This is a genomic window from Nocardioides agariphilus (genome assembly GCF_015352445.1).
Taxonomy (GTDB): Bacteria; Actinomycetota; Actinomycetes; order Propionibacteriales; family Nocardioidaceae; genus Nocardioides; species Nocardioides agariphilus.
The window spans coordinates 1-55,533 of sequence record NZ_JADKPO010000025.1; the positions used below are offsets into that span (position 1 = coordinate 1).

At 70.0% G+C, this 55,533-nt stretch carries 56 protein-coding genes and 1 tRNA gene (1 of these 57 only partly in view); 26 read left to right on the top strand and 31 right to left on the bottom strand.

Going from position 1 to position 55,533, the window contains the following annotated elements; translation table 11 throughout:
* Nucleotides 1–427, top strand: a 427-nt coding sequence (locus ISU10_RS16665) for an HNH endonuclease signature motif containing protein (protein WP_194697553.1), incomplete at its 5' end; no start/stop codon positions are given.
* Between the two features lie 112 nt (nt 428–539).
* Nucleotides 540–1,322, top strand: coding sequence for a class I SAM-dependent methyltransferase (locus ISU10_RS16670; protein WP_370865548.1), 783 nt, complete (start codon nt 540–542; stop codon nt 1,320–1,322).
* 24 nt (nt 1,323–1,346) lie between these two features.
* Here the strand turns inward: ISU10_RS16670 and ISU10_RS16675 are convergent, their stop codons facing one another.
* Nucleotides 1,347–2,312, bottom strand: a complete 966-nt coding sequence (locus ISU10_RS16675) for a helix-turn-helix transcriptional regulator (RefSeq protein WP_194697555.1) — start codon at nt 2,310–2,312, stop codon at nt 1,347–1,349.
* Between the two features lie 45 nt (nt 2,313–2,357).
* Between ISU10_RS16675 and ISU10_RS16680 the strand changes: the two genes are divergently transcribed.
* Together ISU10_RS16680 and ISU10_RS16685 are read left to right on the top strand one after the other, a co-directional pair.
* On the top strand, nt 2,358–3,503 hold the full coding sequence (locus ISU10_RS16680; protein WP_194697556.1) for an epoxide hydrolase family protein: 1,146 nt from the start codon (nt 2,358–2,360) through the stop codon (nt 3,501–3,503).
* Between the two features lie 94 nt (nt 3,504–3,597).
* Nucleotides 3,598–3,930 (top strand): hypothetical protein, encoded by a 333-nt coding sequence (locus ISU10_RS16685; RefSeq protein ID WP_194697557.1) that lies wholly within the window; start codon nt 3,598–3,600, stop codon nt 3,928–3,930.
* Between the two features lie 85 nt (nt 3,931–4,015).
* On the opposite strand, the gene ISU10_RS16690 is transcribed toward ISU10_RS16685, so the two are convergent.
* The 3 genes from ISU10_RS16690 to ISU10_RS16700 form a co-directional block, all read right to left on the bottom strand.
* Nucleotides 4,016–4,366 carry a YciI family protein gene (locus tag ISU10_RS16690; RefSeq protein WP_267239179.1) on the bottom strand — a complete coding sequence of 117 codons (351 nt, stop codon included), beginning with the start codon at nt 4,364–4,366 and terminating at the stop codon, nt 4,016–4,018.
* 125 nt (nt 4,367–4,491) lie between these two features.
* Nucleotides 4,492–6,156 (bottom strand): phosphoglucomutase (alpha-D-glucose-1,6-bisphosphate-dependent), encoded by a 1,665-nt coding sequence (gene pgm / locus ISU10_RS16695; protein WP_194697559.1) that lies wholly within the window; start codon nt 6,154–6,156, stop codon nt 4,492–4,494.
* A 19-nt stretch (nt 6,157–6,175) separates the two neighbouring features.
* A complete protein-coding gene (locus tag ISU10_RS16700; RefSeq protein WP_228501203.1) occupies nt 6,176–6,769 on the bottom strand; it encodes a TetR/AcrR family transcriptional regulator in 594 nt (197 codons plus the stop codon).
* 56 nt (nt 6,770–6,825) lie between these two features.
* On the opposite strand from ISU10_RS16700, the gene ISU10_RS16705 reads away from it, so the two are divergent.
* The 9 genes from ISU10_RS16705 to ISU10_RS16745 all read left to right on the top strand — a co-directional run bounded on the left by ISU10_RS16705 (nt 6,826) and on the right by ISU10_RS16745 (nt 15,089).
* On the top strand, nt 6,826–7,290 hold the full coding sequence (locus ISU10_RS16705) for a DUF2867 domain-containing protein (protein ID WP_194697561.1): 465 nt from the start codon (nt 6,826–6,828) through the stop codon (nt 7,288–7,290).
* Entirely contained in the window at nt 7,287–7,433 is a 147-nt protein-coding gene (locus ISU10_RS16710; RefSeq protein ID WP_194697562.1) for a hypothetical protein, read from the top strand. The genes ISU10_RS16705 and ISU10_RS16710 overlap by 4 nt, the downstream gene beginning before the upstream one ends.
* Nucleotides 7,423–7,917: a PaaI family thioesterase gene (locus tag ISU10_RS16715; RefSeq protein ID WP_194697563.1), complete on the top strand. Its 495-nt coding sequence runs from the start codon at nt 7,423–7,425 to the stop codon at nt 7,915–7,917. Before ISU10_RS16710 ends, ISU10_RS16715 begins: the two co-directional genes overlap by 11 nt.
* A gap of 137 nt (nt 7,918–8,054) precedes the next feature.
* The gene (locus ISU10_RS16720) at nt 8,055–8,861 is read left to right on the top strand and encodes an alanyl-tRNA editing protein (protein WP_194697564.1); all 807 of its coding nucleotides are present in this window, start codon (nt 8,055–8,057) and stop codon (nt 8,859–8,861) included.
* The gene (locus ISU10_RS16725; protein WP_194697565.1) at nt 8,854–10,092 is read left to right on the top strand and encodes an ATP-grasp domain-containing protein; all 1,239 of its coding nucleotides are present in this window, start codon (nt 8,854–8,856) and stop codon (nt 10,090–10,092) included. Before ISU10_RS16720 ends, ISU10_RS16725 begins: the two co-directional genes overlap by 8 nt.
* Before the next feature lie 558 nt (nt 10,093–10,650).
* Nucleotides 10,651–11,691, top strand: a complete 1,041-nt coding sequence (locus ISU10_RS16730; protein WP_194697566.1) for a 1-aminocyclopropane-1-carboxylate deaminase — start codon at nt 10,651–10,653, stop codon at nt 11,689–11,691.
* Complete coding sequence (locus ISU10_RS16735; protein ID WP_194697567.1) at nt 11,688–13,079, top strand: pyridoxal phosphate-dependent decarboxylase family protein; 1,392 nt, start codon at nt 11,688–11,690, stop codon at nt 13,077–13,079. The genes ISU10_RS16730 and ISU10_RS16735 overlap by 4 nt, the downstream gene beginning before the upstream one ends.
* 43 nt (nt 13,080–13,122) lie before the next feature.
* Nucleotides 13,123–14,388 carry an MFS transporter gene (locus ISU10_RS16740; protein WP_194697568.1) on the top strand — a complete coding sequence of 422 codons (1,266 nt, stop codon included), beginning with the start codon at nt 13,123–13,125 and terminating at the stop codon, nt 14,386–14,388.
* A gap of 59 nt (nt 14,389–14,447) precedes the next feature.
* A complete protein-coding gene (locus ISU10_RS16745; protein ID WP_194697569.1) occupies nt 14,448–15,089 on the top strand; it encodes a response regulator transcription factor in 642 nt (213 codons plus the stop codon).
* A 7-nt stretch (nt 15,090–15,096) separates the two neighbouring features.
* Here the strand turns inward: ISU10_RS16745 and ISU10_RS16750 are convergent, their stop codons facing one another.
* The 10 genes from ISU10_RS16750 to ISU10_RS16795 all read right to left on the bottom strand — a co-directional run bounded on the left by ISU10_RS16750 (nt 15,097) and on the right by ISU10_RS16795 (nt 25,040).
* Nucleotides 15,097–15,966, bottom strand: coding sequence for a phosphoribulokinase (locus ISU10_RS16750; protein WP_194697570.1), 870 nt, complete (start codon nt 15,964–15,966; stop codon nt 15,097–15,099).
* The gene (locus ISU10_RS16755) at nt 15,963–16,943 is read right to left on the bottom strand and encodes a hypothetical protein (protein ID WP_194697571.1); all 981 of its coding nucleotides are present in this window, start codon (nt 16,941–16,943) and stop codon (nt 15,963–15,965) included. The genes ISU10_RS16750 and ISU10_RS16755 overlap by 4 nt, the downstream gene beginning before the upstream one ends.
* Nucleotides 16,944–16,984: 41 nt before the next feature.
* Complete coding sequence (locus tag ISU10_RS16760) at nt 16,985–17,932, bottom strand: LysR family transcriptional regulator (RefSeq protein ID WP_194697572.1); 948 nt, start codon at nt 17,930–17,932, stop codon at nt 16,985–16,987.
* Nucleotides 17,933–17,935: 3 nt separating this feature from the next.
* Nucleotides 17,936–18,148: a hypothetical protein gene (locus ISU10_RS16765; RefSeq protein WP_194697573.1), complete on the bottom strand. Its 213-nt coding sequence runs from the start codon at nt 18,146–18,148 to the stop codon at nt 17,936–17,938.
* Nucleotides 18,145–19,053: a succinate--CoA ligase subunit alpha gene (gene sucD / locus ISU10_RS16770; RefSeq protein ID WP_194697574.1), complete on the bottom strand. Its 909-nt coding sequence runs from the start codon at nt 19,051–19,053 to the stop codon at nt 18,145–18,147. Before sucD ends, ISU10_RS16765 begins: the two co-directional genes overlap by 4 nt.
* Nucleotides 19,037–20,239: a malate--CoA ligase subunit beta gene (locus ISU10_RS16775; RefSeq protein WP_194697575.1), complete on the bottom strand. Its 1,203-nt coding sequence runs from the start codon at nt 20,237–20,239 to the stop codon at nt 19,037–19,039. The genes sucD and ISU10_RS16775 overlap by 17 nt, the downstream gene beginning before the upstream one ends.
* A 1-nt stretch (nt 20,240) precedes the next feature.
* Entirely contained in the window at nt 20,241–21,194 is a 954-nt protein-coding gene (locus tag ISU10_RS16780; protein WP_194697576.1) for an HpcH/HpaI aldolase/citrate lyase family protein, read from the bottom strand.
* Nucleotides 21,191–22,396 (bottom strand): pyridoxal-phosphate-dependent aminotransferase family protein, encoded by a 1,206-nt coding sequence (locus ISU10_RS16785; RefSeq protein ID WP_194697577.1) that lies wholly within the window; start codon nt 22,394–22,396, stop codon nt 21,191–21,193. Before ISU10_RS16785 ends, ISU10_RS16780 begins: the two co-directional genes overlap by 4 nt.
* A 79-nt stretch (nt 22,397–22,475) precedes the next feature.
* Nucleotides 22,476–23,078, bottom strand: coding sequence for a LysE/ArgO family amino acid transporter (locus ISU10_RS16790; protein ID WP_194697578.1), 603 nt, complete (start codon nt 23,076–23,078; stop codon nt 22,476–22,478).
* A gap of 84 nt (nt 23,079–23,162) precedes the next feature.
* Nucleotides 23,163–25,040 (bottom strand): acyl-CoA dehydrogenase, encoded by a 1,878-nt coding sequence (locus ISU10_RS16795; protein WP_194697579.1) that lies wholly within the window; start codon nt 25,038–25,040, stop codon nt 23,163–23,165.
* A gap of 173 nt (nt 25,041–25,213) precedes the next feature.
* On the opposite strand from ISU10_RS16795, the gene ISU10_RS16800 reads away from it, so the two are divergent.
* Together ISU10_RS16800 and ISU10_RS16805 are read left to right on the top strand one after the other, a co-directional pair.
* Nucleotides 25,214–25,672 (top strand): RrF2 family transcriptional regulator, encoded by a 459-nt coding sequence (locus ISU10_RS16800; protein WP_194697580.1) that lies wholly within the window; start codon nt 25,214–25,216, stop codon nt 25,670–25,672.
* A gap of 149 nt (nt 25,673–25,821) precedes the next feature.
* On the top strand, nt 25,822–26,664 hold the full coding sequence (locus ISU10_RS16805) for an aminoglycoside phosphotransferase family protein (protein WP_228501214.1): 843 nt from the start codon (nt 25,822–25,824) through the stop codon (nt 26,662–26,664).
* On the opposite strand, the gene ISU10_RS16810 is transcribed toward ISU10_RS16805, so the two are convergent.
* On the bottom strand, nt 26,651–27,220 hold the full coding sequence (locus ISU10_RS16810) for a hypothetical protein (protein WP_194697582.1): 570 nt from the start codon (nt 27,218–27,220) through the stop codon (nt 26,651–26,653). The genes ISU10_RS16805 and ISU10_RS16810 overlap by 14 nt on opposite strands.
* Nucleotides 27,221–27,280: 60 nt before the next feature.
* Here ISU10_RS16810 and ISU10_RS16815 point away from each other — a divergent pair, with 60 nt between their 5' ends.
* Complete coding sequence (locus ISU10_RS16815; RefSeq protein WP_194697583.1) at nt 27,281–28,582, top strand: FAD-dependent oxidoreductase; 1,302 nt, start codon at nt 27,281–27,283, stop codon at nt 28,580–28,582.
* On the opposite strand, the gene ISU10_RS16820 is transcribed toward ISU10_RS16815, so the two are convergent.
* The 3 genes from ISU10_RS16820 to ISU10_RS16830 all read right to left on the bottom strand — a co-directional run bounded on the left by ISU10_RS16820 (nt 28,579) and on the right by ISU10_RS16830 (nt 31,351).
* Nucleotides 28,579–28,869: a hypothetical protein gene (locus tag ISU10_RS16820; protein ID WP_194697584.1), complete on the bottom strand. Its 291-nt coding sequence runs from the start codon at nt 28,867–28,869 to the stop codon at nt 28,579–28,581. The genes ISU10_RS16815 and ISU10_RS16820 overlap by 4 nt on opposite strands.
* A gap of 11 nt (nt 28,870–28,880) precedes the next feature.
* Nucleotides 28,881–30,599, bottom strand: a complete 1,719-nt coding sequence (locus tag ISU10_RS16825) for a sodium:solute symporter family protein (protein WP_194697611.1) — start codon at nt 30,597–30,599, stop codon at nt 28,881–28,883.
* Between the two features lie 104 nt (nt 30,600–30,703).
* On the bottom strand, nt 30,704–31,351 hold the full coding sequence (locus tag ISU10_RS16830) for a DUF2461 domain-containing protein (RefSeq protein WP_194697585.1): 648 nt from the start codon (nt 31,349–31,351) through the stop codon (nt 30,704–30,706).
* 93 nt (nt 31,352–31,444) lie between these two features.
* Here ISU10_RS16830 and ISU10_RS16835 point away from each other — a divergent pair.
* Nucleotides 31,445–31,520 (top strand) — tRNA-Gly (locus tag ISU10_RS16835).
* Between the two features lie 2 nt (nt 31,521–31,522).
* Here ISU10_RS16835 and ISU10_RS16840 read toward each other — a convergent pair.
* Nucleotides 31,523–32,284, bottom strand: coding sequence for an SGNH/GDSL hydrolase family protein (locus ISU10_RS16840; protein ID WP_194697586.1), 762 nt, complete (start codon nt 32,282–32,284; stop codon nt 31,523–31,525).
* Nucleotides 32,285–32,319: 35 nt separating this feature from the next.
* Between ISU10_RS16840 and dcd the strand changes: the two genes are divergently transcribed.
* The gene (gene dcd / locus ISU10_RS16845) at nt 32,320–32,919 is read left to right on the top strand and encodes a dCTP deaminase (RefSeq protein WP_194697587.1); all 600 of its coding nucleotides are present in this window, start codon (nt 32,320–32,322) and stop codon (nt 32,917–32,919) included.
* A 48-nt stretch (nt 32,920–32,967) separates the two neighbouring features.
* Here dcd and ISU10_RS16850 read toward each other — a convergent pair whose 3' ends face one another.
* From ISU10_RS16850 to ISU10_RS16875, 6 genes are all read right to left on the bottom strand, one after another.
* Entirely contained in the window at nt 32,968–33,120 is a 153-nt protein-coding gene (locus tag ISU10_RS16850; protein ID WP_194697588.1) for a hypothetical protein, read from the bottom strand.
* A gap of 47 nt (nt 33,121–33,167) precedes the next feature.
* Nucleotides 33,168–33,992 carry a DUF4097 family beta strand repeat-containing protein gene (locus tag ISU10_RS16855; protein WP_194697589.1) on the bottom strand — a complete coding sequence of 275 codons (825 nt, stop codon included), beginning with the start codon at nt 33,990–33,992 and terminating at the stop codon, nt 33,168–33,170.
* Nucleotides 33,993–34,070: 78 nt separating this feature from the next.
* Nucleotides 34,071–34,622, bottom strand: coding sequence for a toxin-antitoxin system HicB family antitoxin (locus ISU10_RS16860; protein WP_228501204.1), 552 nt, complete (start codon nt 34,620–34,622; stop codon nt 34,071–34,073).
* An 89-nt stretch (nt 34,623–34,711) separates the two neighbouring features.
* A complete protein-coding gene (locus ISU10_RS16865) occupies nt 34,712–37,705 on the bottom strand; it encodes a (Fe-S)-binding protein (RefSeq protein WP_194697590.1) in 2,994 nt (997 codons plus the stop codon).
* Between the two features lie 118 nt (nt 37,706–37,823).
* The gene (locus ISU10_RS16870; protein WP_194697591.1) at nt 37,824–38,942 is read right to left on the bottom strand and encodes an amidohydrolase family protein; all 1,119 of its coding nucleotides are present in this window, start codon (nt 38,940–38,942) and stop codon (nt 37,824–37,826) included.
* Nucleotides 38,943–38,975: 33 nt separating this feature from the next.
* Nucleotides 38,976–40,421 carry an APC family permease gene (locus ISU10_RS16875; RefSeq protein ID WP_370865561.1) on the bottom strand — a complete coding sequence of 482 codons (1,446 nt, stop codon included), beginning with the start codon at nt 40,419–40,421 and terminating at the stop codon, nt 38,976–38,978.
* 50 nt (nt 40,422–40,471) lie between these two features.
* Here ISU10_RS16875 and ISU10_RS16880 point away from each other — a divergent pair, with 50 nt between their 5' ends.
* Nucleotides 40,472–41,872 (top strand): type I glutamate--ammonia ligase, encoded by a 1,401-nt coding sequence (locus tag ISU10_RS16880; protein WP_370865563.1) that lies wholly within the window; start codon nt 40,472–40,474, stop codon nt 41,870–41,872.
* A gap of 65 nt (nt 41,873–41,937) precedes the next feature.
* Nucleotides 41,938–45,267 carry an ATP-binding protein gene (locus tag ISU10_RS16885; protein WP_194697592.1) on the top strand — a complete coding sequence of 1,110 codons (3,330 nt, stop codon included), beginning with the start codon at nt 41,938–41,940 and terminating at the stop codon, nt 45,265–45,267.
* A 12-nt stretch (nt 45,268–45,279) separates the two neighbouring features.
* Here the strand turns inward: ISU10_RS16885 and ISU10_RS16890 are convergent, their stop codons facing one another.
* Nucleotides 45,280–46,002, bottom strand: a complete 723-nt coding sequence (locus ISU10_RS16890; protein ID WP_194697593.1) for a hemerythrin domain-containing protein — start codon at nt 46,000–46,002, stop codon at nt 45,280–45,282.
* A 99-nt stretch (nt 46,003–46,101) separates the two neighbouring features.
* Complete coding sequence (locus tag ISU10_RS16895; RefSeq protein ID WP_194697594.1) at nt 46,102–46,851, bottom strand: IclR family transcriptional regulator; 750 nt, start codon at nt 46,849–46,851, stop codon at nt 46,102–46,104.
* A 70-nt stretch (nt 46,852–46,921) separates the two neighbouring features.
* On the opposite strand from ISU10_RS16895, the gene hutH reads away from it, so the two are divergent.
* The 3 genes from hutH to ISU10_RS16910 all read left to right on the top strand — a co-directional run bounded on the left by hutH (nt 46,922) and on the right by ISU10_RS16910 (nt 50,712).
* Nucleotides 46,922–48,484 (top strand): histidine ammonia-lyase, encoded by a 1,563-nt coding sequence (gene hutH, locus ISU10_RS16900; RefSeq protein WP_194697595.1) that lies wholly within the window; start codon nt 46,922–46,924, stop codon nt 48,482–48,484.
* Nucleotides 48,481–50,133, top strand: coding sequence for a urocanate hydratase (gene hutU, locus ISU10_RS16905; protein ID WP_370865566.1), 1,653 nt, complete (start codon nt 48,481–48,483; stop codon nt 50,131–50,133). The genes hutH and hutU overlap by 4 nt, the downstream gene beginning before the upstream one ends.
* A 120-nt stretch (nt 50,134–50,253) precedes the next feature.
* The gene (locus tag ISU10_RS16910) at nt 50,254–50,712 is read left to right on the top strand and encodes a hypothetical protein (RefSeq protein ID WP_194697597.1); all 459 of its coding nucleotides are present in this window, start codon (nt 50,254–50,256) and stop codon (nt 50,710–50,712) included.
* 30 nt (nt 50,713–50,742) lie between these two features.
* Here ISU10_RS16910 and ISU10_RS16915 read toward each other — a convergent pair whose 3' ends face one another.
* Entirely contained in the window at nt 50,743–51,252 is a 510-nt protein-coding gene (locus ISU10_RS16915) for a hypothetical protein (protein WP_194697598.1), read from the bottom strand.
* 264 nt (nt 51,253–51,516) lie between these two features.
* On the opposite strand from ISU10_RS16915, the gene ISU10_RS16920 reads away from it, so the two are divergent.
* Entirely contained in the window at nt 51,517–51,945 is a 429-nt protein-coding gene (locus ISU10_RS16920; RefSeq protein WP_194697599.1) for a hypothetical protein, read from the top strand.
* 28 nt (nt 51,946–51,973) lie between these two features.
* On the opposite strand, the gene ISU10_RS23885 is transcribed toward ISU10_RS16920, so the two are convergent.
* Nucleotides 51,974–52,630, bottom strand: coding sequence for a 3'-5' exoribonuclease domain-containing protein (locus ISU10_RS23885; protein ID WP_370865568.1), 657 nt, complete (start codon nt 52,628–52,630; stop codon nt 51,974–51,976).
* Entirely contained in the window at nt 52,627–53,826 is a 1,200-nt protein-coding gene (locus tag ISU10_RS16930; protein WP_194697600.1) for a hypothetical protein, read from the bottom strand. The genes ISU10_RS23885 and ISU10_RS16930 overlap by 4 nt, the downstream gene beginning before the upstream one ends.
* A 47-nt stretch (nt 53,827–53,873) precedes the next feature.
* Between ISU10_RS16930 and ISU10_RS16935 the strand changes: the two genes are divergently transcribed.
* Both ISU10_RS16935 and ISU10_RS16940 read left to right on the top strand, forming a co-directional pair.
* A complete protein-coding gene (locus tag ISU10_RS16935) occupies nt 53,874–54,380 on the top strand; it encodes a hypothetical protein (protein WP_194697601.1) in 507 nt (168 codons plus the stop codon).
* A complete protein-coding gene (locus ISU10_RS16940) occupies nt 54,377–55,132 on the top strand; it encodes a nucleoside/nucleotide kinase family protein (RefSeq protein ID WP_194697602.1) in 756 nt (251 codons plus the stop codon). Before ISU10_RS16935 ends, ISU10_RS16940 begins: the two co-directional genes overlap by 4 nt.
* Here ISU10_RS16940 and ISU10_RS16945 read toward each other — a convergent pair.
* A protein-coding gene (locus ISU10_RS16945; protein ID WP_194697603.1) for an iron chaperone crosses the window boundary here: on the bottom strand, nt 55,104–55,533 show its 3' portion. The gene runs 23 nt beyond the window's last position; only the last 430 of its 453 coding nucleotides appear in the window; its start codon lies beyond the right edge, outside the window; its stop codon occupies nt 55,104–55,106. The genes ISU10_RS16940 and ISU10_RS16945 overlap by 29 nt on opposite strands.

The following is a 55,533-nucleotide window of genomic DNA, read 5'->3' on the forward strand; positions in this document are numbered from 1 at the left end:
GACCAGCATCATCGTCACCATCCCCCACCAAACCCTGCTGACCGGGCTCGGCACCGCGACCACCTCCACCGGGGACACGATCACCGCCGGACAAGCCCGACGGCTGGCCTGCCAGGCCGCGATCCTCCCCGCCATCCTCGACGGTGACAGCGAGGTCCTCGACCTCGGCCGCACCCAACGGTTCTTCAAAGGCCCGCTGCGCAAAGCCCTGGACCTACGCGACACCGAATGCACCACCCGCGGCTGCCACGTCCCCGCCGCCTACTGCCACGGCCACCACTACCGACAACCCTGGGCCCACGGCGGCACCACCAGCCTGAAGGACGGCAAACTCCTCTGCCCCTTCCACCACCACCGAGCCCACCACCCCAACTGGGACACCCACCACCACCCCGACGGCACCACCACCTACACCAGACGCCACTAGGCCGTCCAAGCGTCAGACCGTCCCGGAGACGATCCACCGCACGGCGTGCTCGCGGTGCGACCATGGCGCCGTGAATCAGGTCTCGAGGTTCTACGGCGGCCCTGGAGGACTGGTGGCCGCCATCAGTTCCGCGTTGGACGCGGCCGGCCTGGACCGTACCGCTCTGCGGCCGGCCGACCTCGCTCCGGTCGACGAATTCCATATCCGTGGCCGCGCGGCAACACTGGAAATCATCGAGGCACTCGACCTCACTGCCGAATCTCACGTGCTCGACCTCGGCAGCGGATTGGGCGGGCCCGCGCGGACGGTGGCCGAGTTGGCCGGATGCACGGTCACTGGCGTCGACCTCACGCCCGAGTTCTGCGAGGTGGCGACGGCGCTCTCGGAGTGGACTGGCCTGTCCGGACGCACCCACTTCCACGTGGGGGATGCAACGGCCACCGGGCTTCCCGACGCAGCCGTGGACGCGGTGCTGACCGTGCATGTCGCGATGAACATCTCCGACAAGCACGCCCTGTACGCCGAAGCCTTCCGAGTGCTCCGGCCCGGCGGCAGGTTCGTCGTCTATGACGTTCTGCAGGGTGAGGGCGGCGACGTCCTCTACCCGGTGCCGTGGGCCAACGACTCCTCGACGAGCTTTCTCGCCACCCCAGAAGACATGCGCGCACTGCTGCCAGCGGCAGGGTTCGTGGTCCTCTCGGAAATCGACTCGTCGGACGAGAGCCTCGCTTGGTTCCAGGAGATGCGCGCCCGGATCCAACGAGACGGACCACCGCCGGCCACCTTCGCAGCCTTCCTTGGAGACGCGTTCGGGCAGATGGCTGCCAATCAGGTGGCGAACCTCGCCGAGAGACGCATCCGCACCGTCATGTTCGCGTGCTCGCGGCCGTCCTGACCCTCCCCTTCTATCGCTGAACCTTCAGCGAGCCGTTCGTGTCACGGGCAGCGCGCCGGCGTACCTCTCGGCGAGCTCGCGTACGTGCTCGACGAGAGCGGGTGGCTCGGTGACGTGGAAGGGCATGCCGAGCATCGAGATCCAGACGGCCACGACCTCCAGGCTGTCGCCGCCGGTGACCAGCACGCTGCCGCCGTCAGGGTGGGACTCGACGGTGCCGACGGCCGGGTTGATGCGGGCCAGCACCTCCTCGGGTGCGGCGTCGACGCGGATGCGGGCGTGGACGGCCCAGCCGGTGCGGGCGACCTCGCGCACGACGAACTCCGTGAGGTCGCCGGGGAACTCGGCCGGCACGAACCGTCGGCCGCCGGGGGTCTTCAGCCTCAGCCAGTCCACGCGGTACGGCGCCCAGGCATCGCGGCGGGGATCTCGCGCGACGAGGTACCACCGCCGCTGCCAGGCGACGAGGTGATGTGGCTCCAGCTCGATGGGCTCGTCGCGGTAGTCGCAGCGCAGACCGTCGTGGTCGCGGATCGCCAGTGAGATCGCCTCCAGGACAGTGGCGTCGACCTCGGGGTCCTCGACGTTGCTGTCGGTATTGACCGGACCCGCCGTGGTCGCCCTCACGAGGGCGGTGAGCTTGCGGCGCAGCCGGTCGGGCAGGACCTGCTCGAGCTTGGCGAGGGCGCGCGCGCTGGTCTCCTCGACGCCGGCCACCCCGGTCGCGGCCCGCAGGCCGACTGCGACCGCCACGGCTTCCTCGTCGTCGAGGAGGAGGGGTGGCAGCTTGGCGCCGACACCGAGGCGGTAGCGGCCGCCCGGCCCGCGGGCCGCATCGACGGGGTAGCCCAGCTCGCGCAGCCGCGTGATGTCGTTGCGGATCGTGCGGTCAGAGACCCCGAGGCGGTGGGCCAGATCGGCGCCGGACCAGTCGGAGCGGGTCTGGAGCAGGGACAGCAGGGCCAACGTACGAGTCGCGGTCTCGCCCATAATTCCGGAACCATATCTTCCGGAACCCCTCGTAGCGTCAGCGACATGACCGACACCCGGAACAACCAGCCCATCCGACCGTTCACCGTCCACATCGAGCAGGCCGACCTCGAGGACCTGCGCCGTCGCCTCGACAACACCCGCCTGCCGCAGGCCGCGCCCGGCGACTCGTGGGACTACGGCACCCCCACGTCGTACCTGCGCGACATGGTCGAGCGCTGGAAGGCCTTCGACTGGCGAGAGGTCGAGGCCCGGATCAACGCCCACCCCAACTACCTGACCGAGATCGACGGGCAGACCATCCACTTCGTGCACGTGAGGTCCGCGGTCCCCGGAGCGAAGGCTCTGCTGCTCGCCCACACCTACCCGGGCTCGTTCCTGGAGTTCCTGCCCCTCATCGGACCGCTCACCGAAGCCGGCTTCGATGTGGTCGTCCCCTCGATGCCGGGCTTCGGCTTCTCGACGCCGGTCGTCGACGGCGGCTGGACCATGGCGCGCGTCGCCCGTGCCTACGACGAGCTGATGCGGGGGCTCGGCTACTCGTCGTACGGCGTGCACGGCTCGGACGGTGGCGCGATGGTCGGCCGGGAGCTGGCGATCCTCGATCCCGAGGGGTTCCTCGGCGCTCACGTGCTGCAGCTGTTCTCGTTCCCCTCGGGTGACCCGGCGGAGTTCGAGGGCTTCGGCCCGAAGGAGTACGCCGCGCTGGAGCACCTGCAGTGGTTCCAGTCCGTCGGCGGCTACAACGCGATGAACGGCTCGCGCCCGCAGACCATCGCCGCCGCGCTGTCCGACAGCCCAGTCGGGCAGCTGGCCTACTCCGAGCTCTTCGAGAGCTTCGGCAACGGCACCTCACGAGTGAGGCCCGAGCAGGTGCTCGAGCAGGTGACGCTGTACTGGTTGACCAACACCTCGGCGGGCTCGGTCCGCTACCACTACGAGGAGGCGCACGCCCAGGCGCGATCGACGGGGGGCGAGCCGGTGGTCAGCACCGGTCGCCTCGGAGTTGCCGTCTTCGCCGACGACTTCCAGACGATCCGCTCGCTGGCCGAGCGCGACAACGCCAACATCCAGTACTGGTCGGAGTTCGAGGGTGGCGGTCACTTCGCGGTGCTCGAGAACCCGGACGCGATCGTGGCCGACCTCCAGGCCTTCTTCGGGGTGGTCGAGACCAGTCCCGTCGCCAGGTAAAGAGCCCGCCGTTTCGGCAGCGGTCGCCAGGGTGCGCTGGCACCCTGGGGCCGCGACTCGGCGCGCCCCCCACCCCCCGCCCCAAGGAACAGCCATGCACAAGCTGCGCAACAGCGCCCTTGCCATCGTCTCGACGGTGGCCATCGGCGCGTTCTCCCTCTCGATCCCGTCGGCTCAGGCTGACGAGGAGCCGGCCGCGCCCTGCGCCACCCAGCAGGCCCAGGTCGACAGGGCCGCCGCCAAGCTCGAGGCGCTGACCGCGAAGTTCGCGGCTCACCCGAGCAAGAAGGTCAAGAAGGCCAAGAAGGCCCAGGTCCAGCGGGTCACCCGCGCGACGGCGCGGCTCGACGCCTGCGTCGCCCGGACCACTGTTGACACCGGCGACGACGGCGACGACACCACGCCGGAGACTCCGGACGCCGACTGAGGCGCCGCACACCTGCCCTGGGTGGGTCGTGTGCTGAGGTGGTCGCCAGGGCCTCCACCTCAGCACACGACTGGTACTGCTGCGATCACTCAGGGCCCGTGGAGATCTGGCGCAGGGTCGCCACGACCGTCACCTCGGGCCAGTGCTTGGCGTGGATGTCCGCGAACTCCTGCTGGTCGGCGACGGCCTCCTCCAGCGAGTCGTACTGCAGGAGTGACCAGCCGCCCACGACCTCCTTGGCCTCCGCGTAGGGACCGTCGACCCTGCTGACCGTCCCGTCGCGCACCACGAAGTTCACGGCGTCCTCCAGCCCGTAGAGCCCGCCGCCGTCGATGAACGTCCCGTTGGCGGCTCGTTCGCCGATGTAGGCGTCCATCGCGTCGAACAGTGACTGCGGCGGCCTGCCGACGCCTTCTTCCATCCGCACGAATCCCATGAAACGTGGCATCTTCCTCACTCCTACGGGTAGCTGGCTAAGTGCTTGTCACACGTACGTCGGGTGGCGGCCGCCGTCTTCGACATCAGCTCGACGAGAATTTCTCGGGCGTCTTCCTGGGCGGATCAGACAGCCAGGGCCGCCGACACCACCTCACGAGCGGCAGCCTGGACCTCGGCCAGATGGTCGGGTCCCTTGAACGACTCGGCGTAGATCTTGTAGACGTCCTCGGTCCCGGACGGGCGAGCCGCGAACCAGGCGCTCTCGGTCGTCACCTTCAGGCCGCCGATCTTCGCGCCGTTGCCGGGCGCCTCGGTGAGCTTGGCCGTGATCGGCTCGCCAGCGAGGTCGGTGGCCGACACGTCCGACGGCGAGAGGGCGCCGAGCTTGGCCTTCTGCTCGCGGTTGGCGGGGGCGTCGACGCGGGCGTAGGCCGGATCGCCGTACTTCGCGACGAGCGCGGCGTAGTGCTGGCTCGGGGTCTGCTCGGTGCGGGCCAGGATCTCCGATGCCAACAGGCACAGGAGGATCCCGTCCTTGTCGGTGGTCCAGGTGGAGCCGTCGCGACGCAGGAACGACGCGCCGGCGGACTCCTCGCCGCCGAAGCCGAACGACCCGTCGATCAGGCCTGGCACGAACCACTTGAAGCCGACCGGCACCTCGACCAAGGGCTTGCCCCTCCCGTCGTCCAGGCCCGCGGCGACGCGGTCGATCATCGAGGATGAGACCAGGGTCTTGCCGATGCGCGCGGTGTCGGGCCAGCCGGACCGGGCGCCGCCGAAGAGGTAGCCGATCGCCACCGCCAGGTAGTGGTTGGGGTTCATCAGCCCCGCATCGGGCGTCACGATGCCGTGGCGGTCGGCGTCGGCGTCGTTGCCGGTCGCGATGTCGTAGTCGTCCTTGCGTCCGATCAGGCTGGCCATCGCTGACGGCGACGAGCAGTCCATCCGGATCTTGCCGTCCCAGTCGAGGGTCATGAACCGCCACGTCGGGTCGACGAGGGGGTTCACGACGGTGAGCTCGAGCCCGTGTCGCTCGCCGATCGCACCCCAGTAGTCGACGCTCGCACCACCCAGCGGGTCAGCCCCGATCCGCACGCCTGCTTGGCGAATCGCCTCGATGTCGACCACGGACGGCAGGTCCGCGACGTACTCGCCGAGGAAGTCGTACGACGACGCATGGGCACGTGCCCGCGCGAACGGGATGCGGCGCACCTCGGCCAGCCCGCCCCGGATCAGCTCGTTGGCGCGCGCGGCGATGACGGACGTGGCGTCGGTGTCGGCGGGACCGCCGTGGGGCGGGTTGTACTTGAAGCCGCCGTCGTAGGGCGGGTTGTGCGACGGCGTGACGACGATGCCGTCGGCGAGGCCGGATCCGGTCTGCCGGCCACCGTTGGCCTTGATGATCGCGTGGGAGACGGCCGGCGTCGGCGTGTAGCGGTCGTCGGCGTCCACCAGCACGGTCACGTCGTTGGCGGCCAGCACCTCGAGCGCGGTGACCCACGCCGGCTCCGAGAGGCCGTGGGTGTCGCGGCCGATGAACAGCGGACCGTCGAAGCCCTGGTCCTTGCGGTAGTCGCAGATCGCCTGGGTCGTGGCCAGGATGTGCGTCTCGTTGAACGCCGTCTTGAGGCTGCTGCCCCGGTGTCCACTCGTGCCGAACGCGACCTGCTGGTCGACGTTCTCCGGGTCGGGAACGCCTGTGTAGTAGGCCGTGACGAGATGCGCGACGTCGACGAGGTCGTCGGGGGTGGCGAGAGTGCCTGCGCGGGATCCGGGGTCGGTGGCCATGCCGCCATCATGCCTTTGCTCAGGGCCTCAGCCCCACCAGCGTCTCGACGATCTGGTTGACATGGGCTGAGAAGGCGCGCCCCCGGGGCAGCATCTCCGGCGTCGCGTGCGCGAGCTGGAGGTGTCCGAGGAAGGCCGTGTAGGCAAGGAGGCCACGGTCCCGGGCCTGGCTTCGCGTCAGGCCGAGCTCGGTGAAGAGCTCGGTCAGCTGCGCCACCCGCCGTCTCGTCACCCTGTCCAGGGTGGCCGCGACCATGGGCTCTGACGCGCTGGACTGGAGGGCGAGCTCCACGCTCCCGCGGCCGTGCGCCGGGTTGACCATGACCGACATGAAGGCCAGCCGGAGCAAGGAGCGCAGCCGGGTAGCGGCGTCGGCAGTCACGTCGAGGGAGGCGATCACCAGCTCGGTCTCGCGCTGCTCCCAGAGCTGCAGGGTTGCCTCGAGCAGGTCGTTCCGGTCGGCGAAGTGCCAGTAGAAGCTGCCCTTGGTGGTGTGGAGCTGCTTGGCGAGCGGCTCGACGGCCACGGCCGCCAGGCCTCCCCTGCTCAGTGCCTGGAGGGAGGCGTCGACCCAGTCCGCACGCGCCAGGGATTCGCGCTTCACTTTCACCATGTCCATACGGTACCGTACGGAACAACCTCCATACGGAGGCGTATGGAAGGGGAGTCATGAACGCTCACGCAGTCGCAGTTCCCAGCACCACGTTGCTCGCCAAGTCGCTGCCACGGGTCGACTGGTCGGACGCCTACGCCGTGCAGGTGCCTCGCAACGCCAATGGCCGCAACCCGCAGGAATGGGCCGACGCGATCTTCAGCCATCCACCCGGGTGGATCCGCGCACTGTTCGTGGTGCGCGAGATCGTGGTGCGCGCCGTCGGCATCGAGCCTGGGGGCAAGCACGTGTTCGCCACCGTGGACTGGAGGCCCGATGAGGTGCTGGTCGGCGTGGACCAAGGTCACCTCGGGTTCCGCGCATCGGTGCTCGTCGAACCAGGACGCGTGGTGCTGAGCACCGTCGTCCAGGTGCGCAGCCGTCGCGGCCGCATCTACTCGGCCGTCGTCCGCAGGATCCATCCGTGGGTGGCGCGCGGCATGTTGGCCCGGGCAGCCAGGGCATTGGCGGTGGCGCCGTGATCGGGCGTCCGGACCTCGCCTGCCTCGTGGCGGCCGTCCTCCTGACCGTGATCGACCCCGCTACGGCCGCGCGGCACGCGGCGCAGCACGCGATCTGCGAAGCAGCCAAGGGCATCCCGTTCGTGGCCGGCCATGTCGACTGACGCGCGCAGCCGCACCTATCACTGGGACGACCCGAGCCCGACGGCCGTCGCCGGGCTCGACCATGAGGGCCTCGCCGTGTTGAGAGCCATCGGTGCCGGGACGTTGCCCGTGCCGCCTGCCGTGCGCACGGTGGGCCTCGAGCCCGTGAGTGCCGACCCGGGGCGGGTCTGCTTCACCCTCGACCTCGGCGAGTACCACCTCAACCCGTTCGGGATCGTCCACGGCGGGGTGCTGGCCGCGGTGCTGGACACCGCGATGGGATGCGCCGTCCACTCGCTGCTCCCGCCGGCGGTCGGTTACGTCACCAGCGAGCTCAACGTGCGGTTCCTGCGCCCAGCCGTGCTGGCTGGAAGCCCACTCACGTGTTGGGGCGAGGTCGACCACCAGGGGCGGACCACCATGGTCGCCTCCGCGCGAGTCGTCGACGCCGGTGGTCGCGACATCGCGCTAGCGGGCAGCACGTGCCTGGTGCGGAGGTCGTGACGTCCCTGCTTGTTCCGCCCGGTCCGCGTCACCACCACGGCGCGGTCTCCCCAGCTCAGGGTCCGTCACCGACCTGACGTTTCGGGAGAACGCTTGGCGGGTGCCGCCGGCCGCCACTCCTCGCTAGGGTCGAAACCATGGCCGTCCCTGGCAGACCACACGCTGGGCCTCCCCCCGATCTGGCCGCGACCGAGCTGTTCGCGGTCGACGCCTACGCGACCGACTTCGCCGCTCGCGTGGTCGAGGTGGACCGCGAGGGAGGGCGCATCCGGCTCGACCGCACGGCGTTCTACCCCGGCGGCGGCGGGCAGCCTCACGACGTCGGCACCCTCCAGACAGCTGACGGCACCCTGTTCGTCACCTCGGTCAAGCGTGAGGCGGGTGCGATCTGGCACACCGTCGGCGAGCTCGACCTCGACGTCTCCGAGGGCACCGAGGTGCAGGGAGTTCTCGACTGGACCCGCCGCCATCAGCTGATGCGCACCCACACGGCCCTGCACATCTTGTGCGGGGTCATCTGGGCCGACTACAAGATTCCCGTGACCGGCGGCAACATGGAGCCGCTCAAGGGACGACTCGACTTCCCGTTCCCCTCGATGTCGGCCGACCTCGGCGCCAAGGTCGAGAGGCGGATCAACGAGGAGATCGAGAAGGCACACGAGATCCTCGTCGACTTCGTGCCCCGGTCCCTGGCCGACGCGGACCCGGCCCTGATCCGCACCAGCGCCAACCTCATCCCCCAGGCGATCGACCCGCTGCGGATCATCGACATCGTCGGACTCGACAAGCAGGCCGACGGCGGCACGCACGTGCTCTCGACGGCCGAGGTGGGCGGCGTACGCGTCGCCGGCACGGAGAGCAAGGGCAAGGACAACAAGAGGATCCGCCTGGAAGTGCTGGACAGCCCGTGGGACCCCCAACCGGAAGGAAGCGCCGATGCCTGACCACCTGATCGGACTGCTGCTCGGAGCCGAGGAGGACTGGCCGCAGGCCTTCGAGGCGATCCTCGGGCGGGTGGGGGACATCAAGCTCTCCGACGGGAGCACGCACACCTTCCGCAGCGAGCGCCTGACGATCGAGCCGTTCGACCTGATGGACCCCGTGCGCACCGAGCTGGTCATCGACCGCCTCGCCTACTGGTACTACCACCCGCGCGAGTGGCTGAAGAAGGCCGCGATGGTCAACGGCACCTACCTCCTCAACAGCCCCTTCACCTTCCAGTCCATGGAGAAGCACTCGGCCTACTGCGCGATGCTGCGGCTCGGGCTGAAGGTGCCCAAGACGATCCTGGTGCCCTACAAGAACCCCGTCGACAACGTGCGCTGGGCCTACACGTCGAAGAAGTACAACAAGGCCTTCGACCTCGACAAGATCGCCGAGGAGCTCGGCTACCCGATGTACATGAAGCCGTTCGACGGCGGCGGCTGGCGCGGCGTCTCGCGGATCAACAACCGCGAGGAGCTGCACAAGGCCTACGACGAGTCCGGCGAGATGCTGATGCACCTGCAGGCCACCGTCGACTACGAGCACTTCGCCCGCGCTCTGTCCATCGGTGCCGAGACGATGGTGATGAAGTTCCGGCCCGACGAGCCCATGCACAACCGCTACGCCGTCTCCCACGGCTTCCTCAGCGAGAAGGCCGGCAGCGAGGCGATGGCGATCTCGCGCATCGTCAACGCCTTCTTCGCCTGGGAGTTCAACTCCTGCGAGATGTTGGTCGCCGGCGACGACGTCTACCCGATCGACTACGCCAACGCCTGCCCCGACGTCGCGGTCACCTCGCTGCACTACTACTTCCCCTGGGCGATCTCGGCGCTGGTGCGCTGGTCGGTCTTCACCCTCGCGACCGGGCGCAAGAGCCGCGTCGACCTGCACACCCGCAAGTACTTCGACATCGCCGACGACGAGTCGATGTCGTACGACGCCAAGCTCACCGCCTATCTCGCGCTCGCCGACGAGCACTTCGACTCGGCCAGCTACTGGCAGTGGTGCGCCGAGAACCTCCCGCACCTCGACGAGCAGGTCCACGACTGGGTCACCTCGCCCGACTTCGAGCGCCTGCTGCGCGAGACCGTCGCGGCGACGTACCCGGTCCACGAGCAGGACCAGTTCATGGCTCACTTCAAGGGCTTCACCGACCTCTGGGCCGCCGACAACAAGCCGGTCGCCGGTTGAGGAGGTTGCGCAGCAACCGGCTCGAAACCATGGGGCGGGCGGCTCGCCGGGTTTCGAGACAGGCGCTGGCGCGCCTTCCTCAACCACCGGGGGTGGTCGCTGGTTGAGGAGGTTGCGCAGCAACCGTCTCGAAACCATGGGGCGGGCGGCTCGTCTGGTTTCGAGACAGGCGCTAGCGCGCCTTCCTCAACCAGCGGGGGTGGTCGCTGGTTGAGGAGGTTGGGTGGTCGCTGGTTGAGGAGGTTGCGCAGCAACCGTCTCGAAACCACTGGGCGGGCGGCTCGCCGGGTTTCGAGACAGGCGCTAGCGCGCCTTCCTCAACCAGCGGGGGTGGTCGCTGGTTGAGGAGGTTGCGCAGCAACCGTCTCGAAACCATCGGGCGGGCGGCTCGCCGGGTTTCGAGACAGGCGCTGGCGCGCCTTCCTCAACCAGCGGGGGTGGTCGCTGGTTGAGGAGGTTGCGCAGCAACCGTCTCGAAACCATCGCGCGGCGGCTCGCCGGGTTTCGAGACAGGCGCTAGCGCGCCTTCCTCAACCAGCGGATGAGTAGCGTTCGCGCATGAGCATCGCGGACTTCCCACGGCATCTGTTGACGTTCGGGCCGAGCCCGATCCACCCGCTCGATCGGCTGAGCAGCCATCTCGGGGGTGCGCGTATCTGGGCCAAGCGCGAGGACTGCAACTGCGGCCTGGCCTTCGGCGGCAACAAGGTCCGCAAGCTGGAGTACCTCGTGCCCGAGGCGATCGCGCAGGGCGCGGACACGTTGGTGAGCATCGGCGGCTACCAGTCCAACCACACCCGACAGGTCGCGGCCGTCGCCGCCCACCTCGGGATGAAGTGCGTGCTGGTGCAGGAGAAGTGGGTCGACTGGCCCGACAGCGTCAACGACCGGGTCGGCAACATCATGCTGAGCCGGATCATGGGCGCGGAGGTGCGTCTGGACGACGCCGGGTTCGACATCGGCTTCCGGGACTCCTGGAAGCAGGCCATCGCCGACGTCCAGGAGCGGGGCGGCACGCCCTACGCGATCCCGGCCGGCGCGAGCGACCACCCGCTCGGCGGCATGGGCTTCGCCAACTGGGCCTACGAGGTCGCGCAGCAGGAAGAGGAGCTCGGCGTCTTCTTCGACACCATCGTGGTCTGCACCGTGACGGGCTCGACCCACGCCGGCATGATCGCCGGGTTCGCGGCGCTCGAGGCGGCCGGCGGCCGGCCGCGGCGGGTCGTCGGGATCGACGCCAGCGCCACCCTCGACAAGACGCGCGACCAGGTCGCCCGTATCGCCCGCCGCACGGCCGAGCTCATCGACGTGGGCCGCGACCTGCGCGACGACGAGATCACCGTGCTCGAAGGCTGGGCCGGTGACCTCTACGGCATCCCCGTGCAGTCGACGCTCGACGCGATCCGGCTGACCGGTCAGCTCGAGGGCGTCATCATCGACCCGGTCTACGAAGGCAAGTCCATGGCGGGCCTCATCGACCTGGTGAGCCAGCGCGAGATACCCGCCGACAGCAACGTGCTCTACGCACACCTCGGCGGGCAGCCGGCGCTCAACGCCTACTCGGCTCTGTTCTCGGCTACGAGGCGAGTCGGCGAGTGAGCGAGCTGGAGGAGCTGTTCGTCCGAGCAGCACGCGCTGCTGCCGACTACCGGCGTACGGCTGGCGAGGTTCCGGTGTCCGGCGGATCGTCGCGAGAGGATGCGCACGCGGCCTTCGACCTGCCGCTCCCCGACGGCCCGACGCCGGCCAGCGTCGTGGTCGACGAGCTGGTCGCGGCAGCCGACGCTCACCTGGTGCGCACGGTCGGCCCGCGCTACTTCGGGTTCGTGATCGGCGGCTCCTCGCCGGCCTCGACCGCCGCCGACATCCTCACCGCCGGCTGGGACCAGAACGCGTTCAGCGCAGCCCTGTCGCCGGCAGCCGAAGGGGCCGAACTCGCGGCCGGCGGCTGGGTCAAGGAGCTCCTCGGCCTGCCGCGGGACGCCTCGGTCGGGTTCGTGACCGGTGCGCAGGGCGGCAACACGGTCGGCATCGCGTGTGGACGCCACTGGGTGCTGGCCCAGCACGGGTACGACGTCGAGGCCGGTGGCCTGATCGGGGCGCCGCGCGTGCGGGTGGTGACCGGCTTCGAGCGGCACGGCACGATCGACCGGTCCCTCAAGCTGCTCGGCCTCGGCACGTCGTCGCTCGTGCCCGTGATCACCGACGACCAGGGTGCGCTCGACGTCGATGACCTCGCCCGGGTGCTCTCGCAAGATCGCGAGCGACCCACGATCGTCTGCCTCCAGGCCGGCAACGTGAACACGGGCGCATCCGACGATTTCGCCCGCGCCATCCCGCTCGCCCGAGACGCCGGCGCGTGGGTGCACGTCGACGGGGCCTTCGGGCTGTGGGCGGCGGCCGCACCTCGCCGGGCTCATCTCGTGGACGGGGTGGGACTGGCCGACTCGTGGTCGACCGACGCGCACAAGTGGCTCAACGTCCCTTACGACAGCGGCCTGGCGATCGTGCGCGACCCGGCCCTGCACGGGCGCACCATGTCCTACGCCGCGGCCTACCTCACGGGGTCCGGAGGAGCGACGTACTCCCTGGGTGACCTGGTCCCGGACTCCTCGCGACGCGCTCGCGGCTTCGCCGTCTGGGCCGCCCTGCGCGAGCTCGGCCGATCCGGCGTCGCCGACCTCGTCGAGCGCTGCTGCGCCCTCGCCGGCCGGATGGCCGAGCGGCTCGCCGAAGGTGGCGCCACCATCGCCAACGACGTGATGCTCAACCAGGTGCTGGTCGGCTTCGGCGACCTGTCGAAGACCGACGCCATCGTCGCCGAGGTGCAGCGCGAAGGTACGTGCTGGCTCGGCGCGACCACCTGGCACGACCAGCGCCTGCTGCGCATCTCGGTCTCCAACGCCACGACGACCGAGGCCGACATCGACCGGTCAGCGGCAGCGATCCTGGCTTCGGCGGCGCGGGTGGGCGCGATCTCCGGCTGACCACCAGCTCGCGCCGCCCGGGACGTCATACGATCTGGTCGCCATGGCGACCACTTCGTATGACGTCCTCCGGGATCGCCAGTTCCTCCGCTACTTCCTCTCGCGACAGCTGTCGGTCGCGGGCAGCATGGTCACGCTCGTCACCTTGCCGATCATCGTCTACCGCACGTCCGGGTCCGCCAGCCTGACGGCCCTCGTGGCGGCGTGCGAGGCCGCGCCGTACCTGCTGTTCGGGCTCTTCTCCGGTGCGCTGACCGATCGCTGGAACCGCAAGAAGGTGATGGTCAGCGCCGACGTCCTCAGTGCCTTGCTGGTCGCGACCGTGCCGCTGGCCGACCTGGTGTGGCACCTCACCGTCCCCCACGTCCTGGTGGTGGCCTTCCTCGGCCCGACGATCGGCGTGTTCTTCGACGGTGCCGTCTTCGGCGCGCTGCCGATGCTGGTCGGACGCAGCCGCATCGCCGAGGCCAACTCGGTGTCGTGGGCGGCCAGCAGCGTGATCGAGATGGTGGCGCCCTCAGCGGTCGGCGTGGTGCTCGCGTTCGCGCATCCCGCGTGGTTACTGGGTTTCGACGCGTTGACCTTCGCTGTCTCGGCCGCCCTGATCGGCGGGATCGTGCGCCCGATGTACGACGCCACGCGCGAGCGCGCGCCGCTTACGGGTCGCCTGATCCTCGCCGACATCCGTGAGGGGCTCGCCTTCCTCGTGCGCCACCCGGGCGTGCGGTCCTTCACGATCATCGGCTGGCTGCAGTGCTTCGGTGCCGGTGGCTTCCTCGCGCTGATGGTGGTCTGGATCGACCAACGGCTCGGCGTCGGCACCGAGGGGCTCCGCTTCGGCCTGGTGTTCGGTGCCTGGTCGGTGGGCGGACTGGCGGCATCCCTGGCGCTACCTCGTCTGGTGCGGCGCTTCGCCGCGGCGCGGATCGCGCTGGTCGCGGTGCCGTGCTCGGCAGCCTTGGGGGTGACGCTGCCGTTCGTCACGTCGTGGTCGGTGGCGGGCGTCGCGCTGGTGGTCTGGGGCGTCTTCCACCAGCTGGTCGTGGTCAACACCATCACCTACCGCCAGCAGGTGACTCCTGAGCATCTGCTCGGTCGCGTCAACACTGCCGGCCGGATGCTTGCCTGGGGCTTCGGGTGGACCGCCGGCGCCTTCGTCGCCGGCCTGCTGGTGGGCTGGATCGGGCTGTTCGCAACCCTCGTGGTGCTGTCGCTGGCCGAGGTCGTCGCAACGGCCGTCGCCTGGACCTCACCCCTGCGGATGATGGCCGACACAGCCGCTGTGGCCGAGGTCTGGCCAGGCCGCTAGGGCACCTCGGGGTGTGCGAGAGTACCCGCGTGGGGGAGGGCCCTGTCACAGCAGCGATCGTGAGTCCGCACGAGATCGTGCACACCGGCCTCGCTGGGATGTTCGCGACCCGGCCCGGTGCCATCGAGGTCATCGAGCTCGACCCGGCAGCCCCTGACGACCAGCAGCCCGACGTCATCCTCTACGACGTCGTCGAGCTCCACGAGGGCGAGGGCGACGAGCTGGACCGCTTCGTGAAGGACTACCACTCCGCGGTGGTCGCGATGGCTCGTGACCTGCGCCCCGACCTGGCGGCGCGGGCGATCGCCAAGGGTGTCGATGCGTGCGTGACGTTGGCCGGCGACGTCGACGAGATCATCGAGGTGATCTGCTCGGCCGTCGCGGGCGAAGGGCAGCCTGATGCCGACGGCCCGGGCAACGACGCCTCGGGTCCCTACGCCGTGCTGGGCGAGGAGGTCGGCCTGACCCCTCGGGAGACCGAGGTCCTGCGGCTGCTCACCCTCGGCCTGAGCAACCAGCAGATCGCCGACGAGTGCTTCTTGTCGATCAACTCGGTGAAGTCCTACATCCGTTCGGCCTACCGTCGCATCGGCGCGACGAGCCGCAGCCAGGCCGTCGTCTGGTGCATCCAGCACGGCTTCGAGCCACCGAGCGACGACGCCGGCCCGGGCCTCATGGACGGTCCGGGCGGACTGGCCTGAGCGACCCTCACATGGTGCGGCGACGGTTCTCCATCAGCCGCAGGATCATCGGCGTGAAGATCAGCTGCATCGCCAACTCCATCTTCCCGCCCGGTACGACGATCGTGTTGGGCCGCGACATGAACGAGTCGTGCAGCATCGTCAGCAGGTAGGAGAAGTCGATGTCGTGCGGGTCGCGGAACCGGATCACCAGCGTGCTCTCGTCGAGCGTCGGGATGTGCCTGGCGATGAACGGGTTCGAGGTGTCGACGTGGGGCACTCGTTGGAAGTTCACGTCCGTGCGCGAGAACTGCGGGCAGATGTGCTCGATGTAGTCGGGCATCCGGCGCAGGATCGTGGCCACGATCTCCTCGTGGCTGTGCCCGCGCGTGCTTCGGTCGCGGTGCAGCTTCTGGATCCACTCGAGGTTGATGATCGGTACGACGCCGACGAGCAGGTCGGCGTGCTGGGCGATGTCGATCCGGTCGTCGGCGTACCCGCCGTGCAGCCCCTCGTAGTACAGGAGGTCGGTGCCGTCGGCGAACGGCTGCCACTCGCCGAACGTGCCGCCGACGACACCGCCGGCCTCGTCGTCGTCGTGGAAGTACTCGCGGAACTCGCCGCGGCCGGTCGCGCCGTACGTCGCGAACAGCTCCTCCAGCTCGACGAGCAGGTTGGCCTCGGGAGTGAAGTGGCAGAAGCGGTGGTTGCCGGCCCGCTCGTGCTCCTCGATCGCCTGCTGCATCCCGGCGCGGTCGTAGCGGTGGAAGGCGTCGCCCTCCACCATCGCCGCCCGGATGCCCTCGCGGCGCAGGATCTGCTCGATGGTGCGGGTGACCGACGTCGTGCCGGCGCCGGACGAGCCGGTGATCGCCATGATGGGGTGGCGGGCACTCATCGCGTGCTCCGGTGTCGGTAGAGCGAGCGTCCGCGAAACAGCGAGGTGTCGAAGGTGCGCGGCGAGCCCGTGCGTGGCTGGTCCCCGGTCTCGCCCGGGGCGGCTGGCGACTCGTGGCGGTGCACGTAGACCGGTCCGGTCGGACGTGCCAGCTGGCCCACGATGGTCTCGAACCGGTTGCCCGCACGGCGGGCCAGCCCCGGCTCGCGCCACCAGCCCCCGACCTGTCTCAGGGCGAGGTCGCCGGCGCAGTGCGTGAGCGGCCAGGCGGCACTCTCGTGGGCCATGGCGTGCTCCAGCTCGTAGGCGTCGCTCTGCGCGAGGTGCAGGCGGTCTCGGGGGACCACGACGACGACCTGCGCCACCGCATGCGGGATGGCCGCGCTGAGGCCGGTCACCAGCGAGCCGAGCCGTCCGCCCCACTCTCGAGCGGACGGGTCGACGCGCAGGCACACGCGCAGTCGCCCGAGGTCGGCCCCGTCCGCCGCCGCGCGGTCGAGGAGGTCGCCGATCGCCCGGATGCCGTCGGTGTCGTGCACGGACGACCCGGGGCCGGTGACCCACAGCATCGGTGCCAGGCCTGCACGCGTGATCGCCCCCGCGACCGTTGCCGTGAGCGGGGCCTGGTCGGTCGGCGAGTCGAGGTCGGCGTGCCAGCAGGCCCCCGTCGCGCCGAGCGCGCGGATGTCGCGCGCCCACTGCTCGACGGCGACGGCACCGTCGACGAGGAGGCGGGTGCCCGACCGGTGCCGCGGATCCGCGTCCGCGATCACCGTGACGTCGGCGCCGCTGTCGGCCCAGGCCCCAGCGACCGTGCGTCCGCCCGCGCCGCGGCTGCGCGCCAGGCGCTCCCCGAGGAGGATGGCCAGCCCCGGTGCCCGAGCCGCCATCGCGTGGTGGAAGTCGGCATCGGCCAGGGGGTCTCCGGCTCGCACCTGCCCGGGTGTCGGTTGCGCAAGCAGCCAGGTGGACTGCATCGATCCGCACCCCCGCTTGGTGATTGGCTGTCTGCTGGGCATCAAGGTGCCGCTCGCGCTGTCGCTCGACTGGTCCCGCGTCTGGTCCCGCGTCTGGTCCCGCTTCTGGTCCCGCGTCTGGGCAGCACGAAGGCTAGTTCTTCCGGCACCCCCGTGGTCAGGTGGTCCACGAACAGCAAGGTCGTCGCCGAGGGGTGCGCGGTCGTCAGCAGGTGCCAGGGACGTGACATCGGCGTGCCCGGGACCGGGCGCTGCACCAGCTCGCCCTCGGCGAGGTACCACGCGACCGCGTCGGCGGAGGCCAGGGTCAGTCCGAGGCCCAGCACGGCCGAGGCGATGGCGGCCCCGTGGGAGCCGAGCGCCAGCGTGGGCGGCACGATGCCCAGGGACTCGAAGAGCGCCTGCATCGTGGCCCGGGTGCCGGACCCGGACTCGCGCAGGAGCCAGGTCGCCTCCTCGAGGTCGGCGTCGTACCCCGGCGCGGCCACCACGATCAGGGAGTTGTCGCGCGTGGCGCGCGAGACCATGCCGCGCCCGGGTAGCGGGCGTCCGCCGACGACCACGTCGAGGTGGTGGTCGGCAAGCCGCCGCAGGATGTGGTCGCGGACCCCGACATCGAGGGTGATCTCGACGTTGGGGTACGCCGTGCGGAAGTCCGCGAGCAGCCCCGGCATGAGGTACTCACCTGCCGTGGTGAACGCGCCGAGCCGCAACCGGCCGGAGGCAGGGGCCAGGCCACTGCGGGTCGCGATCACGCTCTCCTCGAGCAGGCCCAGGATCTGGCGCGCGTACGACGCGAAGACGGCGCCCGACTCGGTGAGCCGCAGCCCTCGGCCCTGGCGCTCGAACAGGGTCGCGCCCACCTCTTGCTGGAGGGCGGCGAGCGAGGCCGACACCGCGGACTCGGTCACGTGCAGCTGGGCGGCCGCGGCCCGCACGGAGCCGGTGTCGACGATGGTGAGGAAGGACTGGAGACGCGCCGGGGTCACGGGTCAGGATGACACGAGCAGGAGGGCATCTGAACCCGTGAGCTCGATCGCTGCGCGCACCTCGTCGACGTACGCGTCGTAGTCGGCACCGGTCGCGTCGCGCTCGACCAGGACCGCGCGCACCGAGGTGTCCCACCACAGCAGGTGAGCGAGGCCATCGGGCGAGCCGGAGCCGGGACGCGTCACCACGATCCGGTCGGACAGGTCGACGCTCATCGTGGTCCCACCGCGTCCATTCGCCTGGCGAGTACCTCCGCGACGGTGACCCCCATGCTCGACGGGTTCGGCGCGACGGTGATGCCGCACGACTGCAGGATCTCGACCTTCTCCTGCGCCGACTCGCCAGCGGCCGACACGATCGCCCCGGCGTGGCCCATCCGGCGGCCCTTGGGGGCTGCGAGTCCGGCGATGTAGGCGATGACCGGCTTGGTCATGTGGTCGCGCACGTACGCCGCTCCCTCGGCTTCCTGGCCACCGCCGATCTCGCCGATCATCACCACCGCATCGGTGTCCTCGTCGGCCTCGAAGAGCTCGAGGATGTCGCGGAACGACGAGCCGTTGACCGGGTCTCCGCCGATCCCGACGCTGGTCGAGACGCCAATGCCCAGGGCCTTGAGCTGCGAGGCGGCCTCGTAGCCGAGCGTGCCGGAGCGCCCGATGATGCCGATCCGCCCCGGCAGGTAGATGTGGCCCGGCATGATGCCGAGCAGCGCCGCGCCGGGGGTGATGGTGCCCGCGCAGTTGGGTCCCGTCAGGCGCATCCTCGACTCGGCGCGGTAGCGGCGCATGTAGCGCTTGACCCGCATCATGTCCTGGGTCGGGATGCCGTCGGTGATGCAGACGCAGTAGTCGATCCCCGCGTCGGCGGCCTCCATGATCGCGTCGGCAGCGAACGGCGGCGGCACGAACACGATCGATGCGGTGGCCCCGGTCGCGACGACGGCCTCCTTCATGGTGTTGAAGACCGGCCGTCCGAGCAGGCTCTGGCCGCCACGTCCAGGGGTCACACCCCCGACCACGCGCGTGCCGTAGGCGATCATCTCCTCCGCGTGGAAGCTGCCGATCCGTCCGGTGAAGCCCTGGACCAGCACCTTGGTCTGGGCATCAAGCAGGATGGCCATCGAGGACCTTCTCTCGTCGTGCGGCTGTGACCACCAGCTCGGCCGCCTCGGCGAGCGTGTCGGCAGTCAGGATCGGAAGTCCGGAGGCGGCGATGATCGCCCGACCCTCCTCGACGTGCGTGCCGGCCAGTCTGACGACCACGGGGATCCGCACGTCGATGGCGGCGAACGCGTCGACGACACCTTGGGCGACCCAGTCGCACCGGTTGATGCCGGCGAAGATGTTGACCAGCATCGCCGTCACGTTCTGGTCGTTGAGCACGGCCCTGAACGCCTTGAGCACGCGGTCGGGAGAGGCGCCTCCGCCGATGTCCAGGAAGTTCGCGGGGGCCCCGCCGGCGAGCTGGATCATGTCGAGCGTGGCCATGGCCAGGCCGGCCCCGTTGATCATGCAGCCGATGTCGCCGTCGAGGCCGACATAGGCCAGGCCACGGTCGGCCGCGTGGCTCTCCCGGGCGTCCTCCTGGCTGCGGTCGCGCAGCTCGGCGATCTCGAGGTGCCGGAACAAGGCGTTGTCGTCGAACGACATCTTCGCGTCGAGCGCCACCAGCTCGCTGGCTCCCGCGGAGCTGTCGGTGATGACCAGGGGGTTGATCTCGACCATGGCCGCGTCGAGGTCGCGGAACGCCCGGTAGGCGCTGCGGAAGACGTGCACGGCCTGTGGCACCAGCTCGTAGGGGATGTCGAGGGCGAACGCGAGCTCGCGGGCCTGGAACTCCAAGAACCCCAACGCCGGCTCGACGCTGATCCTCACCAACGCCTCGGGTCGCAGCTCGGCGAGCTCCTCGATCTCGACGCCACCCTCGCGGGACCCGACGACCATGATCCGCTCGGTACTGCGGTCGACGACGATCCCGAAGTACAGCTCGCGCTGGATCCGCGAGGCCTCCTCGACGTACAGCCGGTAGACCAGCTTGCCCTCGGGCCCCGACTGGCGGGTGACCAGGCGGCTGCCGAACATCTGGTTGGCGACCTCGTTGACCTCGCGGTCGGTGGTGCAGACCTTGACGCCGCCGGCCTCACCACGTCCGCCGGCGTGCACCTGGGCCTTGACGACCCAGGCCGAGCCGCCGAGCTCCTTGGCGCGGTACGTCGCCTGCTCGGGGCTGTAGACCACGCCTCCGCGTGGGATGGGCACGCCGTAGCGGGCGAGCAGCTCCTTGGCCTGGTACTCGTGGACGTCCACGTCACGGCCTCCCAGCTGACGATGCCGCGATCGCGTCGGCCATCTCGAGCACGGTGCGCGCCATCCGTTCGGAGGCGGCGTCGATCATCTTGCCGTCGACGGCGGCCGCACCACGGCCCTCGGCCTCTGCCTTGCGCAGCTCGGCGACGATCCTCCCCGCGCGGTCGACCTCTGCCGGCGGCGGGCTGAAGACCTCGTTGGCCAGCGCGACCTGGCTGGGGTGGATGGCCCACTTGCCCTCGGCGCCGAGCGCGGCGGCGCGGCGCGCGCCGGCACGGAACCCGTCGGGATCGCCGAAGTCGCCGAAGGGTCCGTCGATGGCGCGCAGCCCGTAGGCGCGGCAGGCGACGATCATCCGGCTCAGCGCGAAGTGCCATTGGTCGCCGGGGTAGTCGGGGTTGAGACCGCCGATGCTGACGGTGCGCGCGCGGTTGCTGGCGGCGTAGTCGGCGACCCCGAAGTGCAGTGCCTCGAGGCGGCCGCCGCTGGCGGCGATGGCCTCCACGTTGGCCATGCCGAGTGCGGTCTCGATCAAGGCCTCGGTCGCGACCCGCGTCGAATAGCCCCGGGCCTGCTCGATCTGGTCGATGAGCGTCTCCACGACGTAGAGGTCCGCGGGCACGCCGACCTTCGGCACGAGCAGGGTGTCGACGCGGTCGCCGGCCTGCTCCATGACGTCGACGACGTCGCGGTACATGTACGGCGTGTCCAGGCCGTTGATGCGCACCGACACGGTCTTGCCCAGCCCGCGCCAGTCGATCTCGCGCAGCGCGGCGACGACGTTGGTCCGCGCCTGGTCCTTCTCCGAGGGCGCCACGGCGTCCTCCAGGTCGAGGAAGACGTAGTCGGCCTCGCTGGTGGCTGCCTTCACGATGAAGTCGGGGTTCGAGCCCGGGACGGCGAGCTCGCTGCGCTGCAGGCGGGCTCGGCGAAGCGGGTGGAGCGTGTGACTCATCGGGTCTCCTCGAGGTAGTGCTGGCTGTAGTGGGCCTGGGCCGCCGCGACGCCTGCGCCGAGCTCGATCTTGGCGCCGGCGTCGTTGAGCGAGATCTCGGCGGCCGCCAGGGCGGCCAGGCACATCACCTCGTTGCAGTCACCGAGGTGCCCGATCCGGAACACCTGGCCGGCGAGCTTCGACAGGCCGGCGCCGAACGACGTGCGGTAGCGGTGGTAGGCGATGCGCACCACGTCGCCGCTGTCGACGTCGTGGGGGACGCGGATCGCCGAGACGGTGTCGGAGTACTGCGCCGGGTCGGTGGCGCACAGGTCGAGCCCGAGTGCGGCGACGCCGCGTCGGACCCCTTCGGCCAGCCGGTAGTGGCGCGCGTAGACCTGCGGGAGACCTTCGTCGAGCAACAGGTCCAGTGAGGCACGGAGGCCGTGCAGCAGCTGGGTCGGCGGGGTCTGCGGGAAGTAGCCGGTGTCGTTGGCCGTTGCCATGCTCGCGAAGGAGAAGTAGCTGGGGCTCATGGCCCGGTCCGTGCCGTCGACCGTGCCGTCGACCGCGGCGTTGGCCTCGAGCGCCTTGAGGGACACGCTGAGGAAGGCCAGGCCCGGCGGCAGCATGAAGCCCTTCTGGGATCCCGAGACGGCGAGGTCGACTCCCCACGCGTCCTGCTCGAAGTCGATCGAGGCGATCGAGGAGACCCCGTCGACGAAGAGCAGCGCCTCGGACCCCGCGGCGTCCATCGCCCGCCGCACGGCGGCGACGTCGGAGGTCACCCCGGTGGAGGTCTCGTTGTGCGTCACGAAGACCGCGCGGATGCCGGGGTCGGCGGCCAGGTGCTCGGCGTACTGGTCGACGGGGACGCCCTCGCCCCAGGGGACGTCGAGGCAGACCACGTCGAGCCCCAGCCGCGTCGCCATCTCGACCCAGAGGTGGGAGAACTGGCCGTACCTCGCCATCAGCACGCGGTCGCCGCGGCGCAGCGTGTTGGTGATCGCGGCTTCCCAGGCTCCGGTGCCCGAGGCGGCGAACACGAAGACCCGCCCGGTCGAGTTCGCGAAGACGGTCTTGAGGTCTTCGAAGATGCTGCCGGTGAGCTCCGGGAAGTCAGGCGCCCGGTGGTCCTGCATCGGCACGTTGACGGCGCGGCGTACGACCTCGGGCACGTTGGTCGGTCCGGGGATGAACAGATGCGTAGGGCCGCTCGGCATGCGCAAACGGTAGGGATGAGGAGGTCCTGACTACCAGAGCAGACGATTGACAATCAGCCCATGACACATGAGCAATGGCTCAGGTTATGGCGAGCTTGAGCGCGATGGCCAGCATGGTCAGGCCGATCAGCACGTCCAGCACCTGCCACGCGGGGCGCTTGGCCAGCAGCGGGCTGAGCAGCCGCGCGCCGTAGCCCAGTCCGGTGAACCACGCCAGGCTCGCCGCGGCTGCTCCCGCCGCGAACCACCAGCGTCCGGTGGGGCCCTCGTGCGCGGCGAGCGACCCGAGCAACAGCACGGTGTCGAGGTAGACGTGCGGGTTGAGGAACGTCAGCGCCGTCACTTGTACGACAGCGCTGCGGCGGGTCAGGGATCGGTCGCGCGCGGCTTCGAGGGCTCCTGCGTGCCGGGCCTGCAGGAGCGAGCGCACGCCGTACCAGGTGAGGAACGCGACGCCGAGCCAGCGCACCACGTCGATGGCCACCGGGGCCCGTTCGACGATCGTGCCGATGCCGGCCACTCCCGCGACGATCAGCACCGCATCGGCCACGGCGCAGATCGCCACCACGACCCCGACGTGCTCGCGCACCAGCCCCTGCCGCAGCACGAACGCGTTCTGTGCGCCGATCGCGATGATCAGCGACAGCCCCGTCAGCAGACCGGTGACGAGGGGGGCGAGCACGGGACGAGGCTAGGACCCCGATTCGTCAGTGGTCTGGCGGGTGGTCCCTGCGGCACAAACCCTGACGAATCGGGGTGGCCGGGCCTAGAAGCTCTCCTCGGGAAGATCCATCAGCGCGAGGTCGGTGGACTCGGCGATGGCCCGCTCGGCGGAGAGCTTGGGCAGCACGGTCTGGGCGAAGAACTGGGCCGCCGCGACCTTGCCCTCGTAGAACACCTTGTCCTTGTCGGAGACGTCGCCGGCGAGCTTGGTCAGGGCCACGTCGGCACCGCGCAGCAGCAGCCACGCGCAGACCACGTCGCCGAGCGCCATCAGCAGTCGCGAGGTGTTGAGGCCGACCTTGTAGACGTTGCGCGGGTCGGCGCCGTCGACCGACGGGTCGCACGACATCAGGTCGTTGATCATCGTGCCGACCATCGCGTTGGCGTCCTCGAGGGCCTGGGCGAGCAGGCCCCGCTCGACCTTGAGGCGCCCGTTGCCCGCTTCAGAGGCGATGAAGGCCTGGATCTCTCCGGCGAGGTGCCCGAGCGCGCGGCCCTGGTCCTTGACGATCTTGCGGAAGAAGAGGTCCTGACCCTGGATCGCGGTGGTGCCCTCGTAGAGGGTGTCGATCTTGGCGTCGCGGACGTACTGCTCGATCGGGTAGTCCTGCAGGAAGCCCGAGCCGCCGAACGTCTGCAGCGACTCGGTGCCGAGCAGCACCCATGACTTCTCCGAGCCGTAGCCCTTCACGACCGGCAGCAGCAGGTCGTTGACCGCCATCGCCAGCTCGTCACGCTCGCCGTTGTGCTCGGCGACCATCACCCGGTCCTGCCAGGACGCGGCGAAGAGGACGAGCGAGCGCATCGCCTCGGCGTAGGCCTTCTGGGTCATCAGAGACCGGCGTACGTCGGGGTGGTGGGTGATCGTGACGCGCGGCGCGGTCTTGTCCGCTGCCTGGGTCAGGTCGGCGCCCTGAACGCGCTGCTTGGCGAACTCCAAGGCGTTGAGGTAGCCGGTCGAGAGCGTGGCGATGGCCTTGGTGCCCACCATCATCCGGGCGTTCTCGATGACCTGGAACATCTGGGCGATGCCGTCGTGCACCTCGCCGAGCAGCCACCCCCGGGCGGGCTCGCCGCCACCGACACCCGGGTCGCCGAAGGTCAGCTCGCAGGTGTTGGAGACCTTGATGCCCATCTTGTGCTCGACGCCGGTGACGTAGACGCCGTTGCGCTCACCGGTCAGCTCGCCGGACTCGGGATCGAAGTGCCACTTCGGCACGATGAACAGCGAGAGTCCCTTGGTGCCGGGGCCACCGACCCCCTCGACTCCCGCGGGGCGGGCGAGCACGAGGTGGACGATGTTGTCGCACAGGTCGCTCTCACCGGAGGTGATGAAGCGCTTGACGCCGGTGATGTTCCACGTGCCGTCGTCGTTGGCCGTCGCCTTGGCGCGACCGGCGCCGACATCGGAGCCCGCGTCGGGCTCGGTCAGCACCATCGTGGTGTTCCAGCCCTTCTCGACGATGTGCTCGGCGATCCGCTTGTCGCGGTCGTTGCCGTTCTTGTGGACGACGCCCGCGAACATCGCGCCCGCGCCGTATATCCACACCGCCGGGTTGGCGCCGAGGACCAGCTCGCCCAGGGCCCAGCAGACACTGGACGGAGCCGGCGTCCCGCCGAGCTCGGCCATGGTCATCAGCCGCCAGTACTCGGCGTCCATCCACGCGTGGTAGCTCTTCTTGAACGCCTCGGGCAGCGGTGCCTCGTGGGTCTCGGGGTCGAACTGCGGCGGGTTGCGGTCGGCGTCCTCGAACGACGCCGCGAGGTCCTCGCGGGCCAGCCGGTCGACCTCGTGCAGCACTTCCTTGACCGTGTCGGTGTCGACCTCGGCGAACGGGCCGGTGCCCAACAGCTCGTCGCGCCCGAGCACCTCGAAGAGGTTGAACTCGATGTCGCGGAGGTTGCTCTTGTAGTGGCTCATGGCCTACCTGTCCGTATAGAAGGCGAGGTTGCTACTGACGAGTAACTTAATTCTGCCTCGGGGGTTACGGGGGTGCAAGCGACTCGGCAGGATTCACCGGCGTGATGTGGCCCGACTCACCCTTAGTCGGTCGAGACGAGCGATTCGCAGGACTTCTCTGTGAGAATGCGGCCATGCGCGTCTCTGCCAAGACCGACTACGCCCTCCGGGCGCTGCTCGAGATGTCGTCGCGCACCGACGGACGCCCGGTCTCGGCCGAGGAGCTCGGCCGCCTGCAGGACATCCCTCACGGGTTCCTCCAGGCGATCCTGGCCGACCTGCGCAAGGCCGGCGTCGTCATCGCCCAGCGAGGCCAGTCGGGCGGCTGGCGGATGAACCGCGACCCGGCCGACGTGTCGGTCGCCGACGTGATCCGTGCCGTCGACGGGCCGCTCGTCTCGGTCTACGGCGTACGCCCCGAGGCCGTGTCCTACAACGAGAAGGCAGAGGTGCTCCAGCTCGTCTGGATCGCCGCCCGCAGCTCCCTGCGCGACGTCTTCGAGAACGTCAGCCTCGCCAACCTCGCCGCCGCGAGCCTCCCCGACGCGGTCACCGCGCGCACCGCCGACGAGGACGCCTGGCAGCCGCACTGACCAGTTGTCGAGCGGAGCTCGACTGTCCGAGCGCGCTGCGACGGGCCGTCTTTCCCTCCTCGCCGGCTCGCCCAGGGGCTCGCCTGGCTCGTCAGTCCAGACGCCCCGGCGCGCTCAGACCTCGTGCTTGAGATGCTCGGACGGTGTCGATGCACGATCTGGCGGAGCTGTGGGCCGAGGGCTTGCTCCGCTCGCCGGTCGTCGACGTGAGACCGTTGAGCGGCGGCATCACCTCGACGATGCTGGCGCTGACCACGGCGGCCGGCGATCAAGCCGTCCTGCGGCTGATGACCAACGAGCCGTGGCGCACGCACGGCGCTGAGCTGACCTCCCGGGAGCACGAGACGCAGCTGATGCTGGCGGCGACGGCCATCCCCGCGCCGAGGTCGATCGCGCTCGACGCCGACGGCCGTCACGCTGGCGAGGCGGCGCACCTGATGACCCTGCTGCCTGGTGTGGTCGACGCCGGGCGCACCTCGGACGAGGACCTCACCACCGTGGCCCACTTACTGGCCGCGATCCACGACCTCGATCCGGACCCGCGACCGCGGACCTACCAGTCCTGGGCGTACCCGTCGAAGTACGTCGTGCCTGCCTGGGCCAGGGAGCCGGAGGCTTGGGAGCGGGCGTTCGCGATCCTCGGTCAGGACCCCCCGGCGTACGACGGAGTGTTCTTGCACCGCGACTTCGCGCCCCGCAACCTGTTGTGGAGCGGGCGCGCGATCAGCGGGATCGTCGACTGGGTCGAGACGTCGTGGGGGCCGGCGTGGCTCGACGTCGCCCACTTTCGCACCATGCTGGCGGTCGGCCACGGCACCGAGGTCGCCGACCGGTTCGCCGCAACGTACGTGCGGCTGACCGGGCGGGAGCCGCAGCCGTACTTCGACGTGATGGACGTCGTGGGCCTGTTGCCGGCGCCGGGCCGCACGCCGTTCCTGACCGAGCCCGGCGAGCTGGTCCGGCTGGAGTCACACCTGCTCAGCTTGTTGTGAGGGCCGGCCACGAGGGCTCGAGATCCACGCAGGCGTACGCCGTGTCGGCAGGCCGGATCCCCAACGCGGCCCAGAGTCCGAGGTATCCGTTGCGCTCGCGGCCCGGGTGGTCGCGACGGTCCGGGGTCGCCTGGCAGAAGTGCCGCCGGACCGAGCACGCGTCGACGCCGACGACCCGGGCGACCAGCTCGTAGTCACCGGACCACTCCTGCGCGAGGGTGGCCGGGTCCTCGTCGTCCCACACGAGGGCGGCCGGGTAGGAGTGCAGCCTGTCGAGCTCGGTGCCGCACGCGAACAGCGTGTGCGACCACCCCTCGTCGTCGGTCGTGGTGATCGCACTGACGACGGTGTGCAGCTCGCGCGAGAGCCGCTGGCACACGGTGAGGTCGCGGGGTGCGAAGTACGCCGGCCAGGTCAGCGTCGTCCAGCCGTCGCGCTCCCCGGCGACGACCAATTGCGCGCGACCGGGTGCCGAGCCGTCGAAGTACGTCTCGACGGCCTCCACCACCTGGTGCGGCGCGACCCCCCGGATGGCCGACCGTGAGGTCAGCTCCACGCGCACACCGTAGGCCGCATCACCCTCGCCACACAGCCATTTGCGCCGGACAATCGAGGAATGCGGGTCGGGGTGATCGGTGCGGGGCCCACCGGGCTCGTCCTCGGCATCGCACTGGCCCGTCGCGGGCACGAGGTGACGCTGGTCGACCGAGACCCCGGGCCGGAGCCTGACGGTGCCTGGCGGCGCAAGGGCGTCATGCAGTTCCACCACGCCCACGTGATGCGCACCCACGCGGTGCACGTCGTGCGAGCCGAAGTGCCGGAGGCCTACGACGAGTGGCTGGAGCTGGGTGCCGAGCCTGCGCTTGCCGGTGACCAGATGGTGGCCATCAAGGCCCAGCGCGAGACCTACGAGCGTGGGCTGCGGACGGTGGCCATGCGCGAGCGCGGCGTCACGATCCGCCGCGGTCACGTCGACGGCGTGCTGGTCTCGGACGGACGTGCGGCAGGGTTGCTGGTCGACGGGAGGCCGCTCAACGGCGATCTCGTGGTCGAGGCTGCTGGCCGGTCGAGCCGCGCCACCGATGCGTTGGGCGCGCGGGAGAGCATCGGCGGATCGTGCGGGATCGCCTACGTGGACAGGGTGTATCGGCTGCATGCGGGTGCCGAGCCCGGGCCGATGACGACGCCGTTCACGTTCGCCGCGGCCTACGACGGCTACTTGGCGATCCTGGCGCCGCACGAGCACGGCATCTTCTCGCTGATCGTGGTCCGCCGAACCGACGACAAGGAGCTGGCGCGGCTGCGTCACGACGAGCTGTGGGACCGAGCCTGCGCGGCGATCCCCGGCATCTCCGATTGGACCGACCCCGAGCGGTCACAGCCGGTCACCAGCGCCCTCGCGGGTGGCAACCTCCTCAACGTCTACCGGTCGCAGCGGGCTCCTGACGGCCGGCTGCTCCTGCCGGGGCTGGTGTCGGTCGGTGACGCCGTGTGCACGACCACGCCCATCTACGCGCGGGGAGTGGCACTGGCGATGTTGCAGGTCTCGCGGCTGCTCCAGCTCCTCGACGCCCACGGAGTCGACGCCGACACCGCGGTCGAGGAGTTCGCGGACTGGTGCGCGGCCGCGATGCGGCCATGGGTCATCGAGCACATGGCGATCGACACCGGGCTCGCCCGTCGGTGGGCCGGTGAGGACGTCTTCGCCGACCACCATCTGCCCGGGGACCTCGTCCTCGCCGCGGGCGCGCAGAATCCAGCCATTGGTGACATCGCCGGCCCGTGGGTCAGCATGGACGGCGGCCCCGAGAGTCTCGAGCCGGCTCGGGCGCTGGCCCGCGAGGTGTACGCCACCGGCTGGCGTCCGCCGTACGCCGATGGCCCCACGCGTGACGAGCTGGTGGCGCTGCTGGGCTAGTGGCCGGCGGGCCCGCCCTCCTCGCCGCCGGCCTCGAAGTCGTCGGGCACGACGACCGGCCGCAGCTTGGCCCAGGCGAGGAACGCGATGCCGACGACCAGGAGTGCCAGGCCGGACCAGAGGTTGGCGTTGACGCCTCCGGTCTTGTCCTCCTCGGTGTCCCCGAACAGGCCCATCAAGAAGATGATCAGGCCGTCGACGGTCAGCAGTGCGCCGATGATGTTGCGGATGTCGAACAGCCCGGCGCGATGACCGCGCCCGCGGTGGGACTGGGTGGTGGTGCTCATCGCAAGGCCTCCTAGAAGATCACGTTGAGGACGATGACCATGGCCAAGGCGACGCTGGCGAGCGGGACCGTACGCCGGTACCAGGGGTAGCTCGCCTCGTCGGGGTCGGTGCGCTCCTCCTTGGGTGTCTCGGAGTACACGAGGCCGCGCAGCTCCTCGTCAGGCTTGGGTTCGGTGACCAGCGACACCACCACGCTCAGCACGATGTCCACCACGAAGGCGACCGAGGCCGCCAAGAAGGCCGCGCCCTGGCCGCCCAGTGGGATGACGCCGGTGCTCAGCGACCCGAAGGCGTCCTCGGAGAGGAAGGCGACCGCGACCGCCGACAGCGTGCCGCTGACCAGGCCCACCCAGCCGGCGGTGGCGGTCATCCGCTTCCAGAACATCCCGAGGATGAACGTCGCGAACAGCGGTGCGTTGAAGAAGCCGAACAGCACCTGCAGGTAGTCCATGACGTTGGAGAAGTTGGCGGCGAGCGACGCGGTGAAGATGGCGATCGCGGTTGCCGCCACCGTGGCGATCCGCCCGATCCGCAGGTAGTAGTCGTCGTCGCGGTCCTTGACGACGTAGTCGCCCCACAGGTCGTAGGAGAACACGGTGTTGAAGGCGGAGATGTTGGCCGCCATGCCGGCCATGAACGCAGCCAGGAGACCGGTGATCGCCAGCCCCAGCAGGCCGTTGGGCAACAGGTCGCGCATCAAGTAGAGCAGCGCGTCGTTGTAGGCGACGCCCTGTCCCGACGCACCCCCCGGCGGCGAGCCACCGGCCTTCAGGTCGACGATCTCCTTGACCAGCACCGCGGCGATCATGCCGGGCACGATCGTGATGAAGGGGACGAACATCTTGGGGAACGCGCCGATGATCGGGGTCTTGCGCGCCGAGGAGATCGAGTCCGAGGCCATCGCCCGCTGCACCTCGACGAAGTTGGTGGTCCAGTAGCCGAAGGACAGCACGAACCCCAGTCCGAACACGATGCCGACCACCGACCAGAACGACGAGTCGAGGCCGGAGAGCGCCTGACCGGGCCAGGAGTTGAGCTGCTGCTCGGCGGGTGCGGCGTTGCCGTTCTCGGCGGCCGCCGTGATCTTCTCGGTCAGCCCGTTCCATCCACCGACCTTGTGCAGGCCGATCAGGGTCAGCGGTGCGAGTGAGGCGACGATGACGAAGAACTGGAGCACCTCGTTGTAGATCGCGGCCGAGAGCCCACCCAGGGTGATGTAGGACAGCACCACGAGCGCGGCCACCACGAGTGCGACAGGCAGCGGCCAGCCGAGCAGCGCGTGCACGACGCTGCCCAGCAGGTAGAGGTTGATCCCCGCGATCAGCAGCTGGGCGACGGCGAAGGAGATGGCGTTGACCAGGTGGGCGCCCGTGCCGAAGCGCCGGAGCATGAACTCCGGCACCGAGCGGACCTTCGAGCCGTAGTAGAACGGCATCATCACCACGCCGAGGAACAGCATCGCCGGAATGGCGCCGACCCAGAAGTAGTGCACGGTCGGGATGCCGAAGTCCGCGCCGTTGGCCGACATGCCCATGATCTCGACCGCGCCCAGGTTGGCCGAGATGAAGGCCAGTCCCGTCACCCATGCGGGCAGCGACCGTCCGGAGAGGAAGAAGTCGATCGACTCCGAGACCTGGCTCTTGGCCAGGAAGCCGATGCCCAGCACGAACGCGAAGTAGATGACCAGGATCAGGTAGTCGACGAAGCTCGCGTCGATGATGGTGGCCATCGGGAGTACTGCGGACACGGACTCTCCTCCCGAGCGGTGGGGTGTGCGTCTCGCAACCTAGACCCGGGCTGGTTCGCCCGTCCTCGCCCGTCGGGGTGGGCAGCTCATTCGGACGACGTCGTGCCCAGCCATGCGATGAGCGGGCGCAGCGAGGTCCAGTCGGCACGAACCCGGTCGAGGAGCTCGGGGGTGTGGATGACCTTCTCGAAGCCGTAGGACTTCCCGGCGTACAGAGACTTGTGGCGCAGCAGGTCGATCCGCTTGTGGTCGGCGTCGTAGCCACGAGGAGTGGTCTTGAGCGTCTCGCCGCCCAGCTCCCAGCCAGCCTTGGTGAGCTTGTTGGTGATGCGACCGAGCTGGGCGCCACGCCTGTCATCGACGACCGCGTCGCGGAAGACGGCGATCCGTTCGCTGGACATGTCGTAGCAGCCGCCGCCGACGCGTACGCCGCGCGCGGAGATCTCGACGTACCAACCGGTCGACGGCGCTACGTCGATGTAGGCGCCCTGGTTGGTCTTGTACGGCGTCTTGTCCTTGGCGAACCGCACGTCGCGGTAGGGCCGGAACACCTTGTAGGACTTGCCGTCGTGGGCGAAGTCCTTGGCCAGCGCCGCCACGAGCGCCGTGATCGGCGCCTTGACGTCGCTGTCGTAGGTCGCCTTGTGCTTCTCCCAGTAGGACTTGGTGTTGTCGACCTCGAGGTCGTCGTAGAAGTCCAGGGCCGCCACCGGGAAACCGGCGAAGTCACTCACCGGCTCAGGCTACTGGGGCATGCGCGAGTGCTGCCCCGCGGATCGTGGCCGATGCTGCGGGGTACTATTCCTGCGCCCCGGTCAGCCGGGCATGCGGATGTAGCTCAGTTGGTAGAGCGCGACCTTCCCAAGGTCGATGTCGCGAGTTCGAGTCTCGTCATCCGCTCCAGGTCAGTCCCAGGGAGCCAGGCCGGGGCGCTTGGGTGCGACGGAGTCGCCGCTTGACCTACCGGTCAGTCGTCGCCGCACCCAGGGCACGAAGTGGGCGCGGGTCCACTGGGCATGGGCGCGGTAGCGGCCGGTGCGGGTGAGCACCACCTCGGGTGGGAGCTCGGGTTCGTCGAGGCCGTGGGGTACGCCGAGGACGTCGAGGACGTGGAGCGCCATCCGGGCGTGACCGGCGGGGCCGAGGTGCATGCGGTCGTGGTCCCAGTAGCGCCAGTCGCGGAACTCCCGCATCCGCCAGAAGTCGACGATGGTGGCGCCGTGGCGGTCGGCGGCTGCGCGGACCAGCTCGTTGTAGAGAGCAAACCGAGCACGGACCGGTCGGTAGATCGCGGAGCCGCCGGTGTCGAAGGCCGTGAACACCAGCAGCTCGGCGCCGGTCGCGGCGAGCTTGCCGAGGGCGGCGTCGTAGCGGTCGACGATCGCGTCGATGTCGACCCGCGGACGCATGATGTCGTTGGCGCCGGCGTAGATGGTGACGAGGTCGGGGTCGAGCGCGACGGCTGGCTCGAGCTGCTCGGCGATGACCGCGTCGAGCTTGCGACCGCGGATCGCGAGGTTGGCGTAGCGGAAGTCCCTGCTCTGCGTGGCCAAGACCGCTGCGACTCGGTCGGCCCACCCACGCAGGCCGTTGGGCGAGGACTCGTCGGGGTCGCCGACGCCTTCGGCGAAGGAGTCGCCGAGCGCGACGTAGCGGTGGTACGGCACGCAGAGAGCCTATGAGGTGCGGCTAAGGTGCCGTCGTGCTGCTCTCCGACCGCGACATCATGGCCGAGCTCGAGCTTGGCCGGATCACGATGGAGCCGTTCGATCCGGCGATGATGCAGCCGTCCTCGATCGACGTGCGGCTCGACCGCTACTTCCGGGTCTTCGAGAACCATCGCTACCCCCACATCGACCCGGCGGCCGACCAGTCCGACCTGACGCGGATCGTTGAGCCTGAGGGCGACGAGCCGTTCATCCTGCACCCGGGGGAGTTCGTGCTCGGCTCGACCTACGAGGTCATCACGCTGCCCGACGACATCGCCGCGAGAGTCGAGGGTAAGTCGTCGTTGGGACGTCTCGGCCTGCTCACCCACGCGACGGCCGGCTTCGTCGACCCCGGGTTCTCCGGCCACGTCACCTTGGAGCTGGCCAACGTCGCGACGTTGCCGATCAAGCTCTACCCGGGCATGAAGATCGGCCAGTTCTGCTTCTTCCGGCTCTCCTCGCCGTCGCAGCACCCCTACGGCTCGGCGAAGTACGGATCGCGCTACCAGGGCCAGCGTGGACCTACGCCGTCGCGGTCCTTCCAGAACTTCCACCGCACACCGATTCCCGGCACAACGGAAAAACGCGACTGACCCCGCCCGAAGGTGTCGGGCGGGGCCAGGTCCTGTCACTGCTTCCTGTCACTTCTCGATGCGGTCCGCGATCCGGTGCAGGCGCTCGGCCAGCCGGTGACGGCGAGAGCCGGTGTGCAGGTGCGGCTCCGAGGCACGCGCCACGCGCTCGTGGATGAGGTGGTGGGTCAGCTGCTCGTTGAAGAAGGTCTGGTCGGTCATGGTGGTACTCCTGGTCTCGTCGGGTGGTGGTGTGGTGGCGAGGTCGCTCAGACCTCGTGGAGCTCGATGTCGCCGCTGACGGTCTTGGCCCGCAGCTCGACGTAGTCCTGGCCCGGCTCGGGCTGGCCGGCGCCTTGCAGGTCGGAGTGGATCGAACCGCTGACGGTGGTGATGTCGGTCCAGACGGGCACTCCGGCCGGGACGCCGATGAGTACGTCGCCCGAGGCCCCCTTGGCGCTGAACTTGCCGCGCTTGGCCTTGTCGATCTTCATGTCGCCACTGCCGGTGCTCATCGAGACGCCGTCGCCGGCGGTGCCGATCTCGAGGTCGCCGGATCCGGTCTTGACCACGGCCTGGCCGTTGGTCTTGCCGATCTGGACGTCGCCCGAGCCGGTCGACACCGCGACCGTGGCGCCCGTGTCGTTGACGTCGACGTCGCCCGAACCGCTCTTGATGCGCAGGTCGCCCTCGGCGTCGTCGACGTAGATGTCGCCCGACCCCGTCTCGACGATCAGCGGGCCGGCGAACGTGTCGAGGCGGCAGTCGCCGGAGCCGCTGCGGATCTGGCCGGCCCCGTAGTCGCCGTCGAGGGAGATGTCAGCGCTGCCGGTCTTGGCCACCACGTTGGAGTGGCTCGGGAGGCTGACCGAGACGACGTAGGACGGCTCGCCACCGAACAGCCCACGGTTGCCCTTGGGGGCGATCACGCTGATCTGGCGGCCGTCTTGGCGCACCTGCACCTGCTCGGCCTCGCGTCCGACGACCTCGACGGTCGTTGCGGTGGTGTCGCTCGCGGTGACGCTCAGGGCGCCTTTGCCGAGCTCGACGTAGAGGTCGACCGGCTCGTGGGTCTCGAACTCGTAGCTGCTCATTGCTGTCTCCAGGGTGTGCTGATCCAGGGGACCGACCAGTGGTCGTCCCGCAGTGGGTGGTGGTGAGGGCGGTGTCGGCTAGACCCAGCCGGACATGCGACGGTTGCCGCGCTGCTTGCCGCCTCCGAACGGGTCGCCGCCGAAGAACGGGATGCTCGAGAGGTCGATGTCGACGTTGATGGCGCCATCGCGGGTCGCGGTGCGCACGACGTTGACCAGCCAGGTGTTGAGCGACTGACCGGACTTGGCGGCGGCCTCCTCGGCCTTGGCCTTGACCGACTCCGGGATCCGGAGCGTGATCCGGGACAGGCCGCCCTCCTCGTCGTCGTCGCCGGGCATCGGGGGAGCCGGAGGCGCAGGTGGGGCGGGGATGTTGCTCGGTGCGTGGACCACGAAGTCGAGGTCGCGACCGTCGAGCCGCACGTCGACGCCGCCGTTGGGCAGCTCGGCGGTGATCTCGGCCGCAGCCTGGGAGATCGCCTCCATCATGGCCAGCCGGGCGGCCGGGTCGATCGCATAGCTCAGGCGCTCGGCGACCTGGCGGGCCTCGTCACCGGCACCCTCGGCGGCGGCCAGCAGGTCCCGCTTGAGGGAGTCGACGTACGGGGTGATGTCCATGTGCACCAGCATGACATCACCATGACGTCATGTCAAGCGAATGATGACATCACTTCGGCGTCACATGATGTCAGGTGACGTTTGCCCAGGTCAGCGGGCTCTCACAAGTCGAACAGGGAGTCGGTGTGGTTGATGTCGGCGTCGGTGCGAGGCGTGTTGGTGGCACCGCTGGACGCCGGCGCACCATCGGGTGCGACAGGCTCGGGTGCCTCGTCGGGCTCGGGCTCGTCGTCGGCGTCGAGAATCGTCTCGGGGTCCTGGCCACCCTGGCCCACCTCGAACAGCGACTGGCCCTCGGGGATGTCGTCGCCGACTCGCCAATCGGGGGTGGCGTCCTCGACGGCCGGGGTCGCAGCGGCTGCCGGGGCTGCCGCCGGGGTCGCCGAGCCGGCGGGTGCGCCGTGGCCGACGTCGAACAGCGACTGGCCCTCGGGGATGTCGTCGCCGACCTGCCAGTCAGCCGAGCCGGTAGTCGAGCCGGTAGTCGGCCCGGTAGTCGGCCCGGTAGTCGCCGCTGGCTGCGCCGGCGCGCTCTCGGCGGGTGGCTCAGGCGAGGAGTCGCCGATGTCGAACAGGGAGGTGCCGGCGGGGATCTCGGTGCCGACGCCGGCGTCGGCCTTGGCCCGGGTAGGCGTGGCAGGTGGTGCCGCGAAGGTGGTCTCCTCCTCGACCGGGGTATCGAACAGTGAGGCCCCGTCGCCGAACAAGGAGCCACCGAGCTTGCCCTCGCCGCCCTGGATGCCCTCGACCTCGGACTTCGCCTCGGTGGGCTGAGGCTGGTCGGCCTGGTCGGTGTCGAAGAGGGAGCCGGGCTGCCTGGTGTCGACAGGCTCGACGGGCTCGACGGGCTCGACAGGCTGGGCCACCGATGGTGCGGCGATGGGAGAGGCGGGCGACTCTCCGGCTGCCGGCGGTGCGGCGGGACCAGGTGCCGATCCCACGACGGCTCGCGCCTTCGTCGCCGAGACGCCCTTGACCGAGGCCAGCAGCATCTGGGCGACGTCGAGGACCTCGACCTGCTCGCTCGCCTCACCACGTGACTGCGCGGCGGTCAGACCGTCGTCGAGCATCACGCGGCAAAACGGGCAGCCGACGGCGATCTGGTCGGCACCGGTGGCCACGGCCTCGCGGGTGCGGTTCTCGTTGATGCGCTCGCCGATCCGCTCCTCCATCCACATGCGGGCGCCGCCCGCGCCGCAGCAGAAGGAGCGTTCGGCGGACCGCTCCATCTCGACGTACTGCGCTCCCGGCAGCACCTGGAGCAGCTCGCGCGGCGGGCTGTAGACCTGGTTGTGGCGGCCCAGGAAGCACGGGTCGTGGTAGGTGATCGACCGCGGCGACGCGCCTTCACCGGACGCGACGGGAGTGAGCTTGCCGTCGCGGACCAGCCGGTTGAGCAGCTGGGTGTGGTGCACGACCTCGAGCTCGAGGCCGAAGTCGCGGTACTCGTTCTTGAGGGTGTTGAAGCAGTGGGCGCAGGTGGTGACGACCTGCTTGGTCTTGGCCTCGGTGAGGGTGGCGACGTTCTGCGAGGCCAGGCCCTGGTAGACGAACTCGTTGCCGGCGCGCCGCGCCGCGTCACCCGTGCAGGTCTCGCCGTTGCCCAGCACGCCGAAGGAGATCCCGGCGAGGTTGAGCAGCTCGGCGACGGCGCGTGTGGTCTTCTTGGCGCGGTCCTCGTAGGCTCCGGCGCAGCCCACCCAGAACAGCCAGTCGACCGACTCGAGCGACTCGATGGTCTCGCCGACGACCGGGACCTCGAAGTCGAGGCCCTTGGCCCAGTCCATGCGCATCGTCGGCGCCATGTTCCAGGGGTTGCCCTTGCCCTCCAGACCGCGGAACAGCTGGCTGAGCTCGGCCGGGAAGTTGTTCTCGACGAGCACCTGGTAGCGGCGCATGTCGATGATGTGGTCGACGTGCTCGATGTCGACGGGGCACTGGTTGACGCAGGCTCCGCAGTTGGTGCACGACCACAGCACATCGGGATCGATGACGCCGTAGGACGCCTCGTCGGCGATCAGCGGGCGGGCGGCCTCCTGCTTGACCGACTCGGGGAGGCCGTCGCGGGCGGACTCCTCAGCCAGGATGTAGGGCGCCTTGGCGAACGCGTGGTCGCGCAGCTCCAGGATCAGCATCTTGGGAGACAGCGGCTTCTCGGTGTTCCATGCGGGGCACTGGGACTGGCAACGGCCGCACTCGGTGCAGGTCGCGAAGTCGAGCAGGCCCTTCCAGGTGAAGTCCTCAACGGCGCCGACGCCCAGCTTGGCGTCCTCGTCGAGCTCCTCGAGGTCGTCCATCGTGATCGGCTTGCCGGCCGACATCATCGGCACTGCGGCACCCAGGGCCACTGGAGTGCGACCGAACATCACGTTGATCGGCGCCACGAAGATATGGAGGTGCTTGGAGTGCACCACATCGACGAGGAAGACCAGCATGATGCCGATGTGGAGCAGTAGTCCGAGGTGCTCGAGGAACTCCAAGGACCCGTGGTCGATCCCGTCGAGCCAGTCGCCGACGGCGATCGACATGAACGCCCCGCTCTTGTAGGGCAGGTTGCCCAGCGCGGAGGCGGCGCCTCGGAAGAGGAACAGCGACCAGACGACGTTGAAGATCATGAACAGCACGACCCACGCGCCGCCGAGGTGGGAGCCCTTGAACCGGGACTTGCGGCCCAGCCGCTGCGGGGAGTTGCGGAGCCGGATGATCGCGAACGTCGTGATGCCGGCCAGCGCCATCAGCGCGATGAAGTCCTGGAGGAAGCCGAGCACGGCCCAGCGGCCGATGAGCGGGATCGCGAAGTGGGGGTCGAAGAGGGCGCCGTAGGCCTCGAGGTAGACCGAGGCCAAGATGACGAAGGCCCAGAAGACGAAGAAGTGCGCCGCGCCCGGCACGCTCCACTTGAGGAGCTTCTTCTGGCCGAAGACCTCGACGACCTGGCGCTTGAGGGTCGCGCCGAGACGCCCGGTCACTCCCTCTACCCGACCCGGCGCCGGCTGTCCGGCCGTGATCAGCCGGTAGAGGAAGAGGACCCGTCGACCCACGATCGGCAGGGCGACCGCGTTCATCAGCAGGCCGATCACCAGCACCCAGTTCACTCCACAGGCTCCTGTCGGGGTCCGTACGTCGAGGGACTGCCCGAGCCTAAGGCGCAGCGCCGACGGGCGGCAGACCTGCCCAGGTGAGAAGACTCCTACTGAGCGGACATGTGCTGCTTCAGAGTCGATAGGCGCCACGGGCGTTGCCACCCGCCACCATGGCGCCGATGCGCCGCGCGTCGGGCTCGCTGAGCTCGTCGGCTCGCACCAGGTCGGCCAGCACGCCATCGAGGCCCCGGCGAAACAGCAGGCTGCCCAGCAGGTAGAGCTCGGGCAGTCCGAAGGCGTCGGAGGAGTGCAGCAGCTTGGTGAACGGGACCAGCTCGAGACTCTCCTCGATCAGTCGTCGCGAGAGGGCGCCGGTGTTGTGCACCGCGAGGCCGACGTCCATGAAGACGTGGTCGAAGACCTGGGCAAGGTAGGCGGCGTGGCGGTGGAACGGGTAGTTGTGCAGCAGCAGGACCGGTACGCCGAGTGGCTCGGTCGCGCGCAGGAACGGCGTCAGGTGCAGTGGGTCGCACCGGAGCAGGTCGACGTCGTTGTCGCCGTACCCGACATGCAGCTGGAGGGGCAGGCCGGCCTCGATCGCGGTCCACGCCAGGGCGCTGATCACGGTGCGGTCGGTGATCCGCCAGGGCTCACCGTCTGCGGGCCGTGACGAGTGCAGGGTGGCCACGACGTCGAGGTCGCTCGGGCGCTCGCCGAGCAGGTCGAGGCCGCAGCGGTAGGCGGCGATGCTCTTGGCGCCGACTGCCTCGGACTCGGTGAGGCGTTGGCGCAGCGCGTTGCGGAAGTCGCGCGGCTCCGTGCCGGTCTCCAGCAGCTCCTGGGCCGTCGTCTCGAGACGGAGGATCTCGTGGGCGCGAACGGCCGGTCCGGCGTAGGCCGCCACCTCGGCGGGGTCACAGATCTCCTCGGGCTGGAAGCCGGTGTCGACGAGCAGCGTGTCGATGCCGGCAGCAGTCAGCATCCGCCGGGCGACCTCGTCGTGGCCGAGGGCCTGCCGACGGCCCAGGTAGGTGTCGGGGTCGGCGTGGGGCTCCAGGCCGAGCAGCGGCGCGCAATGGCGTCGGATCGCCGCCCCGAGCATCGAGTCGAACGGTGAGCCAGTCCACCTGCCGGCACCAGCCCCCTCGTTCAGCAACGCCTCGAAGGCCGGGCGGTCGAGGTCGCGTCGCACGAGGCCGTGACAGTGGTGGTCGACGAGAGGCCCTGCGACGTAAGGGGTCTGGGTCATGTCATCAGGCTCGCAGGCTCGCAGGCTCGCAGCTCAGCCATCGGCCGCGTCGACCTTCTCGAGTGACACCGAGAGCCGGCGTGCCAGACCCGGCGAGAGCACCATCGCGACAGCGACCAGGAGCACGATCCCGAACGCGACGACGGGGAACCACTGACCCGGGTTGCCATCGGGGTAGGGGATGACGTTGCGCCAGATCGTGTAGCCCAGCATGACGAGCGCGGCCAGCGGGATCACGATCTCCCACGTCGGCACCGACATCTTGCGATCGACGAACAGCAGCTTGATGCAGCCGACCGTCGCCAGCACATAGGCGACGAGGAGGATCAAGGTGCCGATGGTGCCGCTCCAGAGGAACGTGTCGAAGGGCTTCGCACCGAAGAGCACCGCGCACACCAACGCGATCGCAGCGATCTTGAAGCAGACCACGATGGCCGCGATCGCAGGGGTGTCGTTGCGGCCGGTGCGGCTGAGGATCGAGCCGGGGCTGGCGTCGCGAGCCACGGCGAACAGCAGTCGCGATGCCCCCACGACGCACGCCAGGCAGCAGGCGAACGCGCTGACTGCGGCGCCGAGGGTGACGGTCTCGCCGATCCACGACGCGATGTAGGACGTGCCGATGTCGCCCATGAGCGCGCCGGACCCTACGAACGCCTCCATGCCGGCCTTGTCGGTCCCGAAGGCCATCACCTCGACGGCGGTGACGAAGGTGAAGTAGACGCCACCGAAGATCGCCGTGCCGAGGATCGCCCGGGGGATGTCGCGCGACGGGTTGTGCGCCTCCTCGCCGAGGGTGGCGGCCGCCTCGAAGCCGGCGAACGACAGCAGGCCGAAGACGATCCCGAGGAACAGCGTGGAGGTGTCCGTGCCGGGCTCGACCTTGAACACGTCGAGGGTCAGCTCGGCACCTCCCGGCGCGGAACCGGCCGCCATCTTCACGAACGCGAACAGTGCGATGAGCAGGATCAGCAGTACGGTGACGCCCTCGATCACCAGGAGCGTCGTGGTCGCGCGTCGTGCGGGCACGATCGCGAGCCACAGCACCAGCACCAGTGCCAGCCCGCCGACCACGAAGCCCGCCCAGTCGGGCTGGTCGGTCCAGATGCCCGTGTCATCGAGGAACTGGGCGCCGAAGACACCGGTCGCGCTGGCGGTGACCAGGCCGTAGAACGTATAGGTCGCCAGCAGGCTCAGACCCGCCGTAGCGCCCGCCTGCGGTCCGAGCGTGGCGCCTGCGAAGACGTAGACCGATCCTGCGTGCTGGTAGTACTGGCACAGCCGCACGAACACGTAGGCGATCAGCAGCACCGCGACCGCGGCCAGGAAGAACGCCAGTGGTGTCGCGCGACCCACGAGACCAGCGGTGCCCTGGGGGTTGATGTTCGCGGCCATCGACGGCGCCATCAGCGCCACGGAGATGCCGACTGCCTGCCAGATCGTGAGACCCCTGCGTAGTCCGGTACTGCCGGCGGTGGCCACCTGCGCTCCTCTCCGAGGAGCCGACCCCTGCCGGCTCCTACGATGCGAGTGTGGATCACGTCGCCGACCTGGCCCAGACCGAACGCGACGCACGTGCCGCCGCGGCCGCCACGTTGCTCGGCCCACTCTCCGAGCGCGGCATCGTCGCCGTCGCCGCGACGTTCGTCGACAACTCCGGGGTGGCCAGGGTCAAGGCGGTGCCGCTGGATCGGCTGCCGCACCTCGCGGCGTGGGGAGTCGGGTCGTCGGTGTCCTTCGACCGGTTCCGCTTCGACGACTGGATCGCCGGCGCGGGTGAGGGGCGCGAGGTGGTCGGCGACCTGCGGGTGATGCCGGACGTACGCCGTGTCGTCCCGCTCTCCGCTCAGCCCGGGTGGGCGTGGACGCCGGCCGACCGCTACCGGCAAGACGGCGTCCCGCACGACCAGTGCAACCGTCTGCTGCTGTCGTCCATGGTCGGATCGCTGGCAGCGCATGGGATCTCGATGAAGGCGTCTGTCGAGCTCGAATGGGTGGTCGGTGACGACGACGGGACTGACGACTTCACGCCTGCCGTGCGTGGGCCGGCCTACGGCCTGGCCCGACTCGTCGACGGCTCCGACTACAGCCGTGACGTGCTCACGGCCCTGGCCGGCTCGGGGGTCGTCGTCGAACAGTTCCACCCCGAGTACGCGCCGGGTCAGATGGAGCTGTCCGTAGCACCCGAGGACCCGGTCTCCGCTGCCGACACCTCGGTGCTGGTGCGCACCGTCATCGCTGGCGTCGGCGCACGGCACGGCTTCCGCACCTCGTTCTCCCCGAAGGTGGCCGTGCCTGGTGTCGGCAACGGCGGTCACGTGCACTGTTCGCTGTGGCGAGGCGACCAGAACCTGATGGCCGGCGGCCCGTCCGAGCACTTCGGGCTCTCGGCGGAGGGGGAGTCCTTCGCCGCTGGGGTGCTCGCGCATCTCCCTGCTCTGATGGCCGTCGGTGCACCTGGCGCGACGTCGTACCTGCGGCACCTGCCTTCCCACTGGGCGGGCACCTATGCCTGCTGGGGGCTGGAGAACCGCGAGGCAGCGGTGCGGATGGTCACCGGATCGCCGGGGGCGACGGCGATGGCGGCCAACATCGAGGTCAAGTGCTTCGACCTGCACGCCAACCCCTACCTGGCCTTCGCCGGCGTCATCGCTGCCGGCGTGGCCGGCCTCGCGTCCAACGCGCGTCTGCCCGACCCCGTCGACGTCGATCCCGCCGTGCTGCCCGATGCCGAGCTGGCCGCGCGCGGCATCAAGCGCCTGCCGACCTCGCTCCGAGAGGCGGTCGTCGCCTTCGCCGGCGACGCGGTGATCCGGGAGGCCTTCGGCGGCCCCTTGTCCGCCTCGATCGTCGCCGTGCGGGAGAGCGAGATCGAGCTGTTCGACGGTGTCAGCGACCAGGAGATCGCGGCCCGTACCAGGTGGCAGCGCTGAGTCGTGTGGGCGAGCGTGCGCTCTGGCGCACGCTGAGGGACACGACGCGGCCTATGCTCCACCCCGTGTGGGTGGGGGTGCTGGGCCCGACGCTCGTCGTGGCCGAAGAAGGAGGGCCGCCGGTCGAGCTGCGCGCGGCCAAGCACCGCGCACTGCTCGCCGCACTGGCCCTGCATCCGGCGCGCACCGTCTCGCCCGACGTCCTCGTCGAGGCGATCTGGGGACCCGACGCCCCGGCGAGTGCGAGCACGACGCTGCAGAGCTACGTGTCGGTCGTACGTCGCGCGCTCGAGCCCGACCTGCCGGCCCGGGTCGCGTCGTCGTACTTGCTCAGCGTCGACAGCGGCTACCGCCTCGTCGCGGACACCGACGCCGAGAGCTTCGCGGCGACGGTTCACGAGGTGCACGGCCAGCTGGGAGCGGTGGCCACCGATCTGGTGCCGGTCGCGCACGACCCGGCGGCGATCGAGGGGCAGGCCGCTCGGCTGGCGCACGCCTTGGGGCAGTGGCGCGGCACAGCGTTCGACGACCTGCCGGAGTCCGACCTCCTGGTGCCCGAGCGTGCTCGCCTCGATGCCCTCCGGGTGCTGGCCCAGGAGGATCGGGCCGCCTGCTTGGTGGCGGCGGGTCGCGATGCCGAGGCGGTCGCCGAGCTCGAGTCGCTGACCCGGGCGCACCCCCTTCGCGAACGCCCCTGGCAGCTGCTGGCCCTGGCCCTCGCTCGCACCGGCAGGCAGGCCGATGCCCTCGGGGCGCTCGAGCGTCTGCGGACCACGCTCGATGAGGAGCTCGGGCTGGAGCCCTCGCGGGAGATCAACCAGCTGCAGACGGCGATCCTTCGCCACGAGCTGCCGCCCGCCCGCGCGAGGGCAGCCGTGGCGCCTGATCCGGCGCGCGGCCCTGAGCAGGCCACGGTCACGCTTCCAGAGTGGCCGCTCGTCGGCCGCGAGCAGCACCTGGCGATCCTGGAGAGCCTGCTCGACCAGGCGCACGGCGGCTCGCCCGCCTACGCCGCGCTCGTCGGCGAACCGGGCGCCGGCAAGAGCCGCCTCGGGGCTGAGCTCGCGGCCCGGGCTCAGCAGCGAGGTGCCCTGGTGCTGGTGGGCCGCTGCTCGCAGGACGAGGACGCGCCGCCGCTGTGGCCATGGCGTCAGGTGCTCGGCGACGCGGTGGTCGACCAGCCGACGGCCGGCGTGGACCCGGACGCCGCCAGGTTCGCCGTCGCCGAGTCCGTGCGCCGTGCGCTGGCCGACCTGGCTCGTGACCAGACCGTCGTGCTCGGGCTGGAAGACCTGCACTGGGCGGACGTCTCGTCGCTGCGGGTGCTGCGTCACGTCCTGGCCCACCTCGAGTCCGGACGTCTGCTCGTGCTCGCGACCTGGCGGCGCGGCGCGACCGCTGCGCCCACGAGCGCGGGTCACGCGCTTGCCGACGTCGCTGAGTCCCTCGCGCGCCACCACGCCACGACCATCGACGTCGCTGGACTCAGCGAGGAGGACACCGCCCGCCTGGTGTCCGAGCTCGCAGGCGGGGTCGAGGAGTCCGTGGCAACGGCGCTGCACCTGCGCACGGACGGAAACCCGTTCTTCCTCATCGAGTACGGACGGCTCGCGCGAGACGAGGGGCGTGGGCTCGGCGAGGCGATCGACACGGTCCCTGCGACGGTCGCTGCCGTCGTGGGCCGCCGGATCTCCCAGCTGCCGGAGCCCACGGCTACGACGCTCACGGCCGGCGCCGTGATCGGCCGGGAGTTCTCGGTCGACGTGCTGGCCCGAGCCCTCGACGCCGACGAGCTCGCCCTGCTCGACCTCCTCCAGCCCGCCGTCGACGGCGACCTGCTGCGCGACGTGGGTGGCGACCAGTTCCGGTTCGGCCACGCGCTGGCTCGTGACGCGGCCTACGACTCGCTCTCCCCGTCTCGCCGTGAGCGTCTACACGCGCGGATCGCGACCATCGTGGAGGAGCGGCCGGACGCCACGCCCCGCGCGCCCGAGGTGGCGCGCCACTGGGCGGCAGCCGGCCCCCGTCACGTCGGGCGGGCCTGGCGGGCTGCAGCGCGAGCGGGTGCGCTGGCGATGTCGGCGCACGCGGCCGAAGAGGCAGCCGGACACCTCGAGACCGCGCTCGCCCTCCATGCCCGAGACCCGGATGCCGACGCCCGGCAGCGTTACGACCTGCTCGTCGAGTACGCCACGGCCTGCCGCTGGAGCACTCGTCGCGACGAGATGCACCAGGCCAGCGACGAGGCGACCTTGATCGCCGGTGAGCTCGGTGAGCCGGAGCTCGTCGTCCGGTCGGCGACCGTGCCGTCGTACGACGCGCTCTGGCCGGCCCGGGCCTACGCGGTGAGCAACGAGGCGGTCGTCGGGGTGTTGCGACAGGCACTCGCCTCCTTGTCCGTGGAGGACTCCGAGGTGCGGTGCCGGTTGTTGCTGGCACTGGCGACCGAGGACTACTACTCAGCGCGGGCCGCGGAGATCGACCGGCTGGTGGACGAGGCCATCGGGATCGCCCGGCGGCTGGCGGACGTCGACCTGCTGGCGAAGTCGCTGCTGGCAGCGGTGACAGCCCTGTGGCGCCCCGACTGCGCCGAGAGGCGTCGAGCGCTCCTGACGGAGTGCGCCACCCTCGCCGAGGAGCTGGACGATGCCCGCCTGCTCACCAACGCTCGCTGCCTGTTGGCCAGTGTGCGCAGCGAGCTCGGCGACGTCGACGGGATCGATGCCGAGCTCGTCCGGCTGGCCGAGGACGCGCGCGAGCAACGCTTGTACTTCGCGGAGCTGATGCTGGTCTGCCTCGCGCACTCGTGGTCGGTCATGCGGGGCGACCACGAGGTGTTCGAGGCGCAGCTCGCCCGCGTCGATGAGCTCGAGGACCTCATCTCGATGCCCGCCAAGCTCGACACCGTCACAGGTGTGAGGCTCTACCGTCCGCTGTGGGAGCCCGACATCCCCGTGGCCGTCGATCTCGTCCAGTTCTTCCTCGCACAGACCAGCCTCCCCCTGGCCCCGGCGGCAGTTGCGCTGTTCTTGCGACGCAAGAACTTCGATGCCGCGAGGGTCATGTGGGACCAGAGCCATGAGGACGACAGGCTGAGCTGGTACTCCCCGACGTACTGGGCGTTCTGCGCGGAAGGCGCGCTGGGCCTCGGTGAACCCGAGGTGGCGGCGAAGATGTACGCCCTCCTTCGGCCCTACAGCGGGCGTTGCGTGATGTCCGGCACCAACCCGGCCTTGGGTCCCGTCGACGCGTACCTCGCGCTCGCGGCCGCCGGGACCGGCGACCTCGATCTGGCCACCCAGCACGCCGACCACGCGGTCGAGCAGATGCGTGCGTGGCAGGTCCCGCAGGCCGAGAGGTGGTTCCTCGACCTGCGGGATCGCCACGGTTTCTGAATCGCGTTCCGATCAGGCCGGCAGGTACCTGAAGGCCTGCTGCTCGAGCCTGCGGAACCGACGCCTGCCCAGCCACATCACGACCCGGAACGCCTGGCCGGCCTTGGCGAAGACGCCGTCGACCACGGCAGGCGCGAGGTCCTCGGCGATCCAGTTGCAGACGTAGAGCAGGGCGCGCAGGTCCTTCTTGGTCTCACCGAAGAACTCCTCCTCGAGCCGGTCCCACTCCTCCTGGGTCGTGTGCCGCTGAAGGATGGCCATCGCCTCGGACTCCTCGTGGCGCAAGTGGTGGTCGAGCAGCTCACGGGTCTCGGCGAGGCGCACCGACAGCTGTGCCCGCAGGCGGTCGCGGTCCCGGCTTTCTCGCGCGAGCTCGGCGAGGAGGTGCGCGCACGACTTCAGCTGGGGGTCGATCTTGTCGTGCTCGGCCTCCATGGCCAGCAGCACGACGCGCTCGTCGTCGTCGGCGCGCTGGAGCAGGAACGGCCACAGCCCGGCGTCCTCGCCGCTGTGGTGCTTGTGCAGCACGTCGGCGAACCGCCCCCACCGGTCGGCCAGCGCCGTCCAGGTCGCCCGGTCGTCGACCGGAGTGTGAGGTACGGCGCTGGCGAAGCGGCGCAGGTCGCGCCGGAACGCGTGGTGCATCAGGTACATCATGAACATGTCCACCGGCCCCTCCGGCGCGGCCGCCTGGCCGGGGAGGAGCAGCTGCTCGGGGTAGGTCGTGGTGGTCATCGCGGTCTTCCTTCTCGTGAGGCCAGGTCTGTCTGTGTGCCCTCACGGTCGCCGCCCCCGCTTGGGTGGTACTTGGGTGCGACTTGAGCGGTCGACCGTCTAGGTCGAGGTCCCGCCGAGGCGTCGGGTCAGGGCCCCGGCCGTACGGCGTACGGCATCGGCCAGTGCGTGGGCGTCGCCGTCGGCGTAGGTGAGCGCGAGGCCGGCGACGGGGTGGCCGTTGTGGTCCACGACTGCGGAGGCGACGCTCGCCAGGCCGGGAGTCACCTCGCCCTCTTCGGTGGCGAACCCGCGTTGGCGCGTGTCGGCCAGCAGGGCGCGTAGCTGGCTGAGCGTGCGCGGGCCGGTGCCGTGGCGGTGCACGAAGGCGTCGGCGTCGGGGTAGAGCGCGCGTACCTGGGCAGGCGGCAGCGCGGCCAGGATCGCCCGTCCGCTCGCGGTCAGATGGGCGGGGAGTCGCACACCCACGTCGGTGACCAGAGGTGGGCGGCCGGGGGCGCGCTCCTCGACGACGTAGAGCACGTCGCGTCCGTGCAGCACCGCGAGGTGGGCACTTTGTCGGGTCCGGTCCGCGAGCTCGGCGAGCTGTCGGCGGGCGATGCGCTGCAGCGGCTCTTGTCGGGTATAGCCACTGCCCACCTCGAACGCCGCGACGCCCAGCCCCCAGCGGTGCTCCTCCGGCAGGTGCACCACGAAGCCCTCCTCAGCCATGGCGGTCAGGAGGTGGTAGGTCGTGCTGCGAGGCAGGGCGCAGGCCCGCATGATGCGGTCGATCGACGTCGGCTCCGGCTGGGAGGCCAAGAAGCGCAGCACGCGCAGCGTCCGCGTCGCAGCGGGTACCTGTCCCACCCGGCCAGTCTCGCATCCGAGACAGCATTCCGTCGCCCCCCACTGCCGTCAGGAGGCGCACAGGAGTTGCATGACTGCCATGACGGTGCGTGTGGACGTCGGGCCCCTGTCGTTCGGGGACGTGGTCGCGGTGGCTCGAGAGGGCGCGGCGGTCGAGCTGACCCCGGACTCCCTGGCAGCGATCGACCAGGCCCGCGAGGTCGTGGACGACCTGGCGGCGGCACCCGACCCGGCGTACGGCATCTCGACCGGGTTCGGAGCCCTGGCCACCCGGCACATCCCGGCGCAGATGCGCGAGCAGCTGCAGCGCTCGCTGGTCCGCTCGCACGCCGCGGGCTCGGGGCCCGAGGTCGAACGTGAGGTGGTACGCGCGCTGATGCTGCTGCGCCTCTCGACCCTGGCGACCGGCCACACCGGCATCCGTCGCGAGACGGCCGAGCTGATGGCTGCGCTGCTGTCGGCGGGGATCACGCCGGTCGTCCGCGAGTACGGGTCGCTGGGCTGCTCCGGCGACCTGGCTCCCCTGTCGCACTGTGCGCTGGCGTTGATGGGTGAGGGCGAGGTGCGCGACGCCGACGGCACCTTGATGCCGGCCGGCGCCGCTCTGGCCACAGCCGGACTGGCTCCCGTCGAGCTGAAGGCCAAGGAGGGCCTGGCTCTCATCAACGGCACCGACGGCATGCTCGGCCAGCTGGTGCTGGCGATCACCGACCTGCGGATGCTCCTGCGTACGGCGGACATCGCCGCCGCGATGAGCGTCGAGGCCCAGATGGGCACCGACCGGGTCTTCGCGCCGGAGCTGCAGGCGCTGCGGCCACAGGTCGGCCAGGCGCTGTCGGCCGCGAACCTCACGGCGGTGCTGAAGGGCTCCGGCCTCATGGCCAGCCACCGGGAGGACAAGCTCCACCGGGTGCAGGACGCGTACTCGCTGCGTTGCTCGCCGCAGGTGCACGGTGCGGCGCGCGACACCGTCGAGCACGCGGCCGTTGTCGCGGGCCGCGAGCTGGCCAGCGCCGTCGACAACCCGGTCGTCGTGGGTGACGAGGTCCGCAGCAACGGCAACTTCCACGGGGCGCCCGTCGCCTACGTGCTGGACTTCCTGGCCATCGTCGCTGCCGACGCCGCCTCGATCAGCGAGCGGCGCACCGACCGCTTCCTCGACAAGGCCCGCAACCACGACCTGCCGCCGTTCCTCGCCGACGACCCCGGCGTCGACAGCGGGCACATGATCGCGCAGTACACCCAGGCCGCCATCGTCTCGGAGATGAAGCGGCTGGCCGTGCCGGCGTCCGTGGACTCGATCCCGTCCTCCGCCATGCAGGAGGACCACGTCTCGATGGGGTGGAACGCCGCACGCAAGCTCCGGCGGTCCGTCGACGGCCTGTCCCGCGTGGTCGCGATCGAGGTGCTGACGGCAGCCCGGGCGCTCGACCTGCGGGTCTCGACAGGCTCGACCCGCGGAGTGTCACCCGCGGCCGGCACGGGGGCCGTCGTCGACCTGCTGCGGTCCTCCGGGGTGCAAGGGCCCGGCCCGGACCGCTACCTGTCCCCGGAGATCGAGGCATGTGTCTCGCTCGTCCAGTCCGGCGCCGTGCTGGCCGCCGTCGAAGAGAAGATCGGAGAGCTTCAGTGAACGACCGCCTGCCCATCCACGCTGCCCACGGCACCGAGCTGACCGCGAAGTCCTGGCAGACCGAGGCGCCGCTGCGGATGCTGATGAACAACCTCGACCCCGAGGTGGCCGAGCGACCGGAGGACCTCGTCGTCTACGGCGGCACGGGCAAGGCCGCCCGCAGCTGGCCGGCCTACGACGCGCTCGTGCGCACCCTGCGCGACCTGGAGGCCGACGAGACCATGCTCGTGCAGTCGGGCAAGCCGGTCGGCGTGATGAAGACGCACGAGTGGGCGCCGCGGGTGCTGATCGCCAACTCCAACCTGGTCGGTGACTGGGCCAACTGGGAGGAGTTCCGCAAGCTCGAGGACCTCGGTCTGATCATGTACGGCCAGATGACCGCGGGCTCGTGGATCTACATCGGCACCCAGGGGATCTTGCAGGGGACCTTCGAGACGTTCGCCGCGGTGGCCGACAAGAAGTTCGGCGGCACACTCGCCGGCACCATCACGCTGACCGCCGGCCTGGGCGGTATGGGTGGCGCGCAGCCGCTGGCCGTGACGATGAACGACGGCGTGGCGATCTGCATCGACGTCGACCAGTCGCGGATCACCCGGCGCATCGAGCACAAGTACCTGGACACGCAGGCCTCGTCGCTCGAGGAAGCAGTGGAGATGGCGGTCAAGGCACGTGACGAGCGGCGTCCGCTGTCGATCGGCGTGCTCGGCAATGCGGCCGAGATGTTCCCGCGGCTGTTGGAGATCAAGGCGCCGATCGACGTCGTCACCGACCAGACCTCGGCCCACGATCCCCTGTCGTACCTGCCGATCGGTGTCTCCTTCGACGACTGGAAGGCCGCAGCCGACCGCGACCCCGAGGGCTTCACGAAGGACGCGCAGGCGTCGATGGCTGCTCACGTGCGGGCGATGGTGGAGTTCCAGGACGCCGGCGCCGAGGTCTTCGACTACGGCAACTCGATCCGGGACGAGGCCCGCAAGGGCGGCTACGACCGGGCCTTCGAGTTCCCCGGCTTCGTGCCGGCCTACATCCGGCCGCTGTTCTGCGAGGGCAAGGGCCCGTTCCGGTGGGCTGCGCTGTCGGGCGACCCCGCCGACATCGAGGCCACCGACCGCGCGATCCTCGAGCTCTTCCCCGACAACCAGCGCTTGCACAAGTGGATCAAGATGGCGGGCGAGCGGGTGCACTACCAGGGCCTGCCCGCGCGGATCTGCTGGCTGGGCTACGGCGAGCGCCACCTCGCCGGCTTGAAGTTCAACCAGATGGTGGCCAGCGGGGAGCTGAAGGCGCCGATCGTGATCGGCCGCGACCACCTGGACTGCGGCTCGGTCGCATCGCCCTATCGCGAGACGGAGGCCATGCTCGACGGCTCCGACGCCATCGCCGACTGGGCGATCCTCAACGCACTGGTCAACACCGCCTCAGGCGCGACCTGGGTGTCCTTCCACCATGGTGGCGGCGTCGGCATGGGGCGCTCGCTCCACGCCGGCCAGGTCTGCGTCGCCGACGGCACCGAGCTCGCTGCCCAGAAGATCGAGCGGGTGCTGACCAACGATCCTGGGATGGGCGTGATCAGGCACGTCGACGCGGGCTACGAGCGGGCGGTCGAGGTGGCCGACGAGCGCGACGTACGCGTGCCGATGCGCGACTAGGCTGCGCGCCCCTGCCACCGGTTCGCCACAACTGTCGGATAGCGAACCGACGGTGCTGCCGGTCGCGGTCGAAGGTGTGGTCACCGCCGCGAGAGCGGCCCTGACCTCAAGGAGATCGCCATGGACCTCACCCTCCGCCGCCTGACCACCGCCGCACTGACCGCCGTCGTCGGCGGCCTCGCGACGCTGTCGATGGCCACCCCTGCGAACGCGGCGTTCGCCAACCTGACCTCGGGCACCGGAAGCGTCGCGGTGACCTTGTCGGACGACGAGGCCAGCGACTGGTACACCCTCGGCAGCGTGATCGGCTACAGCAGGCGCATGGAGATCTGCGACAGCATCTCCCGCCAGACCAACGCTGAGCGCCTCAGCGTGGGCAACCACAACGAGCTCAACCAGGACGAATGCCAGGCGGCCGTCAACAAGTGCCTCAGCGTGGACAACCTCAACTTCGTGCAGGTCGACATCGCTGCGGACGACAAGACCGTGACCTGCTCCCACTGGTCCTACATGGACGCGGGCGACCTCTACGACCTGCTGACGAAGATGGACGAGTGGACCAAGCAGCAGGGCGTCTGAGGAAGCCTCGAGCCGTCGCGGTCGCGGACGCTACGCGGGGTCTCCGCGGTGTGCGTGACGATGCTCGTGGGGCGACTCGTCCGCTGTGTCCTCGGCCGCGAGGGGACGACCGGTGACGTCGGTCGCGGTCTGGTCCGCAGGATCGGCGTAGGTCCCACCGGCCGCCGGGGGCGCGGTCGTCGTGGGCTCGCCAGGCTGGTAGTCGTCGGCGCGCGTGTCGACGTCGGGGTCGACCCGGTCTGCAGATCGCAGGTGGTCCTCGACGCGGGCCTCCTCGTAGGTCACTCCCTGCTGAGCCTGCGCCGCCTGCTGCTCGGCCCTGGCGGCCTCGGCGCGCGCGACCTCGGCGCGTGCGGCAGCCTCCTCGGCCTCGCGGCGCGAAGCCTCGACCGCTGCCGTCTTCTCGGCGGCCTCGTTGCGCAGCTGCTCGGCGTGCTCGCGCTGTGCCTGGGTGCGTCGGTTGCCCATCAGCGCCCAGGCCGCCGCGGCAGCGACGACGAGAACGACCACGATCAGGATGATCCAGCCAGCGGTGTTCATGTCTTCCTCCCGACCCTGCCGCGACGCTCGCACGGCCTCGGGCCCGGCTCCACGGAACCAGACAGGTGGTCCCCGTAGTCCACCCGCCCGGGTGGTTTGCGCTCGCCCCGGACCGCAACGATGCCGCCCACCATCGAGCTCACCCGGCGCGAACAGCCCATGTGTCGCCACGGCGACGGACAGGGGACTCGGCCACCGAGCAGGCTGAAGGCACCAAAGCCCCGGATGCGTCCGACGCCCGTTCCTCCCGCCTCAGGAGTCCTCATGAAGATCCTTCGCCGTCTCACCGCCGGTGTCGTCGTGGCCGCCGCCGTCTCGGCGGGCGCCGTCGCCGTCAGCGCACCTGCCGGTGCCGTCACGGTGTCCAGCGTCGGTGGCACCGCCACGGTCTTCGTGACCGCCGACGAGGTCGCCCCCTTTGGCAACTGGTACCCCGCTGGCGCACCGGGCGACAAGTGCGCCGAGATCAACGCCATCGTCAACGCACAGCGTCAGGCGCAGGGCATCAGCCAAGGGCTCACCCAGCACGAGTGCATCAACATGATGAACCGATGCCGCTACGACGTCGGCGTCACGAGCCAGGTCGTGAAGGTGTTCGCTGACAACCGCTACACCTGCTACTCGTCGCAGACTGACCCCAACACCCAGACCATGGTCTCGGCCCTGCAGCAGATCGCCGCTGCGCTGGGGTGATGATCGGCTCGCTGGCGGCTGCGGCTGGTTACTGATCCCGGCCAGGCGGGCGCCACCGGCGCAGCCGCTGGAACAGCTCGGCCTGCTCGACGGCGTCGTCCAGGGCGTGGTGGGTATGGGGACGCTGCGGTACCAGCTCGGGCGGGAGCTTCTCCTTGCCCAGCTCGTCGAGCACGCGGTGGGTGCCGACGTACACCATCGTCTTCATGTCGAGCGCCGAGCCGAACGAGAAGGGCGAGCCGATCTCGGAGTACGTGTGGAAGTACCACTGCAGGAACATCCAGTCGTAGCCCATCGGCCAGCCGACGAAGACCGGACGCCGGCCGTCGGCCAGGTCGAGCACCCACTTCGCGGCATCGGTCATCGCCTGCGCGGGATCGATGCCCTCGGTCTTGAGCCGCTCGCGGTCCAGGCCGGTCTCGGCGATGGCGTTGAGCGCCTCTTGCTCGAACTCCTCGGAGATCGGCTTCAGCTCACGGTAGAAGCGCGCCGACTCCGGCTGGATCGGACGAAACGTGCCGGCCGCGTCCTGCTCGCCGGCGATGCACATGCCGAGCGCGAGCATCGAGAAGCGGCCGGGGATCGGGCCGTCGGCCTCGATGTCGGCCGAGATGTAGGCGTCCGTGCGGACGGGCGGTTCGGCGTCGAGCTCGTCGGGCAGCTCGTCCTCGGAGGTGGTCGTCACTCCCTGGGCTCCGAGGCTTGCTTGATGACCAGGTCGTAGACCTGTTTCAGCCCGGGTGACTCGGAGATCTTCTGCTGGAAGTACCCGCTCACCTGGACGTTGGAGGCGGCCGCGATGCGCTCGGCAGCAGCGAGCAGCTCGTCCTCGTCAAGCTCGGGCAGTCTGCGGACCAGGTCCACGATCTCGTCGCGGTCGGGCCCGGAGTAACACTCGGCGATGGTGCCCTCGAGGGCGGCCAGCTGACCGGCGATGGTCTCTCGGTCGAGTCGGTCGGCCCGGATGGCCTCGCTCAGCGCGTGCATCGTGCCGCCCACCTGGTAGAGCCGCGCCGGCGGGTCGTCGAAGAGCTGCCGCAGGTACGACGCGTCGGCGTCGCGCCGCAGGATGCGGGTGATGTTGTAGAGACGCTTGGCGACCTTGCCGTAGTTCTCATGGCCCTCGGCGCTGTACTTCGCGATCTCGCCGCCGATCTGCTCGAGGTAGTTCTCCAGCCCGTCGGGCGAGACGTGCTGCACCAGCCGCTCGATGTCGACCTTGCTGTCGGGATCGAGATAGACCTCTTGGTAGAAGCTGTCGAGCACTCCGTCGAGCGCGACGACCGAGCCGTCGGGGGCCTCCCAGGTCGCGTCGATCACCTTGGACACCGGGACGACGCGGTCCTTGGCGCGATCTGCGAAAACCCAGTCCAGCTTGACGAAACCGGGGTCCATGGCGACGTCGTGCATGCGCAGGCGGTAGGTCTCCCCGGTGGCGTCGACGACCTTGACGACGCGCCCGTCGATGTCGGTGAGGCCCCAGCTGATCGGCGAGCCCTGGGACACGGCCTCCTCGTCGCGGCTGTACGGGGCCGGGTAGAGGCCGAGCTTCATCTCGACGAACTGGAGCAGCGGGTTGGTGAACGTGCGGGCGACCGACTCGATCATGGTCAGGGCCAAGATCGCGACGGCGTCCTCCCGGGTCGGCGCGACGATGTGCACCCGCTCGAAGAAGTCGCAGTCGCCCGGGAACAGCTGGAACTTCGACTGGGCGGCGCTGCCCGCCAGCGCCATCGCGCTGCGGACCCCGTCTCGGGCCTGGGTCCGGATCATGTCGGCGATCTCACGCAGCGACTCGACACCCGACGCGTCGAAGTCACCCACCACGTCGTCGAGGCCGAAGACGCCGCCGCGCTGGACGAAGCGCTCTTGCTCGTGCATGGGCACAGTCTTCCTCTCTACGATGTCGCGCGGAGGGGGAACACGGCATGGACATCTCGACCTTTTACGCGCTGTTCTCGGCGACCTGCTTCACCCTGCTCGGTCTCTGGTGGAACGTGCTCCAGCTCAACTCGACGTGGATCGGCATCCCGGAGGAGCGCCGGGCGGTGGGCGGGATCTACCTCACGTTCCTGCTGCCGGCCCTGATGGGGCTGTTCGCACAGGTCGGCGGCACCGAGACGCCGACCGTCTGGCGGGCCAGCTTCATCGCGGTGGCCGCGGTCGGCTGCTACTCGACCTTGCGACTGATCCGGGTGCTACGCCACTCCAGCGAGCCGAAGCCGCAGGCCAAGTACGTCGCCACGCTCGTGATCTATCTCCTGGTCGCCTTCATCGGCGCCTATCCCGAGGTCGCCACGGCGTTCGACATGCGCCCGGTGCAGATGGAGGCCATCTTGCTGATCCTGCTGGTGGTCGTTGGTCACGGCCTGGTCTGGGACTTCATGGTCCGACGCCCACCCGGCGGCGGGCACGTGCGAGGTTCCGACACGTGACCCCCGAGCGGCGCGCCGTGCTGGGCCGCGTCGCCGACGCTCTGCCCGACCTCGACCGGCCGCTTCTCGTCGTCATCGACGGCGGCGACGGCGCCGGCAAGACCTGGTTCGCAGACGAGCTGGCCGACGTGCTCCGCCAGCGGCGACGGGTCGCCGTACGCGCCTCGATGGACGACTTCCACCACCCCCGTGCCCATCGCCACGAGCAGGGACGGACGGGCGAGACGGTCTGGGCGCGATCCTTCGACTATCGGGCGCTGCGCCGCGAGCTGCTCGACCCGTGGGGACGAGGCCCGGGAGCGTCGTACCGCTGTCGCTTCCACGACCTCACGAGTGATGCCTACGTCGAGGCCGAGGCCGAGGCCGTGCCGGATCGCGGCGTGCTGGTGGTCGACGGTGTCTTCGCCCAGCGCGAGGAACTACGTGAGTGCTGGGACGTGGTCGTCTGGCTCGAGGTGCCCGATGAGGAGCGCGTACGTCGAGTGGCCGCGCGGGGTGGCTTCTCCGCCCAGGTCGACGATCCGGAGCAGCAGCGGTACCTCGACGCGCAGGCCCTCTACCGGGCTGTCGCCGACCCCGTGCGCTCTGCCGACCTGGTGATCGACAACGCCGACGTCGACAGCCCGACGGTCGCCGGTGTGGTTGCGGTGCCACCCGGCTGGCACCGCACGCCCCACGGCCTGCGCCGGGTGATCACCACCGACTCCGCGACGGCCGAGCGGATCAACCGGCTGCTCGGGCCGCCTTCTTGACGATCTTGGTGATCTCGCGCTCCTGGGCGGCGCTCAGCTCGGTGATCGCCCAGACGACCGGCCACATCGAGCCGTCGTCGAGGTCCGCCTCCTGCTCGAAGCCGAGCTGGGCGTAGCGGGTCTTGAACTTGTCGGCGGCCTTGAAGTAGCACACGACCTTCCCGTCGCTGGCGTAGGCGGGCATGCCGTACCAGGTCTTCGGTGCCAGCCCCGGCGCCGCCGACGTGACGAGCTCATGCACCCGAGCGGCGAGCTCCTTGTCGTGGTCGGGCATCTCGGCGATCGCGTCGAGGCACGCCTGCGCCTCTGCGGCCGCCTTGTCCTTGGCGCGGCTGCTCGTGCGGACCTCGCTGGCCCGGGCCTGCATGGCGCTGCGCTCTTCGTCGGTGAACTGGCTGGTG

What these genes read in the sequence shown, in the direction of transcription:
- ISU10_RS16675 (WP_194697555.1), bottom strand. Translation starts at nt 2,312, where the DNA reads ATGGGCGAGACCGCGACTCGTACGTTGGCCCTGCTGTCCCTGCTCCAG.
- ISU10_RS16680 (WP_194697556.1), top strand. Translation starts at nt 2,358, where the DNA reads ATGACCGACACCCGGAACAACCAGCCCATCCGACCGTTCACCGTCCAC.
- ISU10_RS16685 (WP_194697557.1), top strand. Translation starts at nt 3,598, where the DNA reads ATGCACAAGCTGCGCAACAGCGCCCTTGCCATCGTCTCGACGGTGGCC.
- ISU10_RS16690 (WP_267239179.1), bottom strand. Translation starts at nt 4,366, where the DNA reads ATGGGATTCGTGCGGATGGAAGAAGGCGTCGGCAGGCCGCCGCAGTCA.
- pgm (WP_194697559.1), bottom strand. Translation starts at nt 6,156, where the DNA reads ATGGCCACCGACCCCGGATCCCGCGCAGGCACTCTCGCCACCCCCGAC.
- ISU10_RS16700 (WP_228501203.1), bottom strand. Translation starts at nt 6,769, where the DNA reads ATGGTGAAAGTGAAGCGCGAATCCCTGGCGCGTGCGGACTGGGTCGAC.
- ISU10_RS16705 (WP_194697561.1), top strand. Translation starts at nt 6,826, where the DNA reads ATGAACGCTCACGCAGTCGCAGTTCCCAGCACCACGTTGCTCGCCAAG.
- ISU10_RS16715 (WP_194697563.1), top strand. Translation starts at nt 7,423, where the DNA reads ATGTCGACTGACGCGCGCAGCCGCACCTATCACTGGGACGACCCGAGC.
- ISU10_RS16720 (WP_194697564.1), top strand. Translation starts at nt 8,055, where the DNA reads ATGGCCGTCCCTGGCAGACCACACGCTGGGCCTCCCCCCGATCTGGCC.
- ISU10_RS16725 (WP_194697565.1), top strand. Translation starts at nt 8,854, where the DNA reads ATGCCTGACCACCTGATCGGACTGCTGCTCGGAGCCGAGGAGGACTGG.
- ISU10_RS16730 (WP_194697566.1), top strand. Translation starts at nt 10,651, where the DNA reads ATGAGCATCGCGGACTTCCCACGGCATCTGTTGACGTTCGGGCCGAGC.
- ISU10_RS16740 (WP_194697568.1), top strand. Translation starts at nt 13,123, where the DNA reads ATGGCGACCACTTCGTATGACGTCCTCCGGGATCGCCAGTTCCTCCGC.
- ISU10_RS16750 (WP_194697570.1), bottom strand. Translation starts at nt 15,966, where the DNA reads ATGAGTGCCCGCCACCCCATCATGGCGATCACCGGCTCGTCCGGCGCC.
- ISU10_RS16755 (WP_194697571.1), bottom strand. Translation starts at nt 16,943, where the DNA reads ATGCAGTCCACCTGGCTGCTTGCGCAACCGACACCCGGGCAGGTGCGA.
- ISU10_RS16765 (WP_194697573.1), bottom strand. Translation starts at nt 18,148, where the DNA reads ATGAGCGTCGACCTGTCCGACCGGATCGTGGTGACGCGTCCCGGCTCC.
- sucD (WP_194697574.1), bottom strand. Translation starts at nt 19,053, where the DNA reads ATGGCCATCCTGCTTGATGCCCAGACCAAGGTGCTGGTCCAGGGCTTC.
- ISU10_RS16780 (WP_194697576.1), bottom strand. Translation starts at nt 21,194, where the DNA reads ATGAGTCACACGCTCCACCCGCTTCGCCGAGCCCGCCTGCAGCGCAGC.
- ISU10_RS16785 (WP_194697577.1), bottom strand. Translation starts at nt 22,396, where the DNA reads ATGCCGAGCGGCCCTACGCATCTGTTCATCCCCGGACCGACCAACGTG.
- ISU10_RS16795 (WP_194697579.1), bottom strand. Translation starts at nt 25,040, where the DNA reads ATGAGCCACTACAAGAGCAACCTCCGCGACATCGAGTTCAACCTCTTC.
- ISU10_RS16800 (WP_194697580.1), top strand. Translation starts at nt 25,214, where the DNA reads ATGCGCGTCTCTGCCAAGACCGACTACGCCCTCCGGGCGCTGCTCGAG.
- ISU10_RS16805 (WP_228501214.1), top strand. Translation starts at nt 25,822, where the DNA reads ATGCACGATCTGGCGGAGCTGTGGGCCGAGGGCTTGCTCCGCTCGCCG.
- ISU10_RS16815 (WP_194697583.1), top strand. Translation starts at nt 27,281, where the DNA reads ATGCGGGTCGGGGTGATCGGTGCGGGGCCCACCGGGCTCGTCCTCGGC.
- ISU10_RS16820 (WP_194697584.1), bottom strand. Translation starts at nt 28,869, where the DNA reads ATGAGCACCACCACCCAGTCCCACCGCGGGCGCGGTCATCGCGCCGGG.
- ISU10_RS16825 (WP_194697611.1), bottom strand. Translation starts at nt 30,599, where the DNA reads ATGGCCACCATCATCGACGCGAGCTTCGTCGACTACCTGATCCTGGTC.
- ISU10_RS16850 (WP_194697588.1), bottom strand. Translation starts at nt 33,120, where the DNA reads ATGACCGACCAGACCTTCTTCAACGAGCAGCTGACCCACCACCTCATC.
- ISU10_RS16855 (WP_194697589.1), bottom strand. Translation starts at nt 33,992, where the DNA reads ATGAGCAGCTACGAGTTCGAGACCCACGAGCCGGTCGACCTCTACGTC.
- ISU10_RS16860 (WP_228501204.1), bottom strand. Translation starts at nt 34,622, where the DNA reads ATGCTGGTGCACATGGACATCACCCCGTACGTCGACTCCCTCAAGCGG.
- ISU10_RS16870 (WP_194697591.1), bottom strand. Translation starts at nt 38,942, where the DNA reads ATGACCCAGACCCCTTACGTCGCAGGGCCTCTCGTCGACCACCACTGT.
- ISU10_RS16890 (WP_194697593.1), bottom strand. Translation starts at nt 46,002, where the DNA reads ATGACCACCACGACCTACCCCGAGCAGCTGCTCCTCCCCGGCCAGGCG.
- hutH (WP_194697595.1), top strand. Translation starts at nt 46,922, where the DNA reads ATGACTGCCATGACGGTGCGTGTGGACGTCGGGCCCCTGTCGTTCGGG.
- ISU10_RS16910 (WP_194697597.1), top strand. Translation starts at nt 50,254, where the DNA reads ATGGACCTCACCCTCCGCCGCCTGACCACCGCCGCACTGACCGCCGTC.
- ISU10_RS16915 (WP_194697598.1), bottom strand. Translation starts at nt 51,252, where the DNA reads ATGAACACCGCTGGCTGGATCATCCTGATCGTGGTCGTTCTCGTCGTC.
- ISU10_RS16920 (WP_194697599.1), top strand. Translation starts at nt 51,517, where the DNA reads ATGAAGATCCTTCGCCGTCTCACCGCCGGTGTCGTCGTGGCCGCCGCC.
- ISU10_RS16930 (WP_194697600.1), bottom strand. Translation starts at nt 53,826, where the DNA reads ATGCACGAGCAAGAGCGCTTCGTCCAGCGCGGCGGCGTCTTCGGCCTC.
- ISU10_RS16935 (WP_194697601.1), top strand. Translation starts at nt 53,874, where the DNA reads ATGGACATCTCGACCTTTTACGCGCTGTTCTCGGCGACCTGCTTCACC.